Below are 57,671 nucleotides of genomic sequence, written 5' to 3'. Positions count from 1 at the left end.
CTTTCGCGTCGTCGGAATTTCAAATGGTTCAGTTTATTCCGATTGTCGTCATTCCACAAATCTTCTTTGCGGGTATTATTCCACTGGAAGGAATGGCTGATTGGCTGCAAAATCTCAGTCGCATCATGCCTTTGTATTACGCGGCTGATGCGTTAAAAGCCATTATGTACAGAGGTGAAGGATTGGCTGATGTGGCTAGTAACCTGCTGGCGCTCGCTGTCTTTGCGGTAGTTTTCATCTTCCTGAACATTTTTGCTTTAAAGCGTTACCGAAAATTATAAAATCAACAAGAGCTGTCTGTTTTCGTGGACAGGATTTTTGTGTAGAAACAGCTGGCTCATGTAACAAGCATAAAAGTTCATGTAGAAATCGTGATGCGTGTAGAAAGTAGAAAAATACGTCTAACAGGTTCAAAAGTACGTGTAAAGAATCAGAACGCGCATGTCGCAACTCATGCGTCAGCAAACTCACAGACTGAAAACAAATTTTCCGCGCTCCGACTACCTCTATCGTGTGACATTTGATAAAATCAATGTGTAGGTGAGTGTAAGTCAAACACAGCATCTGAAGGAGAGAACATAATGAAATACTTTTTAATTGGAACAGTCATTGCCTTGGTTGGCGTGCTGGTTGCTTATGCAACGATGGATTGGTCACTAGTTTCGATTATTAGCGGCATCGCTGCCGGCATTGCGTTGATTTGGGGCGTCTTGGCGCTAGGAGCTGGCAAAAATAAATCAACAAGAACAACAAGTTCTGAAAAACGTCGAGAAAAACAACAGCGCGTAACGAAAATGAAAAATGCAGTTATGATTGCTGTGCCGAATATGGTTGCAGTTATCGTTAACTTAATCATGATTTCATAATGCAGATGGGGTGAAGCGGTGTTAGGGTATTACAGCAGTTTGTCAGCGGAAGTTTACGATCTCGATAAGCCAATCGGCAGTTCGTTTGGAGACATTGAGTATTACTTAGAGCGGCTCGCTTCATGTAAAGGCCGCATACTAGAACCGGCAGTTGGTACAGGACGCATGCTTGTGCCGTTGTTGGAAAATGGATTTCAGGTTGATGGTTTTGACGTGTCTGAAGAAATGCTGCAAGTGTGTCGTGCCAATTGCAAAGAACGTGGATTATCGCCGGAGTTGTTCAATGCAAAAATGGAGTCGTTTTCAATTGATGCAAAATATGCGGCAATTGTTATACCGACAGGGACGTTCTTATTGCTCTATGAACGTGAAAAATCGCTGCAAGCTTTGCAGAATTTTTACAGCCATTTAGAAACAGGGGGCAGGTTGATTGTCGATCTACATGTGCCATCGGGCATTGAACTCGAGAAAACTTCCACACGTAAGTGGCAAGCTACTAATGGCGACACGTTGACAGTAGAAAGTAAGAAGGTCGAAGTAGACTGGATTCAACAACATTTCGTCTCGCAAGGACGCTATGAACGCTGGCATGAGGGACGCTTGGTTGAGACGGAGCTCGAACGCTATCCTATGCGTTGGTACGGGGTTGAAGAATTCACAGCGATTCTCGAAGCGATTGGTTTTACTGACGTTACAATTACAACAGACTATCAGTTTGGCAACTATCCAAAAAATGCAGACGCTATCATCACTTTTGAAGCGACGAAATAAGAAAACCGAGGCAGAAGTTCTGTCTCGGTTTTTTAATGGATAAGCCCAATGATTTTTGCGCTTTTGTCATCTCCTATTTAACTCTACTGCATCCCAAATCAGCAGCTTCAACTCATCAGCTCGAATGTCATCGGTTCGGTTTAGTCGCACATGGCGCATTTTATTGCCGTCACCTTGCAATAGATTGGATTCGTCACGAAGCTCGGCACCGCGGTAAAATCCGAAATTAACGTGGCCTTTGGCAGTTTGCATATAGCAGACGAGGCCTTCTTTCGCGTAACTGGGATTAGACCATTTAAAGCCTTCATCCATTTCAGGGTAGGCTTCGAACACCAATGTGCGAAGCTCTGAGACGATTTCTTGTTCTGGATTTTCCAGTCTGTCGATAAATTCATCTACTTGCGGATCTTTGATTGGATGCATAGACGGATTCCCCTTAATTCGTTTTGGATGATACTAGTAAAAATCGCACATCTTGATCTGTTAAGTTGAACCAGTAATGCTTTTTGCGCGCATCAAACAAGATCGATTGATGCTCAGTTAACTCGGTGCGTGCGTCGTCCACTTCGACGGTCAGCACGCCTTCCACGACAAACAAAAATTCATAGCCGCTATGGGCAAATGGATTGCCTTCTGATTCAGCGGGCTTCATCGTCACGAGCATCGGTACTAAATTCGTTGCTTGAACACCATGAGACAAATCTTGGTAATGAAATCCTTCAAGACGCGTCGCCCAACCGGTTTTTTCGGTTTCATTTGCGAAAAAAAGACTGGGATCGACATTTAAAGCATCTGCTATTTTCCGCAAAGATTCCAGTGTCACACTCGATTTTCCACGCTCGACTTGCGACAAGAAACTAATGGAGACAGCGGTTTGCTCCGCTAGCTCTTTCAACGTCATGTTTCGCTCTTTGCGAAGGTTTTTTAAGGTAACCCCAATTGTTCCATGTGACATGTAGAAACCTCACTTTACTAAATGTTCTGTTCTCATCATAACGTACATCGAATGAAAATAAAATTTATATAGGGCATTGACAGAATATTGCTAACTGACTAAACTGTTGGAAAGGGTAATTAAAGTGTCACTTCAATTTATTTCGAGGGGGAAATAAGATGGATAAAAAGCAAACACGCAAAGTATTAACCGCAAGTCTTGTCGGCAGTTCGATTGAATGGTTTGATTATTTTTTATACGGCACGATGGCAGCATTGGTTTTCAATCAAATCTTTTTCGTCAATGAAGACCCAACTGTTGGACTCATGCTCGCATATGCATCGTTCGCATTATCATTTTTTATTCGTCCATTTGGCGGCATCATCTTTAGTCATATTGGTGACCGCATTGGCCGCAAAAAAACATTGGTCATCACATTAAGTATGATGGGCTTTGCGACATTCGCCATGGGCTTATTGCCAACCTATCAAGCAATTGGCGTGGCAGCACCAATTTTGTTAATCACATTACGATTGATTCAAGGACTTGGCATCGGCGGCGAATGGGGCGGAGCATTATTACTGGCAACCGAATATGCACCACCTGAAAAGCGCGGATTTTTTGGCAGTATCCCGCAAATGGGCGTAACCATCGGAATGATGATGGGAACGTTGGCTTTGTATATTATGACGTTATTGCCAGAAGCGGCGTTTATGAGTTGGGGCTGGCGCGTACCGTTCATTTTAAGTGCATTTCTTGTGGTGTTTGGCTTGTGGATTCGTAAAGGAATCGACGAAACGCCAGAATTTAAAGCAGTTCAAGCATCGGGAGAAATTCCGAAATTGCCGATTGTTGAGACGTTGAAATACCACTGGCGCGAAGTATTGATCGCCATTGGAGCAAAAGTTGTGGAAACAGCACCCTTTTACATTTTCGGAACGTTCGTCGTATCTTACGCAACCACAAATCTTGAGTTTTCAAGAACTGCTACACTCGCAGCAGTTATGATTGCAACGGTTATCACAACGATTTTAATCCCGATTATGGGAGCGTCATCTGACCGTGTTGGACGTAAGAAAATGTATGTGACGGGGGCAGTAGCGATGGGCTTGTTCGCTTTTCCCTATTTCTGGATGTTGCAGCAAGGCTCTGTTATTTTATTGATTGTCGCAACAATCATCGGGCTCGGTGTTATTTGGGCGCCAATCACAGCGGTTCTTGGCACTATGTTCTCTGAGATTTTCGATGCGAAAGTACGTTATACAGGCGTTACATTAGGTTACCAAATTGGTGCAGCATTAGCAGGAGGAACAGCGCCTTTAGTCGCAACTTTCTTGCTCGCAACATTTGATAACTCATACGTACCGGTGGCACTTTACATCATGTTAACAGCAGTCATTTCATTGTTGTCCATTTGGGCAGTAAAAGATTTAAGCGGTACACAAAATCAAGCAAAAGCAGCAGCGTTAGTAGCAAAGGAAAGTCGCGCTTAGGCGCATATTTTTAGGAGGGACTTCATGCTTATCATCAACGAACAGCAGATTCAGCAACAATACGGAATGCGTGAGGCGATCCGTGACGTAACGGCCATGCTTCAAGCAAAAGAACGAGGCCAGATCAATAACCCGCATCGCACCGTTCTTGGATTTCCAGAACGACAAGCGTCCGCGTTGTATATGCCAAGTGCGGACATGGTCAATAAAGTTTCAAGCGTGAAAGTGGTGACGATATTCCCGGAAAACCCAGCGCAAGGAAAGCCGACGACACAAGGTGTTATTTTATTGTCAGACGGCGATAATGGCGAGCATGTGGCGATGATGACGGCTTCGTATTTAACGCGGTTGCGCACAGGTGCACTCAGTGGCATTGCGACGGATCTGCTGGCGCGACAAGAAAGCCGCGTACTGACCGTAATCGGTACAGGCGGCATGGCGTTCGAGCAAGTGCTTGGCGTAGTAGCAGTGAGACCCATTGAAAAAATAATTTTAGTAAACCGCACACCAGAAAAAGCACAGCGTTTTGGTGAACGGCTTGCGGCATTCGGTATTGATATTCCGTATACGGTCGAAACGAATGTGTCATCAGCAGTTCAGCAAGCTGATATCATTTGCTGCGCAACGCGTTCAACCGATCCGGTGTTTGACGGCGTTGATTTAAAACCAGGTACGCACATTAACGGCGTCGGTTCGTATTTGCCAAGCATGCGCGAAGTCGATGAAACGACGATTTTGCGCGCTGATAAAATTGTCGCTGACGACTTGCCAGGCGTTAAAGACGAAGCTGGCGAACTAATTCACACCGTTGAAACAGGCGCGTGGTCATTCGACCAACTTCATGCGGAACTAGGGCAAGTGGTTGTCGGAGAAGCGGCAGGACGGGAAGCAGAATCAGAAATCACGTTCTTCAAGTGTGTCGGCGCCGCGTATTTTGATCTAGCTGTTGCCAAAGGTGTTTACAGCAAAATCAAAGAAAACGGAACAGGTATGGAAGTCGAATTGTAAATGAAAAGAGTCCCACAAGTGGCAAGTTGTCGCTTGTGGGACTTTTTATTGGGTATGAAGCAATGTGTCGCGTTACCTAAAGTTTTGGAGTTTTGTCAGAGACTATCGAGGTTTATACAAGGACTAGTAGAGTTTATATCGGGAGATTCAAGCTTCTTACAGGGATAGCCAGTTTCACATGAACTCCCAGCGTCTTGAGAAAAATCCCAGAAAAGAATTCTCTCTTCTTAATGATAATTGTCTAGTGATCGAAAGTAAAAAAGCAACACGCTGAAGCGCATTGCTCTTTATTCCTCAATCTGCTTGATGACTCTAGCAGGGTTACCACCAACGACTGAATTGGCAGGCACATCATGAGTGACGACGGCGCCGGACGCGATGGTGGCATTGTCGCCGATTGTGATGCCCGGATTGATGATGGCGCGACCACCGATCCAGACATTATGGCCAATGGTAACCGGTTTGCCGAATTCTTCACCAGAAGTTCGAGAAGCTGCTTCAAGTGGGTGAGTCGCTGTGTAAATATGAACACCCGGTGAAATCATACAGTTATTGCCAATCCGAATTTCGCAAACATCCAGAAACACACAGTCGAAATTAGCATAGAAATTAGTACCAACGTGCATATTGAATCCGTAATCACAGCGAATGTTCGGTTCAATATGGATGTTGTCACCCGTTGAACCAAATAGCTTTTTCAATAAGGCGGTCCGGTCTTGACCGTCCATTTCTGTCGTTTCGTTAAACAATCGACTAAGTCTACGAGCATTCATGCGGTTCTGGCGCAGTTCAGCATCTTGCGGGTCGTACATTTCGCCAGCTAACATTTTGTCTTTTTCGCTCTTCATTCGTTAACCTCCTCTAAAGAATCTTAGTAAATCGATTGTATCATAGCTAATTTGGAAAATATTTAGTAAACTTATAGAATATTCTTTATAATAGAGAGAGACAGGAGTGGAATTTATGAAAGCAATCAACAACAAAGTCATAGGCTACAAAGGAATCGAGGTTCCTTACACGGTCATGCTAACGGAGGATTACACAAAAAAATTGGCTATTTTTTTACCAGGTGCGGGATATACGACAAAAAGTCCACTTTTCCATTTCGCAGAAGAAATTTTCTTGAATGAAAACTATGATGTGCTGCGTATCAATTATCAATACACAGACAAAGCATACGATGAATTCACGATGAAAGAATTGAGCGAAGCGATCGTTCATGACGTTCGTTTGGTGATTAGTCAAGTGCTCAAAGGCAGAAACTATCAGGACTTTTATTTGGTCGGAAAATCACTTGGTACGATTGCGATGGCAACTGAAATGCTGCGTCCTGAATTCAGTGAAGCCAAAGCTGTATGGGTTACGCCGTTACTAAACCAAGAACAAGTTTTGAACACGATGGTCAACAGCAAAAATGCTGCGCTATGCTATATCGGCGACAAAGACCGTTATTACTCACCGGGTGCATTTGAGTTGCTAAAAGCAAACGCGAATTTAGAGTCGACGCTCTTGCCAGACATCAATCACCGGTTGGATTGTGAAACCGACCCACTTAAATCCATTGATGCCTTAAAACAAATCATCGCTGGAATCAAAAACTTTTAATGCATAGCTGCCATTTATGTAGGCAGCTTTTTTTGATGGGGTTTTGGTAGGGGTGCAGTGTGCTCTTTATCACTTATTCAGTAAAAAGAAAAAGCTGCTGAGGATTTCTCAGCAGCTTTTATTAACGTATACGTAATTCTGATTCGCTATCGAAAAAGTGCGCTTTATTCATATCGAAGGCCATGTCGATCGTCGATTCTGCTTCAACATTAAAACGTGAATCGACACGTGCAACAAAATCTTGGTTATCGACTTTCGAGTAAAGGATAATTTCTGCGCCCATCAATTCTGCAACGTCAATGTACGCTGTCAGTTTGGTATGAGGGGAGTGCTCTAAAAAGAGCGGCTCGTCGTGAATATCTTCAGGACGTATGCCAAGAACAAGTTCTTTGTTGTCATAGCCACCGTCTTTCAAGGCAGCCAGTTTGCCGTCAGGGATAAGAATGTGAATGTCGCCCATGACGAAATGGCTGCCCACTAATTTGCCGCGCAAGAAGTTCATAGACGGCGAGCCGATAAATCCACCGACGAACATATTGTCCGGCAAATCATAAACTTCTTTTGGCGTACCCACTTGCTGAATAAAGCCGTCTTTCATAACGACTAAACGTGTCGCCATCGTCATCGCTTCTGTTTGGTCGTGCGTTACATAAACAGTCGTCGTCTGCAAGCGACGGTGCAATTTTTGGATTTCTGCGCGCATTTGCACACGTAATTTCGCATCTAAATTTGATAAAGGCTCATCCATCAAGAAAACTTTCGCGTCACGAACGATGGCACGTCCTAGAGCGACACGCTGACGTTGTCCACCCGATAGCGCTTTTGGTTTACGGTTTAAATAATCATCCAGCCCCAAGATTTTAGACGCATTGGCAACGCGTGCTTTGATTTCGTCTTTTTTCATTTTGCGCAGTTTCAAACTAAACGCCATATTTTCATAGACGGTCATATGCGGGTACAATGCGTAGTTTTGGAAAACCATCGCGATGTCACGATCTTTTGGTGACACGTCGTTTACGCGTTTGTCGCCGATAAACAAATCGCCATCTGTAATATCCTCAAGCCCTGCGATCATACGAAGTGTTGTGGATTTCCCGCAACCGGAAGGTCCAACTAGTACTAAAAACTCTTTATCGCGAATTTCTAAGTTAAAGTCTTGTACCGAAACTACACCTTTTTCGTATTCTTTTTTGATATTAACTAATGTTAAGCCCGTCATTTGGTTTCCCCCAATAATCTCTTTGTCATTGGTAACAGCTTAACCGAAAGACGATTTTGAATAAATATCAAAATTGCCTAAAAAATCAAATCATTTTTTGTGCACATTTACTTTTGGATCAAAATCGCTAGATATACTGCCATGGCCTCACGGAATTTTCGCACGTCAATGCCGGTATTTTCATAAAAACGATCGAAACGATATTGCAAACTATTGCGATGCATATGTAAGGCTTTAGCCGTTTCTGAAATATTTAAGTTATTTCGCACAAATACTTCAATCATTTTCATCGTTTCTTCATCACCTTGATAAACTTGCAAAACGGATTGTTTTATTTCATTCCGGAATGGTTCTGATGTTTGATCGAGCAATAAATACGGAATCGCATCGGTATAACTGATAACGGTTTTTTTCGAATACAGGCTAACGATTTTAGCACCATCCACCATTGCGCGGTAGTGAGTGACAGCTCCTTGCAAACTTGCACGAAGTGGTCCAACAAAAAAGTGGATGTTGATATACAAATCACTCATCAACACATCGATAATTTCATCGTAAGAAATCGGTCCGTCTTCTTTTGTTACGTATTCGACTAAAACACCTTGATGGTCGTTTTGCCACAAAATCGGCACGTGCTGCGCATAAAAATCTTGAACCGCTTGTTTAAACGCTGCAGGACTAATTTGTTTTTCTTGAATAGAAAAATGGACAAAGCGATAGGAAGAATTTAATGGAAACATCTTACTGTCATCGGAAAGCGCAGGATCAACCGCAGCCGCCCACTTTTTTTCTTCGTCCGTCAGCATCGGGAATTTTGGATTATAAGGCGTCAAAAATGTCGCGAGTAAAGACAAATCTCTTGGAGCAAGTTCCCTTTCGTGAATGCCGATAGTCACGCCATCAGGACATGAAAACCATGTATAGGCTGAATCTGAAGCGAGCGTGTCTTGGTCGAGTAATTGAAGCGAAGGGTAGAGTTTTTTTAATTGATTGATCATTGAATACCTCTTTTCGCAATTTTAACATTTTGAAGAGTTAGATAACTTATTCATTATACAATAAAATCACAGGTTAAATTAAGTAGTTGGCAAAACAGCGGATTCATGTATGATGGTTGAATAGTATTCACTTTATCAAGAAAGAGGGGATTTTATGGCCGACTGGTGGAAAAAATCGACTGTGTATCAAATTTATCCGCGAAGTTTTATGGATTCAAACGGCGATGGCATCGGGGATATTCGGGGCATTATCCAAAAACTCGATTACTTGCATGAACTCGGTGTAGATATTCTTTGGCTATCACCCGTGTATGATTCACCGAACGACGATAACGGCTATGACATTCGTGATTATTACAAAATCATGAACGAGTTCGGCACGATGGCAGATTTTGATGAGCTACTTGAAAAAGTACACGCGCGTGACATGAAATTGGTTATGGATCTCGTTGTCAATCATACGTCTGATGAGCATGCGTGGTTTAAAGACCATCCCAATTTTTACATATGGCGCGATCAGCCAACCAATTGGCGCTCGTTTTTTGGTGGAACGACGTGGGAGTATCAAAAAGAACGCAATCAGTACTACTTGCACTTGTTTTCCAAAAAGCAGCCAGACCTGAACTGGGAAAATCCAGAACTGCGAAACGCTGTTTACGAAATGATGCGTTGGTGGTTAGATAAAGGTGTAGATGGTTTCCGAATGGACGTTATTAACATGATTTCAAAAAATCCGGATATGAAAGACGCACCAAATGGCGATGGCAGTAGTCAATTTATGAACGGATCAAACGTCCATACTTACCTAAAAGAAATGAACAAGCACGTGCTGTCTCAATACAATATTGTTACAGTTGGAGAATCGCCAGGCACAACGCCAAAAGAAGCGCGTGACTATACCGCCGCACAAAATCAAGAACTCAATATGATTTTCACATTCGAGCATATGGACCTCGACCAAGCATCGGGGGAGAAATGGGATTTAAAGCCGCTCGATTTGATCGATTTAAAAGAGAATCTGGAAAAATGGCAACACGGTTTACACAACGAAGGTTGGAATAGCCTATACTGGAACAACCACGATCAGCCACGTATTGTGTCGCGGTTTGGAGATGATCAGGATTGGCGCGTCGAGTCCGCGAAAATGCTCGCTACGTGTCTGCATTTTATGCAAGGCACGCCTTATATTTACCAAGGCGAGGAACTCGGCATGACCAATGTACGTTTTGATTTGATTGAGGATTATCAAGACATTGAGACGGTGAACATGTATCAAGAAAAACGAGAAGCGGGTGTTTCGCACGACGACATCATGACGAAAATTTATGCGAAAGGTCGTGACAACGCGCGTACGCCGATGCAATGGTCCGCCGAACCGAACGGTGGCTTTACAACGGGCACGCCGTGGTTAAAAGTCAATCCGAACTACAAGGACATCAATGCCTTGCAGTATAAAGATTCAGATTCGATTTACCAATACTATAAAAAACTAATTGGTTTGCGTAAGAACATGGACATCATTACGCATGGCGATTTTGAATTACTCCACCGGGAGGATCCAGATGTATTCGCCTATACACGCACATGGAACGATGAAAAACTAACGGTGTACTGCAATTTTTCCAGCCAACCGAAATCTGTGACACTGCCAGAAGGAAAAATACTGATTGGCAATTACGCACCGAATAACAGTAAAGGATTGCTTCAACCTTACGAAGCAATCGTTTATTATAAACAATAAAACGAACACTACGAGGAGGCACTATGGAAAACGTATTAGGAGTCGACATTGGCGGCACAAAAATCCACCTAGGTATCATTAATGCTAGCGGTCAGATTTTATACGAAGAGAAAATTCCGACACAGATTCCACTTTATCCATATCTTGAGGAGAACATTTTGCGCATTTTAGCTGATCAACCTGATGTCAGCGCAATTGGAGTCGGCACGCACGGTTTTGTCGATCCGAAGCAAGGAAAAGTCATCTATTCTGCAGAAACTTTGCCAGGCTGGTCGAACACGCCGGTTAAAGAATGGCTGGAAAAAGCGACGGGTAAACGTGTTGAAGTAGAAAATGATGCCAATGTGGTCGCACTTGCGGAAGCAAAGTTTGGTGCGGCGCAAGGACTTAGTCGTGTGGTCGTTTTAACACTTGGTACCGGTCTTGGTGGCGGTGTTTTATGGGACGGCAAGTTGTTGAGCGGAGGTCCTTATGGCGGTGCGGCAGAATTTGGCCATATGATTCTTTATCCAAATGGCATAAAATGTGCTTGCGGTCGGTTAGGCTGTAGCGAAATGTACGTGTCCGGAACAGCGCTGCGCAATCGAATCGAAACGGCAGGCCTCACATTCACGCCCCCTGAGCTTTTTGAACATGCACAGAGCGATCCAAAAGCTAAGAAAGTCGTGGAAGAATTCACCGGCGATTTAGCGCTTGTTATTAGCAGTTTACAGGCAGCGTTCGATATGGAAATGGTCATTATTGGCGGGGGTGTTTCAGAAGCAGCAGATCTTTGGATGGAGTCGCTGCAACAGCAACTCCAACCGATGCTACTAAATCCGCTGGACATTGAAGTAGCACGTTTCGAAAACGACGCGGGTATTTTAGGAGCTGCATTATTGGTATTGGAAACTGAATAAATGAGTTTGAATAGGAGTGGCTGAGCGAGCTGCTCTTATTTTTTTATTTACTCCCAATTTGAAACTATATAAGTGGAATGAAGAAACCGACTTTTTTAAACCACTTCAGTTGCCCAGACCGTGGACGTGCCGGCGCTAAGCAACTGGTTGCGTAAGAAGGGAGTGTCTAGTTTGCTGTTATTACCTAGAAAATATGGGGAAAAGGAGACTCCGAGGGGGAAGTGCAGAACGAACTTGTGCGTCTATCTCAAGTTCATTTTGCGCAAGCCCTTGGCAACTGGCGCTACGAGTTTCTTACGGGTCAGTTGCGTGACCACACCCTGTGGACCCGAGAGCACAGCTGTTTTGCCGAAGATCAACAAATAGAATCATTCGTTCAACCTATCATTAGTTAAAAAAAGAATTTTTAAAAAATTCCATCTTGTGCAAACGTTTTCATGATGTTATGATACAGATAATTAATTTTCGGGAACACTCTCCAGTCCGTTTCCGCTTTTTATTTGTTCGTTTGTGCAAACGATTTCACAACAACTCAAAGGGGGATTTACTGATGAAGGAAGTAAGGTTTAGCAAAGGACTTGTAGCATCATTGATGTTGTCAGCTGCAGTATTGGCAGGATGTAGTAGCGACGGGGAAAAGGACGGATCGAGCGCAGAAGGTGAAGAAGTAACGGTAGACATTTTCCAATTTAAAGTGGAATTCAAAGACCAGTTTGAAGACGTTGTGGCACTTTACGAAAAAGAAAACCCGAACGTGAACATTGAAATCACAACGGTTGGTGGCGGAGAAGATTACGGCGCAGCACTTCGTTCACGCTTTGCATCTGGTAACGAACCGGCAATCTTTAATATCGGTGGACCTCAAGATGTAGCGGACTGGAAAGACAATCTATCAGACTTAACGGACACAGCAGCTGCAGGAGCGGCACTTGACGGCACGCTTGACGGTGTAACCGTAGAATCTGAAGTGCTTGGACTTCCTTATAACCAAGAAGGTTACGGCTTTATCTACAATACGCGTCTATTTGAAGAAGCAGGAATCGATCCGGCATCCATCACGGATTTTGCATCACTCGAAAAAGCTGTGAAAACCTTGGATTCGAAAAAAGACGAGCTTGGTCTTGAATCAGTCTTCGCTTTCCCAGGAAAAGAAACGTGGGTAACAGGACTTCACTTATCAAACACCTTTCTTGCTCCAGAGTTCGACAACAACGTATTAACAGCATTTGATGCGAAAACAGTCGATTTTAAATACGCTGACGGTTTTAAGAAAATCGTTGATTTGCAAAATGAATACTCGAAACAACCAACTGTTAGTCTTGATTACTCTCAGCAAGTCGAAGAATTATTTTCACTTGAACGTGTAGCAATTATTCAACAAGGAAACTGGGCGTACGGTTCAATCGCGGGTATCGATCCAGAACTTGCAGACAATGGCATTGGTCTTATGCCAATTCCTGTTGAAGGCGTAGAAAACACAGGCTTACCAGTGGGCGTACCGATGTATTGGGGCGTAAACAAAAAAGCGGACGAAGCAGTTGTTAAAGAATCAAAAGAATTTTTGGATTGGTTGTACACATCTGATGTAGGTAAAACAGCTGTGGTAGAAGACTTCAAATTCATCCCGGCTTACGAAGGTTACGACACATCGAAAATCTCTGATCCCATGTCGAAAGCCATTTATGATGCATCTGAGTCAGGCAATACAATCGGCTGGGTCTTCATGGGCTATCCAACTGGATGGGGTGAAGATGTACTTGGTTCGAACATCCAGAAATACCTAAGCGATGAAGCAAGCTGGGACGAAGTGATCGATTCAGCAAAAGAAGCTTGGGAAGCAGATAGAGCTAAGTAATACAATTTCAAGCAAACTTTCACGATGAGCGTGTTAAACAAAGTAGCCTCTGTGCTACTTTGTTTTGTTGCTGGGGTAAATGACAGGGCTTCGCACTTATAAACCGCACCGGTCGCTTAGGGCATGGCTCACACAATAAGCCGAGAAGAACACTCGTCTTATTGCTCCGCCTAGCCCGTGGACGCGCCGGTGCTAAGAGACTTGCTAGCTACAACGTGAGAGCAGCTGTTTTGTTGCTGGGGTAAATGACAAGGGCTTCACTCTTATAAACCGCACCGGTCGCTTAGGGCATGGCTCACACAATAAGCCGAGAAGAGCATTCGTCTTATTGCTCCGCCTAGCCCGTGGACGCGCCGGTGCTAAGAGATTTGCTAGCTACAACGTGAGAGTTGTTGGTATTGCTAGTCGAAAAATAAAAGATAGGCAGCAAAATAGCGGAGACGCCCGCGGCAAGCGTAGCTGTTTTGCGGACTATCGCTAACCCAATCTAAACTTAACCGACCAAATCAAGAAAGGAATGATGCCTGTATGCGTACAAAAGATTTATCTTATTGGTTGTTTCTAGCCCCTGTCTTATTGGCACTTACGCTAGTTGTCATTGTTCCGATGCTACTCGGCGTCTATTACTCCTTCACCACCTGGAACGGCATCGACACAGGAGAATTCGTCGGTTTCCAAAACTACATCGACTTGTTCAAAGATCAGCGTTTTCTTGATTCGCTCTGGTTCACAACAAAATTCTCAATTGTTTCGGTTATTTTAATTAACGTCATTGGCTTATCACTAGCACTGCTCGTTACGGGACGTGTTCGCTCAAGCAAATTACTGCGTACGACGTTCTTCATGCCGAATTTGATAGGTGGATTGATCTTAGGATTTATCTGGCAGTTTATTTTCATCAAAGTGTTTGCAAGTGTTGGTGAAATTATTGGGATGGAAAGCTTACAAGGCTGGTTGTCTACAACGGACACGGGATTCTGGGGCTTGGTTATTTTGATGAGCTGGCAGATGGCCGGATACATTATGGTTATCTATATCGCTTATTTAGAAGGCATGCCAAAAGAGTTGCTAGAAGCCTCTGAAATTGACGGAGCTTCTTCGTTTCAACGTTTCCGTTATGTGGTTTTTCCACTTGTGGCACCGGCGTTTACTGTTAGTATGTTCCTGACACTTTCAAATACGTTCAAGCTGTACGACCAAAACTTGTCGCTAACCGCTGGTGGACCTTATAACTCTACTGAAATGGTCGCAATGGAAATTTTCAAAACAGCGTTTACGCAAAATGCTTTTGCGTATGCGCAGGCAAAAGCTGTTATTTTCTTCGTTATCGTCGCAATCATTGCCCTTGTCCAAGTGTATTTGAACAAACGCAAGGAGGTTGAAATGTAATGAAGAAAAAATGGAATTTGAAATTAGAAATTCTTGGCTTGGTGTTAGCACTTTTGTGGTTGGCTCCGTTTTACTTAATGTTCGTCAACTCATTCAAATCAAAAAAAGAAATTTTCATGGACACTATCAGTCCTCCCGAAAATTGGAGCTTTGATAATTACATTACGGCTTTTGAAGAACTGGATTTTTTGCAGACATTATTTAATTCGCTATTAATTACAGTTGTCAGCGTTGTGTTGATCATTGTTTTCTCAGCGATGGCGGCATATGCCTTATCGCGCGCGAAAAGTAAGCTCAGCACGGTATTGTTTTTCACTTTCGTTGCAGCCATGCTCATCCCGTTTCAGTCGGTAATGATTCCGCTCGTTACGGTATTCGGTAAGTTTGAACTGTTAAACCGGGGGGGCTTAATTTTTATGTATATTGGCTTTGGTGCGAGTCTTTCTATTTTCTTGTATCACGGTGCACTAAACAATATCCCACGTTCACTGGATGAAGCGGCGACAATTGATGGAGCCAACCGCTGGCAAGTGTTTTGGCATATTATTTTCCCAATCTTAAAACCAATTACAGTAACAGTAGCCATTTTAAACATCATTTGGATTTGGAACGATTATTTATTGCCATCCCTGGTGATCAATACACCAGGAAGTGAAACGATTCCGTTGAAGATGTTCTTCTTCTTTGGTGAATACACGAAGCAGTGGCATTTGGCACTTGCGGGGTTAACACTCGCGATCGTTCCAGTCATCATCTTTTATTTCTTCGCACAACGCGAAATTATTAAAGGGGTATCGGATGGGGCAGTGAAATAGGAGGACGGTAAAATGGCAGTCACAATCAAAGACGTTGCGAAACAGGCAAATGTGTCGCCGGCCACTGTATCACGAGTGATCGCCGACAATCCACGAATCAGCGTCAAGACAAAAGTGAAAGTGCGGGAAGTCATGAAAGAACTGGGGTACTACCCAAATTTTCAAGCACGTAATTTAGTAGCGAAAAACAGTCGGACACTCGGTGTCATCATGGAAAATTCAGCCGCATTGGCCTTTCAAAATCCCTTTTTCCCTGAAGTGCTACGCGGCATTTCAACTAGGGCACATGAAAGTCAATACGGACTGTATTTGTCGACCGGTGCTACGCAAGAAGAAATTTACGAAGAAGTTATTGAAATGGTGCAAGGTCGACGAGTTGATGGGATTGTTCTTCTTTACTCAAAAATTGGAGATCCTGTTATGGAATACTTGTGCCAAAGCGGTTTGCCGTTTGCTGTAGTCGGCCGGCCGTACAAAAATCCGTGTTCGGTAACCTATGTCGATAACGACAATATCAATACCGCCAAGGAAACAGTGGAATACTTGATTGGACTGGGTCACAGGCAGATTGCATTTGTCGGAGGTGCGACAGATTTTGTCGTATCGCTCGACCGGTTAGAAGGCTATAAGCAAGCGTTGAATAAACATGGCATTCTGTTTGATGTGGCTTATACAGTCAATCAAGAGTTTATGCAAGGCGATAAAAGTGAGGCAATTCGCCGATTAATGGCACTCGAATTACCGCCAACGGCCATTGTTACGCATGATGACATGGTTGCTTACGAAGTCATCGGCTACCTGGAAGACTTAAAAATCCAAGTACCAGAAGACGTTTCCATTATCGGTTTTAACAATCACATGATTTCGAAACATTTAAAACCGCCACTCAGCACAGTCGACATTTCAATTTATGACCTTGGTTTGCATGCAGCAGAGTTGGTAGTAGAGAAAATAACGGACGAGTCAGTGCCTCCCAAACAAGTCGTAGTGCCTTCTCGACTAATAGAAAGAGGTTCCTGCCGACGTCTTTGAGAGGGATCGGATATGAATAAAAAATGGTGGAAAGAAGCAGTCGTCTACCAAGTTTATCCGCGCAGTTTCATGGATTCTGACGGAAATGGTCTTGGTGATATTAATGGCATTACGAGCAAATTGGATTATTTAAAAGGCCTCGGCATTGACGTAATCTGGGTATGTCCGATGTACAAGTCACCCAATGATGATAACGGCTACGATATTAGCGATTACCAGGAAATTTTAGAGGATTTCGGCACGATGGAAGATTTCGATTTGCTGATGGAACAAGTCCATGCGCGCGACATGAAGTTGATCATTGATTTAGTCATTAACCATACGAGCGACGAGCATCCTTGGTTTTTGGAATCCAGCTCATCACGCGATCATCCGAAACGAGATTGGTATGTCTGGCGCGACGAACCGCTAAATTGGGAAAGTATATTTGGAGGACCAGCCTGGGAATACGATGAAAAGACCAAGCAATATTTTTTACATATCTTTTCAAAAAAGCAGCCCGATCTAAATTGGGAAAATCCCGAAGTCCGTAAAGAACTTTATAAAATGATCAATTGGTGGATTGCGAGAGGAATCGATGGGTTTCGCGTCGATGCCATCAGCCATATTAAAAAAGATTACACGAACACGGCCGATGCGGAAGGGCATGTATTCGTCCCTTCGTGGGAAAAAATAATGAACGTCGATGGTATTCAGCCGATGTTGCAAGAATTATACGATGAGACGTTTGGCAAACACGACATTATGACTGTTGGTGAAGCGAACGGCGTTTCCGCAGACGAAATTGACGAATGGGTAAGTGAAAAGACCGGGAAATTCAATATGATTTTCCAATTCGAAGACATCGATTTGTGGAATATTGAAGTGCGCAACGGCGTAAACGTACCAGAACTAAAACACGTACTTAGCAAATGGCAAAACAAAGTAAACGGTGTCGGCTGGAATGCGCTATTTATTGAAAATCACGACAGACCACGCGTCGTTTCCACTTGGGGAAATGATCAACAGTACTGGCGTGAAAGCGCAACGGCATTAGCGTGCATGTATTTCTTTATGCAAGGAACACCGTTCATTTACCAAGGCCAAGAAATCGGTATGACCAATGCGCCGTTTGAAGAGTTGGATCATTTTGATGATGTCCATACGCATAACTTATATTTTCATAAAAAAGAAACCGGCATGCAACACGAGGCCATTATGACTTTGCTGCGGGCGACGAGTCGTGATCATTCACGAACGCCGATGCAATGGGACAATACGTTACATGCTGGATTTTCAGATGCATCCCCTTGGATGGGCATTAACCCCAATTACCAGTGGCTGAACGTCAAAGCGCAAGAAAACGATCCGCATTCGGTACTAGCCTTCTACAAACAGATGATCTGGCTCCGGAAGAATATGGACGTATTTGTTTACGGAGAGTATACGCTAATCGAAATGGGTCACGAAGCCGTATTTGCGTACACGCGAGAATACGGCGATGACAAAGTGTTTATCGTCACAAACCTTGCACAGCACGCATGTATGTGTGGCGTCAATCCTGAAAATTCAACGCTGTTGTTGGGAAATTACAGCAACAACGATTCAGCACAATTGCTGCCATATGAAGCACGTGTGTACAAAGTTCCAAAAGACGCAACTTTTGAATAAGCGACCGATATCGAAAACCCCGGAGAAAGCATACGCCTTCTCTGGGGCTTTTAGGGGTACAAACGTTCTGTTTCGTGTATAATGAGGACAGCAAGTAGTGCAAGGAGGGAGCCCTAATGACAGAGCATAAAATCTACAAAATGACTGCCGCCAAAATTTACGATTGCTACGTCGCCAAAGCCGAGCGAAAAAATCGCACTAAAGCAGAAGTTGATGAAATCATTCGGTGGTTTACCGGATACAGCCAAGAACAACTAGAAGCCCAACTCGCACAACAAACCGCATTTGCTCCTTTCCTGCTAGAAGCACCGATGTTAAACCCTTCGCGCGAGTTAATTAAAGGGGTGGTTTGTGGCGTCCGCGTTGAAAACGTGGAAGAACCTACAATGCGAGAAATTCGCTATTTGGACAAGTTGATCGACGAGCTAGCCAAGGGCAAGTCAATGGACAAAATTTTACGGCAGTAAACAAGCTGAGCTGATTCCACGGAATCAGCTTTTTCTTATACTGAGCGAAATGGATTTTTTTCTTAACCCGGGTGTTCGCAGTGTATATCCATCCCCCTCCAATTTTGCTCTCAAAAAGATTATACAGCCTAATCTGGGGTATATTCTTAACAAAGTAGATGCGCAAAGGAGCGGATAACGATGGCGTTTGATTATGAGTTGGATTATGAAAATTTGGATTTACGCAAACATCCCGAGCTATACCGTGTTGGCAGAGGTGAGCAGGGCGTATTGATGGTGGAGCCGTATAAAGGAGAGATTTTGCCACATTGGCGATTTAAGACACCAGACATTGCACAAGAGTCGTGCGATAAGATTTCAGAGATGTTCGAGGAGTATCGCAAACAAGATGATTTTGTCGGGATGGACATGGCACGTAAATTTATTCAAATGGGCTATACGCGCGCACGCCGTTATACCAATTACAAAGGCGGCCGCAAATACAATGAAGACGGCAACATCAAAGAACGTGATATTGATCCGGTAAAAGCCGAGTCGGCGGCCATTTTCAAAAAGCGCTGGGACGAAATTAGAGAAGACGAAGATTACTTGAAACGCAAAAAAAAGCACCAAAAAGAATTCGGTTAATCCGTATCTTTTACGCGGTTAGGACGTCAAGTAGGATAAGAATATACAGAAAATAGGTGGCGAAATGAAAAAGATTGTATTGGCTGGAGGTACTGGATTTGTTGGGCAGTATTTAGAAAAGAAGTTTACAGAGCAAGGTTACCAAGTCATCATTATTTCACGACAACCCAGTCATTTGAATTGGACCAATCATACAGGGATCGTTAGCGCACTAGAAGGCGCGGAGATGGTCGTCAACTTGGCTGGGAAATCGGTGAATTGCCGGTATACCGAAGCCAATAAACGAGAAATTTTTGATTCGCGGATGGAAACGACAGAAGCGCTAGGCACAGCCATTTTAAGCTGTGATAACCCACCACCGCTATGGGTCAATTCCAGCACGTCGACGATATACCGCCATGCGGAAGATCGACCCATGACAGAAGCGAACGGAGAATTCGGCAAAGGCTTTTCAGTGGAAGTGGGCAAGGCGTGGGAACAAGCACTATTTAGCTTTAACTTACCGAATACGCGACGAGTAGCGCTGCGTCTATCCATTGTCCTTGGCAAAGATGGCGGTGTCATGACCCCTTATGAAAACATGGTTCGCTTTGGACTTGGCGGCAAACAAGGCAATGGCAAACAAATGTTTAGCTGGATTCATGTAGAAGACGTTTACCGCATTATTCTTTTCGTGCGTGACCACGATCACCTAAGCGGCGTTATCAACACCACATCCGCAGAACCTGTAACAAATCGTGAACTGATGAAGCAGTTGCGCATAGCAATGGACAAAAGGCTGGGTTTGCCGGCTACCAAGTGGATGTTGAATATTGGAGCAGTTGTGATTGGAACAGAACCTGAACTAATTTTAAAAAGTCGCTGGATTTTACCTGAGCGTTTGCAACAGGAAGGATTTCACTTTGCTTATCCAACACTGGACAAAGCGTTAAAAAATATCCTTCATAAGACATTATAATAGTTCTATAGCATCAGAAAACTCTCCAAAAGGAAGTTTTTTTCTGATGTTTTTTTATTTTTTGAATTAATTGCCTTTATTTCGAGATATTTTGGTTTGAGATAATCAGATAAAGGAAATGCCTAAAGAGAGGGGGTGACAAATTGTCCATAGACGAAAAATTGATGATTGGTATCCACAATCGGGAAGAACAGGCATTAGTTGATTTGTACGACCGTTATCATCGAATCATATGGAATATTGCCCGACAGACCAATCCTGATCAATCTGTTTGTGAGCAATTTGTTACCCATGTATTCCGCACTGTCTGGACCAAGCCACAAGATTTTACGAAAAACCGGAAATTGCTTATGTTGTTAATAGACTGCTGTCGAGCTTACAGCGTTACAATGACCCAAAAAACTAAATCATAAACGACTTCCGTCAGAACACCGACAGAAGTCGTTTTTTAATGCCGCCAAAAATCCAATCTTTGAAAGTTGACGAATAGTCATAATCGGAGTAGCTTGAGAGCCATAGATTCAATAGTTCCGTTTGGAACGGTTCATAAAGGAAGGATGGTGTGGAAATGAACACTAAAATAGAAATGGACACGTATAGGCAATTGCTGCTGTCATTTGCGGATGTGCAAAAAAACATGGCGCGCTTTATTCAAAAGTCAGCAATGGAAAACGGCTTATCAGTGCCACAGTATTCCATTTTGATGACCATTATTTGTTGCCATGAAATGACGCAGAAGAATATCGGTGAGAAAACCTTTTTACCCAAAAGTACCTTGAGTCAGGCAGTAGATGGGTTAGTTAAAGAAGGTTATCTCAATCGTCGACAAGTAGAATGCAACCGGCGTGAAACCTTGCTGTCGCTCAGTGAAAAAGGGCAAGCATTAGTGAACCGTCTCTATTTCCAAGAAGATGGATTGCATCAAGTGTTCAAGGCGGCTAGTGAACAACTTACGGAGCGACAAATAGAAGAATTGATCGACTCACACCAAAAAATTTCAACGTATTTAACCGAAACTAAACGAGAGGTGACGACAAAATGATTAAGATTTTAAAAAATCTCAGTCCTTACAAATGGATTGTGCTAGGCGTAGTCGCTTTAGTTTTTGGTCAATCGATGGCAGAGCTGTTTTTGCCGACATTAATGGCTGACATCATCGATAATGGCGTTGTCAAAGGGAATATTCCATACATCTGGCAAATCGGTGGCTGGATGTTACTCGTATCCGCAGTCGGGGCAGTGGCCGCCGTTTTTGCCAGCTTTTACTCTTCTAAAGCAGCGATGGGAATGGGGCGCGACTTGCGGCAAAAAGTATTCAAGCATGTCGGCCAATTTTCGCTTCAAGAATTTGATGAAGTCGGCACCGCATCGTTGATTACGCGTACGACAAACGACATTACACAAGTGCAACAAGTCGTCATTATGATGCTGCGCATGGTAATTAGTGCACCGATTATGCTAGTTGGTGGGATTATTTTGGCGGTGTCAAAAGATGCAAAATTGTCGCTCGTTATTATTGGCGCGATGCCTGTACTGGTCGTTGCAATCTTACTAATATTGAAATACGGTATGCCTCTTTTCCAACAAGTTCAAAAGCGGATAGATAACCTGAATTTGGTCGTGCGCGAAAACTTGACGGGCATCCGCGTGATCCGTGCTTTTAATAGAGAAACAGAAGAAAAAGCACGTCTTCAAAAAGCCAATCGTGACTTGACCGACGTGTCGATTCAAGTCAACAAAGTCATGGCTTTCTTAATGCCAGTGATGATGCTCGTGATGAACCTAACTGTCGTGGCTGTTATTTGGTTTGGTGGCATCCGCATTGGTAACGGCGCTATGCAAATCGGTGACTTGATGGCATTTATTCAATACGTCATGATGATCATGTTTGCACTGGTTATGGCATCTTTTATGTTCGTCATGATTCCGCGTGCTGCAGTATCTGCTAAACGAATCAACGAAGTATTGGAAATGAAACCGGCCTTCACAGACGATGGTACTGCTAAAGCCGACCGCGTACGCGGAACGCTAGCGTTTGAAAATGTTTCTTTCTACTATCCAGGAGCGGAAGAACCGGCGTTGTCGAACATTAGCTTTAGCGCAAAGTCCGGTGAAATCACAGCATTGATCGGCGGGACGGGTTCTGGTAAGTCGACGCTTGTTAACTTAATACCACGTTTTTACGATGTGACAAGTGGGACGATTCGTGTTAACGGCGTCGATATTCGTGAGGCCTCTCAACAAGAAGTTCGTTCAAAAATTGGTTTTGTGCCACAAAAAACGATGCTGTTCACCGGTACCATTGCGGACAATATTCGCTTTGGTAAACAAGATGCAAGTTATCAAGAAATGAAGCAAGCGGCGAGTACGGCACAAGCAACAGAGTTTATCGATCAAATCGAAGGTGGCTTTGCGGCTGAAATCGAGCAAGGCGGCTCTAATTTATCAGGCGGTCAAAAACAGCGCTTGTCCATTGCGCGTGCTTTGATTCGTAAGCCGGATTTGTATATCTTTGATGATAGCTTCTCAGCACTGGATTTTAAAACCGATGCAAAGTTGCGTAAAGCACTAAAAGATGAAACGAAAAATGCTACGGTGCTACTAGTTGCACAACGCGTAAGTACAGTTGTTGACGCTGACCGCATCATCGTTCTAGAAAAAGGCAAAATAGTGGGCATGGGAACACATAAAGAACTGTTAGAAACCAACGAAGTTTACCATGAAATTGCCTTATCCCAGTTGTCAGAGGAGGAAATTGCATGAGCCAGATGGGACCTCCTCGTGGCGGTGGGAATATGCCGCCAGAAAAAGCCAAAGATTTCAAAGGCACATTTAGACGTCTAGTGGCGTATTTAAAACCACGCCGAAAAAAACTAGCGGCGGTCTTTTTCGTCGCGATTCTCAGTACGGTGTTTTCCATCGTCGGACCAAAAATCATGGGGATGGCGATCACGGAATTGTTCGAAGGCGCGTACGGTCAGTTAAAAGGTGTGCCAGGTGGGGGGATTGACTTTGGCGTTATTGGTCAGATTCTCGCCATTCTTGCCGGCTTGTATTTGTTTAGTAGTGTGTTTAGTTACATCCAGCAATACATGATGTCGACCGTGGCACAAGACACGGTTTACGATTTGCGCCAAGACGTCAATAAAAAACTAGAAAAATTGCCGCTCAAATATTTTGACGGACGGGCAAATGGCGAAACCTTAAGCCGTATGACCAATGACATCGACACGATCGGCAGCACCTTACAGCAAAGCTTGACGCAGTTTATTACGTCAATTGTTACGCTCGTCGGGATTATGATTATGATGCTGACCATCAGTCCATTGCTGACGCTAATCGCGGTTGTTTCTTTGCCGCTATCGTTGTTCGTTATCGGACCCATTTTGAAAAAATCGCAGAAGTATTTTAAGAGCCAGCAAAAAAATCTGGGACGTTTGAATGGTCACGTAGAAGAAATGTACACCGGCCATCAAGTCGTCAAAGCGTTTGGGCACGAAGCAAAATCCAATGAACAATTCGATGCCGTTAATGAAGAGCTATATGATGCAGGACGCAAAGCGCAGTTTATTTCCGGGATTATCATGCCGATGATGACGTTGATCGGCAACTTGAGCTATGTGTTGATTAGTGTCGTTGGGGGTATTTTGGTCACGCAGCGTGCAATTTCGATTGGGGACATTCAAGCGTTTATTACGTATTCCAAACAGTTTACACAACCAATCACGCAGACGGCGAACATCGCCAACATTGTTCAGTCGACAATTGCTGCGGCTGAACGAGTTTTCGAATTGCTGGATGAGGAAGAAGAAGTGAAAGAAGTAACGACTGCTGTTCTTGAACGTGCAAAAGGCGCAGTTGCTTTTGAAGACGTCGATTTTGGTTACGGTGAAAAACGATTAATCGACAAGATGAACATTGATGTTTTACCAGGTCAAACAGTCGCGATTGTCGGGCCAACGGGTGCTGGTAAAACGACTTTGATCAATTTATTGATGCGTTTTTACGAACTGGATGGCGGCCGGATTACCATTGATGGCCTGGATTCACGAGAGATGTCAAGACACGAATTGCGTCAGAACTTTGGAATGGTGTTGCAAGATACCTGGCTCTTTAACGGCACCATTCGTGACAATATTGGCTACGGCAAAACCGGAGCTACGGAAGAAGAAATTCGTGCGGCTGCAGAAGCGGCACACGCCGACCACTTTATCCGCACGCTGCCGGACGGTTATGACACCATTTTGAACCAAGAAGTATCAAATATTTCACAAGGACAAAAGCAATTATTGACCATTGCACGTGCCATTCTTGCCGATCCGCCAATGATGATCTTAGACGAAGCGACATCGAGCGTTGATACACGGACGGAAATTTTTATCCAAAAAGCGATGAGTCAATTGATGGCTGGACGTACAAGTTTTGTGATAGCGCATCGGTTGTCTACGATTAAAGACGCTAGCTTGATCTTAGTTATGGACCAAGGAAAAGTTATCGAACAAGGCACACATCAGCAATTGCTCGATAGAGACGGCTTTTATGCCGAACTATACCGCAGCCAATTTACCGCGAAAGTGGCTGTGTGAAACACAAAAGGTCTACCGCACAAGAGTTGTGCAGTGGACCTTTTGTGATTCTACGATACAAGTAAAAATCACTAGTTCAACCGGTATAGCTTACACGCGTGCGGGCGCAGGAAGTTTCAGTAACGGTTATTTTTCGACAGTGAGATGGAAACACGTTATGCTTACATTAGTTTACTTGACCGTCTTGGCGGCAGGACAAACGGGAGGATGATTCAAATGGCATTTCTAGACAAACTCAACCAATTCAAAGACAAGTCGATTGAAAAAGGCAAAACCCATTGGGAAGAAAACAAAGACGATTACAAAGAAAAAGCTGCTACCTATAAAGACAAAGCGATGGTCATGAAAGACGACGTGGCGAACAAAATCAAAGAAAAGACGAAAAAATAAGTGTTGGTGGAGTCAAGCGGATTGCGCTTGGCTCTTTTTTTATGAAATTTTAGCGTTTTGCACTAGTGAACGAGTGTGAAATAGCGGCAGAGTGAATTTGTTTGCAGGAATGAGTAGTTTGTTTGCGCAACTCGCTATGTTGTTTGCAGGAGCGAGCGTGTTGTTTGCGCTATTTATTGTGTTGTTTGCGGGATAGGCTGATTTGTTTGCAAATCGCCCAAAAAACGAGACTGTTCCAAGTGAATCAAGTGAATCAAGTGAATCAAATGGAACAAACGTATGCAGCCCGTCACACAAAGCGATAGCCAGTTAGTCACTAGTCACAGCCACAGTTCCAAATCATGTCGATATCATGTCGCTTACTCAAAAAGATGTCTATTTCTGTCCAAAACCAGAACGTTAGACTGTATGCTTTTTATCGAAATGTGCTATTATTTTTTATTACTAAGAGAAATTGCTTTCGTGCAATGGATCAGATCGGAAGTTAACCACGTTAGGTTAATGTGAGTCAAATAAGGGGGTGTCTGCATTGGGAAGGACTTAATGAAAATCGGAGAGATTGCAAAATTGAGTGGGGTATCAACGAGAACCATCGATTATTATACGGTATCGGGATTGCTACAAAGTCAGCGAACTAAAACCAATTACCGGCTTTATCCGGCGTCTAGCCTGCAGACGCTCAAACGTATACAAGTTTTGAAAAAACAGCGCCTGTCGATTTCGGAAATTAAAGACGTGCTTGCTACACAAGAGACTTCAGAAACAACACTTCTTGTCGATGAAGTATATGAAGAATTCGAATGCCTGCAACGAAAAATCACGCGCTTGGAGGAGCAATTAAAAGATGCCCCAAGCCCCGTGAAGCTACACATCAGCAAAGCGCTTGAGCACCAGTTAGCAGCTATAACTGCTTTGATCGCGTTGCTGTAATTTACTTGGAGGTGAATCCCTTTTACAGGGAAGACACGTGGACATAGTAACCTTATTGAATTTAGTTTTATTAGTACTATTAATTGCCTTGACGGCATTTTTCGTTGGCTCGGAATTCGCGATTGTTAAAATTCGCATGTCGCGGCTCGATCAACTGATTGCAGAAGGCAATAAAAAAGCGGTAACTGCGAAAAAAGTAGCGAGCGACTTGGATTATTATTTATCTGCCTGTCAGCTCGGAATTACCGTCACAGCACTTGGACTGGGAGCGCTCGGGAAACCGACCATTGAACGATTAATGTACCCAATCTTTGAATTTTTTGCTGTGTCAGACGCAGTGGCCTCAACGGCTTCCTACGCCATCGCGTTTTTACTTGTGACTTATTTGCACGTCGTTGTCGGTGAAATGGCGCCAAAAACTTTGGCCATTCAATTTGCGGAAAAGATGTCGTTATTATTGGCACCCCCGCTTTATTGGTTCGGAAAGGTTATGAAACCTTTTATCTGGGCATTGAACGGGGCGGCTCGCGTGTTGCTGAGAATCTTCGGTGTTAAACCCGCAGGTCACGATCAAGCGTATTCAGAAGAAGAGTTGAAAATTGTTATGGTTCAGAGCTTTGAAGGCGGAGCGATCAATGAAACCGAACTTTCGTATATGGAAAATGTGTTTTCGTTTGATGAACGTGTAGCTAAAGACATTATGGTGCCGCGTACCGAACTCGTCACGCTAGATAAAGACATGCCGCTTGCTGAAATTATCGAGATTTTAGATGAAAACAATTACACACGTTACCCTGTAACCGAAGATGGCGACAAAGACAAAATTCTTGGATTTGTTAGTGCCAAGAAAATGCTGCCGCATATTGTCGCAGGACGCGAATGGCAGCTCGAGGATTTTGTCCTGGAACTGCCGACTGTGTTTGAAGCGACAGGCTTGCAAAACGCGTTATTGATTATGCAAAATGCGCGCGTTCATATTGCCCTCGTTGCGGACGAATACGGGGGGACGGCCGGTATGATTACTATGGAAGATATTTTAGAAGAAATCGTCGGTGAAATTCGAGATGAATTTGATGCGGACGAAGTGGCCGACATTAACAAAGTCAGCGACAATCAATACGTGATCAATGGTCGCGTGTTATTGAAAGACCTGGAAGAGCGTTTTGGTATAACCTTTGATGAAAGCGACGACATCGATACGATTGGTGGCTGGATTCATTTCAAGAGCCCGGGAGATGTCAAAACCGGCGCTACTTCTACAGAGTCAACAAATTCGTGGACCATCGTAGAAATGGATCACCAGCAAATCAAGCAAGTGATGTTCCACAGTCATTCGAAAAAGTTGAATACGTAAGTTCCACTTAACAATTAATGGAGGTGAATCCCTCATTTGAGGGATACCAATTGGACGGACAAATAGGCATTAGCTTACTACTCATCGCGATGCTAATTATCGCAACTGCATTTTTCGTCGGTGCCGAATTCGCTATTTTAAAAGTGCGAATGTCGAGAATCGACCAATTAATCGCCGAAGGCAATAAAAAAGCCGTACTGGCAAAAAAAGTAGCCAATAACTTGGATTATTATTTATCAGCCTGTCAGCTAGGAATTACCGTTACCGCTTTAGCCCTTGGTGCACTTGGAGAGCCTACCGTCGAACGGATGCTTCATCCGCTATTCGTTGCGTTTGATGTGCCATCCGCGTTATCGACCGTGTTGTCCTACGCTATTGCTCTTAGCATCGTGACATTTTTACACGTAGTTATCGGCGAATTAGCGCCAAAAACCTTAGCCATTCAATACGCTGAAAAAGTAACCTTGTTACTAGCGCCCCCGCTATACTGGTTTGGTAAAGTGATGAACCCATTCATCTGGATGATGAATGGGTCGGCGCGTTTGCTCCTGCGTTTATTCAACGTAAAACCAGCCGGTCACGAAGAAGCTCACTCGGAAGAAGAGTTAAAGCTGATCATGGCGGAAAGTTTCCAAAGCGGCGAAATCAACCAAACCGAGTTAACGTACTTAAAGAATATTTTCGCGTTTGATGACCGCATTGTTCGGAACATCATGATTCCAAAAGCAGAAATCGTGTCAGTCGATAGCCGTTTTACACAGGCAGAACTTTTTGCCGTGTTGGATAACCACCAATACACGCGTTACCCAGTTGCCGATCACAGCAAAGATGGCAAGTTGATTGGGTTTATCAACACGAAAGAGCTGTTGACCAGTATGGCAGCAGGAAGAAAGCAACATCCGGAGTCGTTTATCCACGAGATGTCGCGTTTTCCAGAAACGACACCAATTCAAAAAGTGTTGACTAAAATGCAACAAAATCGCACGCATATGGCCATCATCACCACAGCAGCTGGTGACATGTCCGGACTCGTAACAATGGAAGACATTTTAGAAGAAATCGTCGGTGAAATTAGCGACGATTCGTTCGAAACACAACCCATTTAATGTGCATGAAAGAAGAGAAGCCTCCAGGTTTCTCTTCTTTTTTTGGTAAATTATTGGTAAGGTGAACAGAACAGTTACAAGGAGGAGAGAGGTTTATGCAAGAGAGCCTAGTAAAAAATACGAAAGAATTCATTTTGTTTTTTGGTGCACTCATCTTTTTCGTCGTCGCGACATTTTTTAGTTTGTACGAAGGTAGTCGGTTAGACAACATCCCTTGGGAATGGCCATACTCTGCTATCTTTACTAATTGGCTAAGCGGCGGTGCTGAAACAGCAACTGATATTTTGACAATCGACTACTTAGTTTATGCCGCAAAATTCGCGCCGTTGTTTCCGATCATCATGTTTGTTGCTGCTTTCGTTTTGTTGTTGCAACTGGCTGCGTGGATTTTTAAGAGGAGTAAAATTGTGTTGAGTCTGTTTCACATAGCGTGTGCCGCCGGACTTTTCGTCATGAGTACGCTACTCATGTCATCGCCAACACTGGGACTCGAACTTTTTTCGCGGCTTTTCTTCATTATGGGCTTTGTTTTGGTGATTTCAGGTGTGACTTCTTTGATTAAAGCAAAGAAACAGTAGCGATGAAGGCGTTGTTTGCAGCGACGCGTGGTTTGTTTGCGGGACACCGCCCGTTGTTTGCGTTATCGACAAGTTTGTTTGCATTACGCCCAAAACCAAGACCGATTTACCCAAAACCAGAAATCCCCGCTCAAAGCGCGTACGCTTTGAGCGGGGATTTCGATGAAAAGAGGAGAAGGCTAGGTATTTGGAAAGTTGGTTGTGTAATCGACAAATTTGTTCGCAAAAGCTTAATTTCTCTTATTAAGACGAAGCTAATTTGCTAGCTCCGGTGTGAATTCACTAGTTAAAGCTCGTTGTTTGCAGAAACGCGTAGTTTATTTGCGGGATCCGCCGCTTTGTTTGCAGCGACGAGTGGTTTGTTTGCGCAACACCGCCTGTTGTTTGCGTTATCGATAAGTTTGTTTGCATCACGCCCAAAACCACCCCCAAGCCCAAATTACTCAAAACAAGAAAAATGCGGATCAAGCGCTACTCGCTTGGTCCGCATTTTTCGATTCAATCAGTCGTCAGCTTTTCTCGTTGTGTATGCTCTAAAGAAACTTTGTCTCGCTGTAATTGAATATCGGCTAGCTTGATCGCGGATTTTCGGTAAATATCGAAAGCAGCGAGAAGGGTCAATCCGACAAAAACAATCGCAATCATTAAGTTGAAACCTATTTCCAAAATTATCACTCCTTTTATCCGTTCAAAATTTGTTCTGCAAAGTGTTTGTCTTTGATTTCTACATACAAATCATATTGTGCAGTATTCGTCATGGCGTCGCGCATATGTGAAGAACCCATATGACCTTCAGTGCCGTGAACATTGGCATTTACTCGTAACACAGTGTCATAGTCGATACCTTGTACGCGAAGTTTATCCACCGCTTGATAATACATAGCATCACCAAAAGCAGTATAAGCTAGATGCTTCTTCTTAAAAAATATCCACCGAATCAGTCCCATATCGCAACACCTCCCATGTATTATACGCATAACCAGTCGAAATGTTTCATTCTAGAAAAAATGGAACCTAATTTCCAAAAGAGCGTATACTTAAGAAACACTTGGAACGAAGAGAGGAGCATTGCCATGCAAAGCTACACTTTGTTATTTTTCGTGGTCGGATTGATTGTCTTGGTTGCGATGATTGCCCCTTACTTTAAGTGGTGGATGAAAAGCATCATTGTCATTTATTACGGCAGCTTGTCTTTTGTATTTATCTACAAGCACACTTCTATCAATAGAACATACAAAGGCATCACACCGGTCCCCGCTCCATACTGGGAAGAAAATTCGCAATGGGTGTGGACTATATCGAATCTGATTTTTTGGCCGTTTGGCATCATGTTGTTGTATCTTTTCTTTCGACTGTTTCAACGCACTACATTGTTGTCGGCTAAAATTTTCATCGCTATTAGTTTGGTGCTAGCTATTATGCTCATACTTTTCTTAGATTTCGTTTTTAATTTTGAGTATGGTTATCTTCCTTGAAAAAAAAATTACTTTTTTTGAAACATTTAGTTAATTTATTCGTAATACTATTATAGGCGCAATTCCATCGTTCATTCAATAGGATGCGCCAATCAGCAAAAGGGAGTGGAGAAAACATGCAATCATTAGGAATTATTACAGTTATTATTGCGTTAGTCATCATCGCGGCAATTGCCGGCATCGGGTATTTCTTCTGGATGAAGATCCGTTACCGCACCGCGAAATCCAATGAGGCGCTAATTATTACGGGACCCAAAATTGGAGATCCAGCAAAAGATACGAATATTTTTACAGATGACGAAGGTCGCTCGATGAAAATCATTCGGGGCGGCGGCTATCTGTTAAGACGTTTCCAAACGTCAACGCCGGTTAGCTTGACGTCATTTCAACTGAAACTTGCCACACCGCGTGTTTATACAAACGCTGGGGTGCCGATTGTTGCCGACGCTGTGGCCATGGTCAAAGTCGCCGACACGTTGAATGGCATTGCTAATTACGCCGAGCAGTTTCTTGGCAAAAAACAAGAAGAAATTGAGACGGAAATTATCGAAGTGCTTGGTAGTAATTTGCGTGCGATTCTTTCAAAAATGACAGTAGAAGACATCAATAGCGACCGCGAGAAATTCAATACGGATGTTCAAGATGTCGCTCAAAAACAACTAGATTTGATGGGCTTTAAAATCACATCACTCGGCTTGACCGATTTGCGTGATGCTGATGAGAATAATGGCTACTTAGAAAACTTGGGTCGACCGCGTATCGCAGAAGTGCGCAAGCTTGCTGAAATTGCAGAAGCCAATACGGAGCGCGAAACACGCATTCACCGCGCGCAAACCGACCAAGAGGCAAAAGAAGAAGAATACAAACGCCAAATTTCTACCGCCGAATCGAAAAAAGAAAAAGACATAAAAGACGCAGCATTCAAAGAAGAAACTGAACGTGCGCGTGCCAAATCCGAGCAGTCTTATGAGCTGGAAAAAGCGAAGCTTGCGATGGAAATCCAGGACGAAGAACTCAATATGCAATTCGCAGCACGTGAACGCGCAGTTAAACTCGAAGAAGAAGAAAGCAAAGTGCGTAAAACAAAAGCCGATGCGACGTATTACGAAACAACACGTTCTGCAGAGGCCGATGCGCGCCGTGCGGTAATTGATGGGGAAGCAAAAGCCAAGATCAAACGTGATGAAGGTGCCGCAGAAGCAGAAGTTATTCGCGAGCGCGGTAAAGCAGAAGCCGAGTCTCGTAAACTACTCGCTGAAGCCATGGAAGAACACGGCGACGTCATCATCACCGAAAAACTGATCGACATGTTGCCCGTATTTGCAGAGAAAGTGGCCTTGCCACTGAGCAATATCGAATCGGTGAAAATCATTGATTCCGGCAACGGCCAAGGCATCCCGTCTTTCGGCAGAAGCGTGACGAAAACCATGGTCGACATGCAGGCGCCGCTGAAAGAAATGACCGGCATCGATATCGGAGAGTTGCTGAAATCTTACGTCAATCGCAACAATCAACCAGCAGCCCAAGCACCGGTTGCGACGATGCCGGTATTACAAAAAGAAAAAATTGAGGATACAAATCAAAGCGATGAAGAATTGTAAGAGAATCATGTAAAGAATAAACTCAAGAACTTTTGCCAAAGAGGCAAACGGTTCTTGGGTTTTTATAATGTCTGAGAACATTCTGTTTTTTTATGAGCAGTATTTTTATTCTAATGAAAAATATTCATTTCATATGTTAAGTTATTTGATAAATAATCATGAATTAGTAAGAGGTGGTAGGATGTGTTTAGAACAGCAGAGAGTGAGAAATTGCCAAGCTCCATGAATTTAACGTATGATTTTATCTAATAGAAAGCAACAGCATCGGAAGTTTTGTATGAAGCAAGTAGCAAGGGGGAGATATTGTGAGAGAGAGATGCAAAGTTCTTATAGTAGATGACGAGATGTTAATCCGACAAGGAATTCTGAATTACATTGACTGGAAACAGGCGGGATTTGAAATTGTGGGAGAAGCTTCAAATGGAAAAGAAGCGATGGAGATGATTAACGTATTTTCTCCAGATATCGTTATTACCGATATTGTCATGCCCATTATGGATGGAATCGATTTGGTAAGAGAAGCCAAAAAAGCATTTCCAAACATTGAAATTATTATTTTAAGCAGCTTTGAAAACTTTGATTACGTGCGATCAACCTTTCAAAATGGTGTGGCTGATTATATTTTAAAGCCGAAGTTGAATGGACAAGAATTATTAACCGTATTAAACAGGGTTGCAGATCGTATTCCGCATATACAAAATGCTTCTTCTCCGATAAAGACAGTTCGCACTCCCGAAGAAATACTTGAAAGTATGATTCTTGGATATGATATTTCTACAAATTTTGTGGATGCGTCATCTGTCTTCATCAATAATAAGTTTGGGTTGATTGGAATTCATGGGGAAAATCTTAATGCAGTAGCGGCAGCAACAATAGTTAAGCAAGCTGTTCTCGAAGAGTTGCCCGTATTTCTATTAAACGCCAGCAAAACAGAAGCGACTCTTTTATTCAATTTTAATTCTCACCAATTACGGTACATTAAAGAGGCGATATACCAAGAAAAAAACGAAGTATCGGATGAAACGTGGGCAATTTACGAACCATTCGATGCGATTGAAGATATTAAAAGAGTGCACGATGAAGGCTATTCGCAGATGAAAAAGTACTTGTTTTACTTGCCGGACATACATGTGTTTAGTTACGATGAATTGCCAAAAGAGAACGAAAAACAGGCACATTTTGACTTGAATCATTTTATTGAAATGTTTAAAGATCGTTTGTTTAACGTAGCATTTACCTATCTAGAAAATCACGTTGATTATTTGAAAGGGCGATACCACAACGACAGCTTTGAGTTCAAAACCTTTTTAGGGAATATCGTTTTCAATATAATTGTGCTACTAGAAACGATGAAATACGACGTCCAAGCTATTGAACAAAAAAAGTACACTTACTTTTCGGTTATTAACGAAGCCGATCATGTTCATGGGGCATTAGACAAATTCAATGAATTTTTAGATGAAGTACGTGGCATTATTCTTTTAGATGACAAAGCCAATGATCAATCCAGAAACCTCAATAAAATCTTATCTTATATTGAGCAGCATTATACCGAACCACTTCGCTTGTCTGAAATAGCTGCTCACTTTCACTTTAATACTTCTTATTTGTCTTCTTATTTCAGTACACACCACAAGGAGGGCTTTAGTGAATATTTAAATCGGGTGCGCATTAAAAAATCGATGGAACTATTGGAAAACAGCCAAGTCTCCATTTCGAACATTAGTGGGATGGTTGGCTACTCTGAGCATAGCTATTTTTGCAAAGTCTTCAAGCGGATAACGGGTATGTCTCCAGGAAAATACCGAAAGGAGTTTCATGCTAATCATGACAATGAAAAAAAGGGCCTTTCGAATCTTAAGAAATAACAGCCTGTTTGTAAAAATGTTTTTGATTATGGTCATTAGTATCGTAGCGGTTTCTTTACTCATTACAGTTAGTTCAATTCGAATGTCTTCTAATTTATTCATGGAAACCTTTAGTATTTCAAATACAAAATCATTAGAACAAATTGAAAAACAATTCGAAGCGTATAGTTTCGCTGTCGTCAGCGCGATGAATGATGTGCAAAATAATGGAACGATCAAAAAAGTACTGACACAAAAAAATCAGAATACGATTGAAACGTCAAAATCCTATTTTGATATTGGTAAGCAAATGGAACGCATTTATCCAACTATAGAATCGTATGAAGCCAATATGATTGTTCTTGGAAATAACGAGCGGCTATACAATATGAATTATTCAAATTGGCCAGTTTCATGGCAAGGACTGCGCAATCATCAAATTACGCAAAACTCATTTAATCGACCAAGTACTTTGCTTTATCAATTTATCCCTTCCACTCTTTTTACTGATGAACCGATGATCGTAGCCACAAAAGCACTCGTTGAGAGATCGACTGGTGAAATTTACGGCGTTTTGTATTTTCCAATTCGAGAATCTCAATTGAAAGATTTTTATGAAGGATATACAAGCACGGAAAACCAAGTTTTACTGATCAATGATAAAGGAAAAGTGGTTTCTAGTAACAATGAAGAACTGATTGGTGATGAGTCAATTGACGTCCTAACATTGGCTAAAGAAGTAGAGTCAGAAGAAATCGAATTCAAAAATGTTCATGTCTTTGATAAGGACTATATGTTCATGTCGCAATACTTGCCAACTTACAATATGTATTTAGTGAATCTAGTAGACAAAAATGCAGTTCTCAATAACTTGGTCAACACAAAAGAAATCCTTTTGATCAGTTTGGGCATCGTCTTACTTGCTGTAATTGTGGTATTTATCATTTCCCGTCGAATGACCAATTCAATTAGTAAGCTGGTGAAAGAAATTTCAACAATGGCCAAACATGAGTTCACAAAGCCAGTTCCTGAAACGGGTGGCTACGAGACAAAGAAAATTGCCCATGCTTTTAATTTTATGCTCAATGAATTGCAAGAATATGTGGAACTTGTCGTACAAGCTCAACAAAAGCAACGGGGAGCAGAATTGTCAGCATTGCAGCATCAAATCAATCCACATTTTCTTTACAATACGCTCGCCTCAGTGAAGTTCATGATCCAACAAGGCAACAAAGAAAAAGCAACTGACATGATACATGCGTTAATTTCATTACTGCAAAATGCATTGAGCAACGTCGACCAGACCATTACCGTTGAGCAGGAAGTAATAGATTTGAAAAATTATGTTTTAATCAATCAAGCGCGTTATGGAGACGGGATTAAAGTGAACTTTTTCATCTCTCCAGATTGTTTGGATTGCCAGTTGCCCAAGTTGATTCTTCAACCATTTATCGAAAATGCTTTTTTTCATGCATTTAATGAAAAAAAAGAAGGATTTGTTCAAATTTTAGTATCTCAAAAAGGATCAAACCTCTTATGTGAGATTGTTGATAATGGAGATGGCATGGAAATAAAAGGCGATTACACGAAAGAAGATTTTAAAGAAAAGCGTCATTTGTTTAGTGGCATTGGTATTCGTAATGTTCATGAACGTATTCAGTTACTCTACGGAGAAGAATATGGTGTCGAAATTACAAGTGAAAAAACGCTGGGCACAAAAGTGAAAGTGGAACTGCCGCTTCAAAAAAACAAAAAAGAACTAAAACCAAATGAAATTACAAGTTTCTACTAATAATACAAATTTATTTGACAGAAAATTAGAACATCTAAAAATTTTCAAACTAACACCTAAAGATTGTCCTAACAATCTTTTTTTTTGTGTCGTTATACTGTATGTAAGGCGAAAGGTTAAGCGCTTACAAAAAGGGGGATTTTTGATGAAGAAATTTTATCTTATGTTATTGCTGGTAGTCGGCATGGTAGTATTGGCAGCTTGTTCTTCAGGGGATGAAGAAGCAAACGGGGGAAGTGATTCAGAAGGATCATCAGACGTAGATACGATTACGGCTTGGGCTTGGGATCCGGCATTCAACATTGCAGCTCTTGAAAATGCCAAAGAAGCTTACGACGGTGATGGCGACTTTGAAGTAGACATCATTGAAAATGCACAAGACGATATTATTCAAAAATTAAACACCGGACTCAGCTCGGGTACAACGAACGGAATGCCAAACATTGTTTTGATTGAAGATTACCGTGCGCAAAGCTTCCTGCAAGCTTATCCGGATGCATTCCATCCATTAACGGACGTTATCAATTCAGACGATTTTGCAGAATATAAAATTGCGACAACAAGTTTTGAAGATGAGCAATACGGATTGCCATTCGATTCTGGCGTAGCGGCATTGTACGTACGCACAGATTATCTTGAAGAAGCAGGATACACAGTAGAAGATGTAACAAATATTACATGGGATGAATACATTGAAATTGGTAAAGATGTGAAAAAAGCAACTGGCAAAAACATGTTGACCTTGGATCCGAACGATTTGGCTCAGGTTCGTATGATGATTCAGACAAACGGTTCATGGTATGTGGATGAAGATGGTTCAACACCAAATCTTGCAGGCAACGAAACACTTGAAAACGCTTTTGAAACATATAAAGAAATGATGGATGCGGACATCGCAAAAATCGTTTCTGACTGGAGCCAGTTTGTTGGTGCCTTCAACAGCGGCGACGTTGCCAGTGTTCCAACAGGAAACTGGATTACACCAAGCGTTAAGCAAGCCGCAGATCAATCAGGTAATTGGGCAGTCGTGCCAATGCCGCGTTTGGATATGGAAGGCGCAGTAAACGCTTCTAACTTGGGCGGCAGTTCATGGTACGTCTTAAACGTAGATGGCAAAGAACAAGCAGCGGAATTCATGTTGAACACATTTGGTTCAAACGCTGATTTGTACCAAACACTTGTAGAAGAGATTGGTGCTCTTGGAACGTACTCACCAGCAGCTGAAGGAGATGCGTATGCAGTTGAAGATGAATTCTTCGGTGGACAGCAACTTCTGACAGACCTTTCTACATGGACTGATGAAATTCCAGCCGTCAACTATGGCTTACACACGTATGCAATTGAAGATATTTTAGTAACAGGGATGCAAGACTATTTGGGTGGAGCAGAGCTCACGACCGTACTTGAAAATGTTCAAGGACAAGCTGAAGCACAACTCAAATAATAGATTGTAAATAAATGAAGCCTTGAGTTGCCGTCCGATAACTGGTAGAAGTGCTTTATCACTTACCATTTGGACACAGCTCAAGTTTTTTTTATAGGAGGAATGAGAAATATGGGGCAGCAATCAACAAAAAAAGGCGAAATAGATCTTCCCGTGCGCTTGGGCTATAAAGAAACCAAACGTGACAAAACCGGTGTGTACTTTAAGAAAAAAGTTGGTTGGCTGTTTATCATTATCTCAGTCATCGCAATTACCATCTTTAACTTTTATCCAATGATCCAAGCTTTTCTGTTGTCGTTCCAATCTGGAATGGGCGGGAATTTGGAGTTTACAGGCTTATCCAATTGGCAGCGTTTGTTCGGTGATCCGACATTTATCGCAGCATTAACCAATACATCGATTTACTTACTGATTCAAGTACCATTAATGATCATATTGGCATTATTCTTTTCCGTCTTGTTAAATGACCCTAACTTGAAATTTAGAAGTTTTTTCAGAATCGCAATTTTCTTACCGTGTGTAACGTCATTAGTTGCTTACTCGGTCATTTTTAAATACTTATTTGGAATTGATGGCATCATCAACCAGTTTTTGCTTAACTTTGGTTTTATTTCTGAAACCATCAATTTTTTAGCAGATCCCGTATGGGCGAAAGTGGTCATCATTCTTGCAATTACTTGGAGATGGACTGGCTACAATATGATTTTCTATCTAGCAGCTTTGCAAAATGTCGACAAGTCGATTTACGAAGCAGCACGAATTGATGGAGCGAACTCGATCCAGCAGTTTTTCCAAATTACCGTGCCCATGCTCAAGCCCATTATTTTGTTCACATCCATTACGTCAACGATCGGTACATTACAAATCTTTGATGAAATCGTTAACATTACTAATGGAGGACCGGGAAACGCAACAATCTCAATTTCACAATATATTTATAATCTTTCCTTTGAATACACGCCTGACTTTGGTTACGCATCAACCGTGTCTTACGTCATCGTAATTTTAGTAGTCGTTCTTTCAATTATTCAATTCAGAGTGGCAGGTGAGAAAAAATGAAAAACGTAAAAAAAATCTTCATTTATACATTTCTAAGTCTCGCTGCCATCGTTTCCATTTTTCCTTTCTTATGGATGCTTGTCAGCATCACCAACAAATCGGTGGATGTTACGCAAGGGCGCTTGCTGCCAGGAACTCACTTGATTGAAAACATGAAAACCTTGTTTACCACGATAGACATCGTCCCAGCTCTAATCAACTCGACTATTATTGCCGTTATCACAACCGTTTTGACACTGCTATTAGCATCACTCGCCGGTTACGGCTTTGAAATCCATCGCAGCAAAGGAAAAGACATTGTCTTTAACATCTTACTGCTATCGATGATGATACCATTTGCAGCGATTATGATTCCCTTGTACCGCATGTTCGGCAGTATCAGCGAAACGGCACCGTTAATTGGTATTGATTCGCTGGGCGCTGTCATTTTGCCGACAGCGACGACTGCGTTCTTCATCTTTTTCTTCCGACAAAATACGAAGATGTTCCCAAGAGATTTGGTGGAAGCAGGAAGAATTGACGGCTTGAGTGAACTTGGCGTATTTTTCCGTATTTATATGCCAACAATGAAAACCACATATGCTGCAGCTGCGATTATTTCGTTTATGAATAGCTGGAATAACTATTTGTGGCCATTGGTCATTTTGCAATCACCTGAAAAAAGAACGATTCCTTTGTTGATTTCCAATTTAGGATCAAGTTATTCACCAGACTATGGCGTCATCATGGCGGCTATCGTCATTGCCACATTGCCAACAGCACTTGTCTTCTTCTTGATGCAGAAACACTTTGTTGCTGGCATGATGGGATCGGTTAAAGGATAAGATTTGTTTGGATTTATATGAATATTATTATAGGAAACTGTGATGTGTTCTAATACCGCTTCGGCCGCTCCGGGCATGGCTCCCGCAAGAAGCCAGAAAAATCGTCTGTCTTCTTGCTTCGCCTAGCCCCTGGACGCGCCTAAGCTAAATGAATTGGTAAATAGTTTTAGAGACAAATGCTAGATATGAAGTAAAAAAGCGGAGACTCCCGCGGGATAGCGAAGTGTAGAAATCCACTCGGGCCAAGAGCCCGAGTTAGTTCGGCGCAAGCCCGCAGGAAAGCGTAGCTTTTTTACGGAATATCGATACAAGAAACACAACTTCTGTATTTTAACTAGGAGGTAAATTGTGCCGATTTTATATAACGACTCTACACGGGAGTTTCACCTGCAAACAGAAAAGACCAGTTACATAATAAAAATTTTAGAAAACAATCAGCTGGGGCAGCTGTATTATGGTAAAAAACTGCAGCATCGGGAGTCTTTTCAACGCTTGTTTCATGTAGAAGCGACACCAAACGCAGCTTGTGTCAACGAAGGCGATCTTGTTTTTTCACTGGATTTGATTAAACAAGAATACCCCGCATATGGCACAACAGATTTCCGATCACCTGCTTATCAGTTGCTGCAAGAAGATGGGAGCCGGATTACTAATTTTGTGTATCAAGACCATCAAATTTTTTCAGGCAAAAAGAAATTAATGGGATTGCCGGCAACTTATGCTGAGTCTGAAGACGAAGCCACGACATTGGAAGTTTCGCTTTACGATGAGGTGATTGATGTTGAAATTCGACTTTCTTATACCGTATTTGAAAAGCTAAACGCCATTACGCGGTCTGCTCAGTTTATCAATCACGGACAAGCAGCAGTCAATTTGACGATGGCGTTGAGTGCCAGTATCGATTTGCCGGATGCTGATTTTGAAATGGTGCAATTGTCAGGTTCGTGGGCAAGAGAGCGACATATTAAATCGCGTAAATTAGTACCAGGGATTCAAAGCATCGCCAGTACAAGAGGGACCAGTAGCGCTCAACAAAATCCATTTCTTGCGCTGAAACGTCCATCAACAACTGAGCACCAAGGAGAAGTGTATGGTGTGAGTTTGGTTTATAGCGGCAATTTCTTAGCGCAGGTTGAAGTGGATCATTACAATGTGACGCGCTTGATGACTGGCATCAATCCGTTTGATTTTAATTGGCTATTGGAAAATGGAGACAGTTTCCAGACACCAGAAGTGGTGATGGTGTATTCGGCTGAAGGCTTGAATGATATGAGCCAAACCTTTCACAGACTGTACCGCACGCGATTGGCACGCGGATACTGGCGCGACCGAGAACGTCCGGTGTTGATCAATAATTGGGAAGCGACCTATTTTGATTTTGATGAACAGAAAATTTTTGAGCTTGCCCAGTCGTCTAAGGCATTGGGTGTTGAATTGTTTGTGTTGGACGATGGCTGGTTCGGCAAACGTGATGATGACACAACTTCCTTAGGTGATTGGTTCGAGGATAAGCGTAAATTGCCAAGTGGCATTACGCAACTGGCCAAAGATATTACAGACTTAGGGATGGAATTTGGGTTATGGTTTGAACCGGAAATGGTCTCGAAAGTGAGTGACTTGTATAAAACGCATCCCGATTGGGTAATTCATGTTTCCAATCGTCAAATGTCACATGGTAGAAATCAATTGGTACTTGATTTTTCGAGACAAGACGTAGTGGATTACATTTATAACTTAATAGCGGAGGTTTTGCGGGATGCACCGATTTCTTATGTGAAATGGGACATGAATCGGTATATGACGGAAGTGGGATCTTTAGAGCTACCGGCTAACCGGCAACGTGAAGTGGCGCACCGCTATATTTTGGGTGTCTATTCTTTGTATGAACGATTGACGACTGAATTTCCACATGTATTGTTTGAGTCTTGTGCAGGCGGCGGCAGTCGATTTGATCCCGGTTTGTTGCACTATGCGCCACAAGGGTGGACCAGTGACGATACCGATGCTGTAGAGCGCTTGAAGATTCAATACGGCACTTCACTAGTTTATCCACTTAGCTCAATGGGTGCCCACGTATCGGCTGTGCCTAATCATCAAGTAGGCAGGAAAACAAGTTTAGAAACACGGGCAAACGTCGCTTATTTTGGAGCATTTGGTTATGAGCTAGATGTCACGATGATGACGGATGCAGAAAAAGAAGAAGTGAAAACGCAAATTGCTTTTTATAAAGAAAACCGGTCGCTGATTCAGCAAGGGCAGTTTTACCGAATCACCAGCCCGTTTGCAGAAGATGGCAATATCACCAGTTGGACGGTTGTATCAGACGACCAGGCAGAAGCGATAATCGGTTATTACCAAGTGTTGTCGCAACCAAATCCAGGACTTATACGAATATTCTTTAAAGGACTTAATCCCGAATTCGAATATGCAATTGATGGAATCGATGAGACGTTTTACGGTGATGAGTTGATGAGTGCTGGACTGCAAGTCAACCGTTACCGTATCAATGAGCACCCAGCGGACTTTTCTTCTGCTGTTTATAAAGTAACGCGTGTGTAAGTGAATGGTTGACCAAAGTTGAAATGAAGGGATGGAATAAAATGATTAATGATAAATTGCCAAAAATTTGGCACGGTGGAGACTATAATCCGGAACAATGGGAGTCAAACGAAATTTGGGATGAAGACGTTCGCATGTTTAAACTTGCAGGAATCGACGTGGCTACATTAAACGTCTTTTCTTGGGCTTTAAATCAACCGGACGAAGACACATATAACTTTGATTGGTTGGACGACAAAATTAACCGTCTTTACGAAAATGGTATTTACACATGCCTGGCGACAAGCACAGCAGCGCACCCAGCATGGATGGCGAAAAAGTATCCGGATGTGTTGCGCGTCGACTTTTACGGCAGAAAACGTAAGTTCGGTAGCCGACACAATTCATGTCCAAATAGTCCAACTTATCGTAAATACTCAGAGAAAATTGCTGAAACACTAGCCGAGCGATACAAAGATCATCCAGCTGTTTTGATTTGGCATGTGGCCAATGAATACGGCGGCTACTGCTATTGCGACAATTGCCAAGATGCTTTCCGCAATTGGTTGAGCGATAAATACGGAACGATAGAAAAGTTGAACAAAGCATGGAATACGGGATTTTGGGGCCATACGTTTTACGACTGGGACGAAATCGTTGCACCGAATATGCTGAGTGAAGAACGTGAAGACAATGTCTCGGATTTCCAAGGCATTTCACTCGATTATCGCCGTTTCCAATCCGATAGCTTACTGGACTGCTACAAGCTAGAGTATCAAGCAATTAAGAAGCACACACCTCATCTACCGGTTACTACAAATTTAATGGGGACGTATCCAATGTTGGATTATTTCAAATGGGCAAAAGAACTGGACGTGGTGTCGTGGGACAACTACCCAGCAATCGATACGCCGTTTAGTTATACGGCCATGACGCATGACTTGATGCGTGGATTGAAAAACGGTCAACCGTTTATGCTAATGGAACAAACGCCGAGTCAGCAAAACTGGCAGCCGTATAATTCATTGAAACGTCCAGGCGTGATGCGTTTATGGAGCTATCAGGCAATTGGTCGCGGTGCAGATACCATTTTATACTTCCAGCTGAGACGTTCGGTTGGTGCTTGTGAGAAATATCACGGAGCAGTCATTGAGCATGTAGGACACGAAAACACGCGGGTATTCAATGAAGTCGCACAGCTTGGTAAAGAGCTAAACCAATTATCGGATACCTTACTTGATGCGCGCGTAAACGCCAAAGTGGCGATCGTCTTTGACTGGGAAAATCGCTGGGCGACAGAATTATCAAGCGGACCTTCTGTGTCGCTCGACTATGTCAACGAAGTGCATAAGTATTACGACGCGTTGTACAAGCTGAATATTCAAGTGGACATGATCGGTGTCGAAGAAGACTTGGGCCAATACGATGTGGTCATTGCGCCAGTTCTGTATATGGTGAAAGAAGGCTACGCCGCGAAAGTAGAGCAATTTGTTCAAGACGGCGGAACATTCTTGACGACGTTCTTTAGCGGCATCGTCAACGAAACCGATATTGTGACACTCGGTGGCTACCCAGGTGAACTACGCAATGTTCTTGGCATTTGGGCTGAAGAAATCGATGCGCTTCATCCAGACGAAACCAACCAAATCGTCATGAAAGATTCTCGTGGCAGTATGAGCGGCAGTTATTCATGCAATTTGCTGTTTGACTTGATCCACACAGAAGGAGCACAAGCTGTCGCAGAATACGGTTCTGATTTTTATAAAGGCATGCCCGTGTTGACAGTTAACCAGTTCGGAAAAGGAAAAGCGTGGTACGTAGCTTCGAGTCCTGATGAAGCGTTCCTCGTCGACTTTATGAAAACCGTTTGCGAAGAAGCAGGCGTTGAACCGTTACTTACTGTTCCGCAAGGTGTGGAAACAACAGAGCGTGTAAAAGAAGGACAAACGTACTTGTTCGTGTTGAATCATAACGATGAAGAAGTAACGATCGAGTTACAAGACATTCAGTACCAAGAAGTGCTTACTGACGCACAAATGAGTGGCACTATCGTCTTGAAAGAAAAAGGCGTGCTGATCTTAGCGAAGCTATAAATTGGTGGAAATAGAATAGACGAAACGAGCCCATGTTCTGTTGAGAACTGGGCTTTTTTCTTGGTTATAATCTGTGTACAGCAATAAAACCGCGCTGGTCGCTTTGGGGATGACTCCCGCAAGAAGCCAGGAAAACCATCTGTCTTCTTGCTTCGTCTACCCCGTGGACGCGCCACCGCTAGTGTCCGTGTTAAATGTGTAGAGTAAAGGGTATCAAGATTACTTTTCGCAAGGAAAAAGACAAAAGAGACATGGGGAACGAACTTGTTCCCCTGTCTCTTTTGTCGAACGCTTCCCCAAATACGTAGATGACTTCGTATGAATAATAGCAATTGGTCCTTGTCAGCTGCTTTCTCAATATAGCTCTATTGGTTATCCAAGACATCGATAAATCGCTCAAATGCTGCACGGTCCTTTAACACACCAGCATCTTCTAACACGCGTACGAATTTTTTTCCGAGTTCTTCTTGTAACGCGTTTTCGGCCTCTTCCGGTGTAGCGAAAATGCCGTATTGCGCTTTTAACTGCGCAGCCCATTCGAGGTGGAAAGGTGCCACTTGGTGTGGGTTGCCGAGTAGAAGCGCTTGAATTTCAGCGAGTTCTTCTTTTAAACGCGGTGGCAAAACGGCAAGTCCCATCACTTCGATTAAACCAATATTTTCTTTTTTAATGTGGTGAACATCTTCATGCGGGTGGAAAATACCTGAAGGAAACGCTTCTGTTGTGCGGTTGTTGCGTAACACCAAATCGATTTCAAACAAGCCATTACGCTTTCTGGCGATTGGCGTAAGGGTGTTATGCGGTGTGTCACCAGTAAAAGCGACAACATTAGCTGACTTGTCAGCATAAGTTCTCCACGTCTGCAAAATATCGTCCGCTGCATCTACTAAGCTACTGATTGCGGTGCCTTTCAACCGAATGACCGACATCGGCCAATGAATGACAGAAGCCGTGATTTCGGGGTAGGCAGTTAAAGCAAATCCAAAAGCATCTTCTGCTCGCGTCATAGCAAACTCATAGCGTCCGGCTTGGTAATGATCATGACTTAAAATAGAGCCACCGACAATTGGCAAGTCGGCGTTGGAACCGATAAAGTAATGCGGAAAGCGTTCGGTAAATGTAAGTAGGCGTTCAAAACTGCTTCGATCAATTTTCATATCGCGATGTTCTTCAGAAAGTAAAATGCTGTGCTCGTCGTAGTAAACATACGGTGAATACTGCAAATACCAGTTCTCACCAGTAAGTGGAACGTTGACGACACGGTGATTGGCTCGTGCCGGGTAGCCAGTGCGCCCTGCGTAACCTTCATTTTCTTTGCACAACAAACATTTCGGGTAATGGAGCGTTTGTTTGTTTTCACGCTCTCTTTTAATTTGCTCAGGATCTTTTTCTGGTTTTGATAAGTTAATGGTAATATCCATTTTTCCGTACGGTGTGTCTGTTTGATAGGAAATGTTTTTGCGGATCCGATTCATTTGGATGTAGTTGCTGTTTTTACTTAACTCGTAAAAAAAGTCGGTTGCAGCAATGGGGGATTCCGCGTATTTTTCGTTAAACAAAGCATTAATAGCAGAAGGTCGTGCGACAAAGCAATTCATCATGTTAGCCGACAGCATTTCCTTATCGTCAAAAACATCCGCAATGACGCCTTGTTCGACAGCATAAGCAACAAGCTGCTCCAATAAATTCGGAATCGTATCATGTGTAGGTTCAATTCGTTCATCCGGATAAGATTCAAGCCCCAACAAATGCATCACTTGGTTTCGGACATAGTCGACATCTGTCTTGTCAATCAAGTCGCATTGGAGAGCTTGGTAAACGAGTCCTGCAAGATGTTGAACAATCATATCGCAACCTCCTTTTTGTAGCCACTTGAATGAGAAGAGAGTTCCGCGAGTGGAATGTCTGAAAATCCTGCTCCACCTAAAACTAAAATCGCCATCGTCAAAACTCCTCTGTTAATTCTTTGGCACCATCCGAAATTTTCGCTTCGTAAAAAGAAGGAGAATATCCAAACGCTTCGGTATAACTTTTCGTGAGTTCCTTTTTAAAATGTTCAATTTGTGCACGGTCGACCAGGGCAATGGCACAGCCACCAAATCCAGCACCCGTCATTCGTGCACCAATGACACCGGGTAAATTCCAAGCTGTTTCAGCAATATGATCCAACTCAGCACCCGTCACTTCATAATCATCGCGAAGTGAACTGTGAGAAGCATTCATCAATTGACCAAAAGCCCGAATATTCCCCCGTTTAAGTTCCTCGAGTGCCAGCAAAGTTCGTTCGTTTTCATAAACGGCATGCTTGGCTCGTTTACGGTTTATATCGTCTTTGATCAACTGTTTGTGTTGTTCAAAGGTCTCGGAAGAAAGTTCGCCTAGGCTATCGATATCCAGTTTGGTACAGAGATCAGCTAATGCGCTTTCACATTGCGCCCGGCGCTCATTGTATTTAGAACCAGCCAACGTCCGTTGTTTATTGGAGTTGATAATCACAATGTCGTGATCTTCCAAATCGACCGGTGCGTAGGTAAATTGCAAAGTTTGGCAATCCAGTAACAGGGCAAAATCCTTTTTGCCTTTGCCGATTGCAAATTGATCCATAATGCCACTATTGACGCCAATATACTGGTTTTCAACTTTTTGACCAAGTTGAATCATCAGCAATCGATCGATGTCCAAATCGAACAAGCCTTCCAGTACAACCCCTGTCGCCATCTCAATAGAAGCAGAAGAAGACAAGCCAGCGCCGTTTGGAATATCGCCGTAAAACAGAAGATCCATGCCGGTAGGAATCGAAAAGCCGCTGCGAATAAAAAACTCGATCATGCCTTTTGGAAAGTTCGCCCAGTCATGATTTGCGTGATAAGACAAGTCGGCAAGGTCACATTCAATAATTCCTTGCTCTGGAAAATTGATCGAATAAAACCGCAGTTGTTGATCGGTACGCGGTCGCACAACGGCATAAGTGCCAAAGGAAATAGCGGCCGGAAACACATGACCGCCATTATAATCCGTATGTTCACCAATCAAATTGATGCGCCCAGGCGCAAAAAAGAAGCGGGGAAGTTCTTCGGTTTTAAAAGTTTCGTTGAATGTTTGGGACAACTCTCTGCGGTTCATCTAATTCCTCCAATACTTTGTAAATTAATTTAATTAACATAAGTATAGAGGATTTTGGTAAACTATACAATAACGAAACTGCACATAAAAAAAGCGGTTAACAATACAAAAAAACGGAGGAGAAACAGATGCGTCAAGGCACCTTTAAATGGATGAAATCAATGAACAAATCAATCATCCTCAACAAAATCAGAAAAGATGGACCGATATCGAGAGCACAAATTGCACGCGACACCAAGTTAACGCCGCCGACAGTTAGCAGCAATGTAAAAGAATTGCTCGAACAAAGTATCGTTGAAGAACAGGAGTTGGGCGAGTCACTCGGTGGACGGAAACCGACCATGTTGGTGATCAATAACGAGGCGTTTACGATTATTGGCGTTGATGCTGGACCGGAAAGCATTGAATGCATCAGAGCAAATCTTGCCGGTAAAGTATTGAAAAGATCTAAAACGAAATTGCAGCTGCCGATAGACAACGACCAATTTATCGCGGCCTTGAAAAGCTGTATTGCAAGCTGTCTGGATTCCACAGATCAAGTGATCGGCATTGGCGTAGCTATGCACGGCGTGGTGGACAGAGCGACGGGAACGTCTTTGTATGCACCCAACTTAGGGTTAGCTAATATCCCGATTAAAGAACAGCTGGAAAAAGAATTCGGCTTAGAAGTCAAAGTGGAAAACGATGCGCGAGCGATGGCATTGGGTGAATATTGGTTTGGCAATCACGGCGAACTAGCGAGCATGCTAGCGGTGAACATCGGAAGCGGTGTTGGTGCCGGGGTCATTATTGACGGCAAACTGTACCACGGAGCCACCGACATTGCCGGAGAAGTTGGCCACATGACCATTGATTTACACGGCGAGATATGTGAATGCGGCAACCAAGGCTGCTTGCAAACATTTGTCAGCGGACCAGCGATTGCTAGAAAAGCAACAGGACAGAATCTTACAGCTGAACAAGTATTTGAACAAGCTGTCGCGGGCGACGAGTCGTCTATTGCCAACTTCAAGGCAGCAGGAAAAGCGCTCGGCGTGGGATTAACAAACCTCATCCATATCGTCAATCCGGAGAAAATTGTCTTAGGTGGCGGCGTGTCCAAAGCACAGCAATTTATCTTGCCGGAAGTTCGTCAAACCATCCAAGCATCAGCCTTGACGCCTGCAGCGAGTGCGACGCTAGTAGAAATCTCCAAGCTAGGAGACGATGCGACAGTAATCGGCGCCGTCACTTTACTGTTAGTGGACGTTTTTGAACTAACATAAAAGAGAGGATGAACAGAACATGGAGATTAGTCAAAAGCTGTTTGGTCATAAAAACAATCAACCGGTCACGTTGTATACCTTAAAAAACGATAGAGGCTTTCAAGTGTCTTGTATCGATTACGGTTGCGTCATTACGGAAATCATCACACCAGACCGCAACGGCAAATTAGAAAATGTCGTGCTGGGCTTTGATACGTTTGAAGAATATGAAAATAATCCTCATTTTTTCGGTGCATTGGTGGGTCGCTTTGCAGGTCGGATAAAAGACGGCGAGTTTACACTGGATGGAACGTCTTACCAAGTCGCTCAAAATGCCAATGGCCATCATTTGCATGGCGGCGTTAAAGGCTTACATGCAGTACTGTGGGAGTCTAGTGTCATCACAACTGACCAAGAAGCTATCGTTGAATTTACGTATGTCAGCCCAGACGGTGAAGAAGGTTTTCCAGGAAACTTGTCCATGACGGTCCGGTACAGCTTGAAGAACGACCGCAATCAACTGGTTATTTCTTACCGAGCAACTTCCGATAAGACAACATTGTTGAACGTGACCAATCATTCGTATTTTAATTTGAGCGGCAATCTCAAAAAGACCGTGTTGGACCATGAACTGACAATGGCCAGTGATTATTATTTAGACGTTGACGAAGAACTGCTACCGACTGGCAATTTGGTTTCGGTAACAGAAGATTCGTTATTCGATTTTCGAAGAGGCAAAACCATCAGACAAGCGACAACCGCTGAACACCCGCAAACGAAACTAGCAGGAAATGGATACGATCATCCGTTTTTATTGAATCGTGCAAAACAACCCGCCGTCCAACTAACAGATGCAGAAAGTGGTCGTACATTAATGATCGAAACAACTGAACCGGCAGTGGTGTTTTATACCGGAAATCATATCGGAGGTCCTTACACAATTAGGGGGACAGCAGCCCAAAACCAGCTCGGTATGTGCTTTGAAACACAAGGTCCACCAGATTCGGCGCGTCACGCGCATTTTCCTTCTTCTATACTACGTGCAGATGAGGAGTTCAAATCTGAAACAACGTATACATTCTCTCGAATAAAACGGTAAGTAAAAAAACCCCATGAATCTGAAGCGGATTACGCAACAGACTCGTGGGGTTTTTACACAAGCAATCGTACAGGTGATGCTGTTAAACAGACTGGATTCATCAGTCGCTTTGCTATCTAATAGAACAAGAAAGCAGACAGGGTATTTGTCTCAACCTAACTAAACATATTAATCGTCGTCAAAATAATCGGCATCGCAAACACATCAATCAAGAACGCACCAACAATCGGAACAACCAAGTACGCTTTTTGTGAATGTCCGTATCTTGAAGTGATGGCGTCCATATTGGCCATGGCGTTTGGTGTAGCACCGAGACCGTGACCCGTGAAACCACCGACCATCACGGCAGCGTCGTAGTTTTTGCCGAGTAGGCGGAACAAGACAAACGTACCAAACAAAGCGATAAATGCGACTTGAACGAAGATGATCAAGAACAACGGAAGCGCAAGATCAGCGATTTCCCATAGCTTGATGCTCATCAACGCCATCGACAAGAAAATACTCAACGTAATGTCCCCGATAATGCCGATGGTTTTCATTTCAATGATTGAGTCGTTGAATTTGTCTAAGACGTTTCGGACGATCACAGCAACAAACATCGCGCTGACGTAGTTCGGTAAAGCAAAGTCTGTCACACCGGTAAACCATTCACCGAGGTACGAGCCGACTGCCATACAGAAACCAAGGACGAACAATTGCATCATAAAGACGCGAGACGTAATCGGTGCGGCAACGTGTGAGAAAGAATTTGTCGATTTGGAATCTGCCAACTCCAGCTCTTCATCGGATTTGAGGTTGTTTTTATTGATCAAGTATTTAACGATCGGCCCACCAATCAACCCACCCGCGACGAGTCCTGCAGTTGCTGCAGCTAAACCGATAGATAAAGCACCTTCAACACCCATTGCTTCAATCGTGGTTCCGAATGCCGTAGCGGCTCCGTGGCCACCTTCCATGGACACAGCACCCATCATGACACCGATTAATGGATCCAAGTTTAACAAAGAAGCGAGCGAAATACCGATCGCACTTTGAACAAGTGCAAGAAATCCACAAGCTAGCCAATAAATCACGAGCAACCGGCCACCAATTTTGATAAGCCCAAAGCTCGCGCCGAGTCCCACTGTAGTGAAGAACACCAACATGAACAAGCTTTGAAGAGAGGTGTCGAGTGTGACATTGACAACGTCAAAGCCTCTCAAAGTGGTTAAGATAAACGCCAGCAACAATCCACCGACGACTGGCGCAGGAATGCAGTATTTATCCAAAATTTTAATTTTTGAATTCAAATAAGAGCCGATTACAAATACCGCAATTGCTAGAAAAATTGTCGTTACTTGGTTGAGTTCCAAAGTCATCGTCTCACTCCTCTTCTCTATGCTTCATCGTAAAGCCGTCCATCACTTCAGCTACTAAGTAAGCCGCAAGTTTCACCGTTCGTTGTTGTTCATCTAATGACGGATTAACTTCCGAAATATCAAAGCTTTTCACGTTCTTCTTCGACATGATATACCGAAGCAGTTTGCAAACCATCAATGGATCTAAACCGAGTGGGGACGGAGCACTGACACCAGGTGCTGCAGCTGCATTGATCGAGTCTGTACAAAGTGTTGCCAGCACGACATCGTATTGCGCACAAAATTCATCAATTGCCTTAGCGGCATTCGGCATATCAGACAAGGTCAGTTCGTCCGCCATCATGTATTTGCAACCTAGTAGCTCAGCCGTTTTAAACAAAGCAGGGGTATTGCCAAAAGTTTGCACGCCGAGACATAAGTAACCGGCATTGGTATCGCTTTCAAGAATTTGCCGAAACATCGTGCCAGACGAGGGGTGTTCCGCTTGGCGAAGATCAAAATGCGCATCAATATTAATCAACCCAATTTTAGCATCTTTTCCCGCAAATTCTCGAACCCCTAAATAATGGCCATACAAGGTTTCGTGTCCACCACCGAGAATAATTGGCGTAGCTGCTTGTTCGAGAAGCTTACAAACGGCAGTTCCTAATTCTTGTTGTGCGTGTTCTAACGCTGGGCCTTCACAAACAACATTGCCGACGTCAAAGGTTTTTTGGCAACTATCAAAATTATACGGGAGACTCGCAAGCTTGCTGCGAATTTGATCGGGTGCTGCGGCAGCGCCGAGACGTCCTTTGTTGCGTCGAACTCCTTCTTCGCATTCAAAACCAACAATCGCAAAAGCCTCTGGTTCAGCCGGCAAGCTAGTTAATGCTTGTGTTTGAACAGCTTGGTGAAAACGAAAGCTGTCTGGGTCCGTGCTGCTATCAATCCGTCCTTGCCAGTGTTCGCTAGTAGGTAATTTATACATATGGGCACTCCTTTATGAAAAAGATTATTATTTCAGAAATAACGGTATTCATATTGTAAGGACATTACTCTATAATTACTAATATCAATAATCTATATTTTCATAGTTTTTAACTATAGGAAGGGGGAGGCACAATGGACATACGCTTGCTTCGGTACTTTATCGCCATTGCAGAAAGCTCAACATTTACGAAAGCTGCAGCAAATCTGCACATCGCACAGCCATCACTCAGTATTGCCATTAAAAAATTGGAAACGGACATGGGGCTGATCTTGCTAGACCGCAGCATGCGGGAAATTGCCTTGACGAAAGAAGGACAAATTTTATACGAAGAAGCTAAAAAACTGGTGACGCATTTTGAATACGTCGAAAAAGAGTTGAAGCGACTAAAAGCACAAGGACCGATGGAGCTGTCAATCGGCATGATCGAGTCCGCCAAGTTCTGGATTCCGAAAGTATTAAAAAGCATCAAACAAGAGTTTCCAGAAGTTCACATCGAAATTATTGAAGTGCTAGGGCTAGAAGACATCAACCGTGCATTAAACAAATTCGACATCCATTTTGCCATCACCAATCAGCTGATTTCAAAAAGAGAAGTAAAAACCTTGCCGATCTACCGGGAGAAATTTGTCGTGCTATTGCCACCGGGACATCCGCTAGAAGCACAGCCACAAATTAGCATCACCGATTTAAACGGCGAAGCCTTTATCATCTTCAAAGAAGGCTTCCAAACACGCGTGGATATTCTGAATGCGTTCCGGCAAGCTGGTACAAAACCCAACATCCAATTCGAAGTCGAGCGCTTTGAAACCGCCTGCAGTTTTGTCGAAGAAGGGCTAGGCGTTACGTTCGTTCCGGAAAATTATTTAAAAGTCTCTGCCACTTCCCGCTATGCGATCAAGCCGTTAAAAGACCCCATCGCACCGCGTACCGTTTACTTGGCTTTTGACACAAGTCGGTATTTGCCGCCGCTCGTGATGCGGTCGATGGAATTGATTCAGGAGTTTTTTGAGCGTGTGGAGGGTCTGGGGGAGTGAGCGAGAAAAGCGGTGTATGTAAAGTCCTATTATATATATCCGCCTAGCCCATGGGAGATGTTGAATAGAAATTAACTAAGCATCATCTAGAATCTCTTACGGATTCTGGATGATGCTTAGTTTGTCTGCTTTCATAGCCGACTGAAAGAATGTCCACTGTCCCAATAGAATTTGTATGGAGTTGTTCGACAAGTGCTGCTGCCTCATTTTCTGTAAGAGTAAGATCATTAGGAGAACAACTACTCAATAGGAAAAGACATATAAGTAAGATGCTGAGACTACTTGTTTTCATCGTATTCACCTCTTGGTAGGTAGACGAACAGGGAAGAAGCAAAGTTACATAGAAATTTTGAACCAACAGAAAAATAGATTTTAAAGAGAATTTTAATAAAATTGTAAAAATATTTTGTTTATTCACCTGGTAACAGTTAAATAATGTTAATATATTTGTATCGAATATCCTTATTTAGAGAGGAGCACCTCCATGATTATCTACAACGAAAGCTCTTCAAAATTTATTGACCACGTATTAGAAGACCGCATCGAATCGGTGCTTCTGAAAAAAGTACAAGAGAAGATGAATCATTCAGTATCTGCCAGCGAAATTCGTTCGTGGACAAACTCGTTACCGCAAATGGCTAAGATTTTGCGGGATGCTGATTTAAAAGAAGGAACGCACGTGCTTTTAGAATACAAGCTGCCTTCAACCGAAAAGCGTATTGATTTTCTGATTACCGGAGAAGACAAAAGTGGCCAGCAAAACGCAGTTATTGTGGAGTTAAAGCAATGGCAGAAATCACAGCTCGCAGAAGGAGACGGCATCGTTAGGACGTTCTTGGGTGGTCGTGAACGCGAAACTGTTCATCCATCTTATCAGTCGCTGTCCTATAAACGCTATCTCGAAAACTTCAATGAAGCGTTATACGAAGATACGTCAATCAGTTTAAGTTCTTGTGCGTATTTACATAATTATATCCCGAATAAACTAGCAGAGCCCTTGCTCAATGAACGCTATACAAGCTATGTTGAGCAATCACCCATCTATTTTCAATTTGACGATTTATTGCTGCGAAAGCGAATCAATGCCGCTGTATCTGAAGGCAAAGGTACAGAAATTGCTCGGAAAATCGAAGAAGGGCGTATTCGACCTTCTAAAAAACTAGTCGAAGCTGTGAACTCCTTATTTGAAGGAAATGAAGAGTTTATTCTACTTGATGAACAAAAAGTCGCTTATGAAAAAGTACTGTCGATTTACAACAGTATGAATTTAGAGACAGATCAAAAACACACGATTCTTATCAAAGGTGGACCAGGAACTGGAAAGTCAGTGATTGGGTTGAACTTGATGAACTTCTTGTTAAGTGATGAAGCGACCATCGAATACATCACACCCAACCAATCGTTCCGTGAAATTTTACGTAAGAAACTAATAGGGCGGAGCGGTTTTGTGGAAATTCGGAGCCTTTTTAAAGGTTCCGCGTCGTATGTGGAAACACCCACAAATTACTACGACGTCCTGGTCTGTGACGAAGCGCATCGTCTAAAAAACCAAGGCCATATGAAACGCAAAATCGAAGGCGAAAACCAAGCCACTCAAATCATTCGCGCCAGTAGAGTCAGCGTATTCTTTATTGATGACGAGCAAGTGATATCCAATAAAGACATCGGTCGCTTTAAACTACTTCAAGAAGAAGCAGAAAAGCAAAACTCCAAGGTCCATGTCGTAGAACTCGATTCGCAATTTCGCTGTGCCGGTTCAGGAAATTATCTAGAGTGGCTCGACAATGTTTTATACGACCGTAAGCAAGACATTCAGTTAGATGGAGACTTCGACTTCAAAGTCGTCGATTCACCACACGAGTTATATGAGAAGGTCGTCAAAGAAAAAGGTGGCAGGCTGCTTGCGGGTTATGCCTGGGAATGGAACACGAAAAGGTTAGATGGCGAGTTACCGAAAGACGTTATCATCGAAGAACACGATTTCGCCATGCCATGGAACGACCCTGCGCGTATCGACTGGGCTATTCATCCAGAAGGATCAGAGCAAATCGGCTGCATTCACACTGTTCAAGGATTAGAGATGAAATATATAGGTGTCATTATAGGTAATGATTTGACTTATAATCCTGAAACGCAATCTATTGAAGTAAAGCGCGAGAACTTTAAGGATAAAGGTGCACGACCAGCGAAACCTAAGGGTACGTATAATGTTGATCCTCTTGATCAACTGGTGAAAAATACGTATAAGACTTTGATGACTCGGGGGATGAAGGGTTGTTATGTTTATTGTGTTAACTCTGAAATGAATTATCTATTAAGGAAAGAAAAAACTGCAAATAGATAAAAGTCTTTTGATACCGTATCATTAATGAATAGTAATAAGTTATTTTTAATAATATTCCTTAATAGTGAGAGGAGAAAAATGATAAATGCAATATCTAGTATTTAAGTTAAATCTTCAACCAGCAAAACTAATTGAGTATAAAAATGAAAAAGATTATTTAATTAATATACTAATCCCCAGCATGTTGGAAAATGTTGTTTCTCTAACTAAAATACCTAATAAGAACGTTTATAAAATTGATTTAGAAGCTGCAGATATTAATGATTTTGGTTTAATTTATAATAATCTATTATTAGAAACAGAAAAACTAGTAAGTTATTACAAGGATATTTTAGAGCAGTATAAAGAGAAGAAGGAAATTTTTTATTCTAAGGAGTTTTTAAATTTAAATTCAAACTGTAGTACTAAAAGGCGCAAGTTAGAGAAAAAATATCCGGTATTACAAGAAGCACTTGATAAATATTCAGATTTATTAATTGATCAAGAAATCGATGTGAATTTAGAGAGTAAAATCGGCACAGGGATTGTTCACCTCCGAAAATTCTACAAAATCAAAAAGTATATAAACGAAGCTGAAATACAACTTGACGAACCGTTGGACATTTCAGCATATTATAGACCAAAGGATGAGAGAATCTTAATCGAAATAAATTCTGATAAGGTGGAAAATCCTATTAGACAAGCTCAATTTTATATTTCGTATATAGAAAGCTTTATAAACAACAGCGATAAAGTAGTTAGTAAATTAGGGAAAGTTAATATTAATCCAGTCTATGAATCTATAGTTTTAAGTGATGATTCTTATACAGAGATAAGTTTTTCATTAGTTTATCCCAATGGAAACCCTTCTCTTGATAGACATAATATTCTTAAAGCATCTGATGCTAAAGAAGCTCAATTCACCATCTACGGTACAGATGATCAACCCTTAAAAAAAGAAGCAATCGAAGATATTGTGAATGCAGAAGCAAAAAAAGGATATTTAAAAAATATTTTTTCTAAGAAAGGGAAAAAAATTACTGCAACTATCAAGAGAGTTGATACTTTATAAAGGGAAGGAGTAGAGTAATGAAAGAGAACTTTTATAAAAATCCCTTTATTATTATATGGCATTCTAAAAACAATTTAATGCCTCTCTATTTGGTTTCATCTTGGTTTATGCTTCTATTAATATCTATATTTGGTACTTTTCAATTTGATTATTTTAATTTTTCCAACTTGAGTTTAAGCTCGCATTTTTCGATTAGTTCTACAGGATTAACTCTAACATTAGCGCTTTTTGTTGCAGGAAAGGCTGCTTTCAATGATACAGAATTAAAGATATTAGCTCAGCATAAACCAAAAAAAGATTTGCAAGGGCAAGCATTAATTAATTTTTTAGGACCATTTGTATTTACTTCAATGATATTTTTTTTAACTGGAATAGTGTCACTATATGCTCCTTATTTAGATTTGAATCTTACTCTTACTGTTATAACGGTATTTAAAATTATGTATTTAAACTTGCTTAGTCTAGGATTTTTTAGTTTGTTTAATTTGGTAATAACTATGTTAAATGATGTATATTTAAAAGCTTTTAGAACGGATAAAAGTGAATGATAAATGAAGTTTCCACTTCTAATAGGATTGAATTCGATACCATACAAGGAAAAGCAGGTGTTATCTTATGTTATTAAGTAATAATGATATTAAAAGAGAATTAATTAAGGCTAAAAATATTAGTATTCATCCTTTAATTGTAGAAAATATTAAGGGGAGCTCCATTAACCTCACGGCAAGCGCTCATGCATGGGATGTAGAGACAAAGAAAACAGTAATTCTAGATAACAAAAAAATTGTAATAAAAGGAAATTCAACGGTAGCTATATTTACAGAAGAGGCAGTATGGGTGTCTAGAAGAGTTGGAGGAACGTACCATCCTAGAGTATCATTAGTAGCTAAAGGATTAAGTAACATTTCAACTACTCTAGATCCTCAATGGTATGGACTTTCTTTGGTGACAGTAAGCAACTCCTCTTCTAAAGATATAGTTTTAAGAGTAGGTGAAGCTTTTGTTTCTATTATGCTATATTACTTAAATTCTCCTGCAACTAAAGGAATTATAGATAATCAAGCCAGCAGACCTGACTTATATAGCAAGTTTGACTTAACGGATGGGGATGAAGAGTTTTTGAGTCAACAATGGCATAGAAATTATCATGGAATTCTACAGAAAATGAAAAACTCAGATAGTTATAAATATTTAGTGAAAGACAAAACGAAATTTAGAAGAGATATATCAACATTTTTAGCACATCCATTAGTATCTGGTATTCTAGGCGGTATAGTAGTTGCAGGTATCATTTTTCTTCTGAATCTGAATTGATTTTTAAATTAACTTTTAAGCTATGTAAGTGCACTGGAACTGTCATATATAAAATCGCGTCCCTACTATATGAAATAGATAGATAACGGCGCAAAGAACCATTGTTTTCTGGGTATACAAGAAGTACCAATCACAGAACTTCCGAAATACCCACCCAAAAGGAGCTGAAAACAATGGTTCTGTCTAC

53 protein-coding genes (1 of these 53 running past the window's edge) are annotated in these 57,671 nt (G+C 42.4%); 42 read left to right on the top strand and 11 right to left on the bottom strand.

What is annotated here, in order from left to right; all coding sequences use genetic code 11:
* From FQ085_RS15320 to FQ085_RS15310, 3 genes are all read left to right on the top strand, one after another.
* Positions 1-281 carry the final stretch of an ABC transporter permease gene (locus FQ085_RS15320; protein ID WP_149457067.1) on the top strand. 742 nt of this gene lie to the left of the window's left edge, so 281 of the gene's 1,023 nt are visible here — the last part of the coding sequence; its start codon lies off the left edge, out of view; its stop codon occupies positions 279-281.
* Between the two features lie 300 nt (positions 282-581).
* A complete protein-coding gene (locus tag FQ085_RS15315; RefSeq protein ID WP_058386305.1) occupies positions 582-866 on the top strand; it encodes a DUF5316 domain-containing protein in 285 nt (94 codons plus the stop codon).
* Between the two features lie 18 nt (positions 867-884).
* Positions 885-1,637 (top strand): class I SAM-dependent methyltransferase, encoded by a 753-nt coding sequence (locus FQ085_RS15310; protein WP_058386304.1) that lies wholly within the window; start codon positions 885-887, stop codon positions 1,635-1,637.
* Between the two features lie 66 nt (positions 1,638-1,703).
* Here the strand turns inward: FQ085_RS15310 and FQ085_RS15305 are convergent, their stop codons facing one another.
* Both FQ085_RS15305 and FQ085_RS15300 read right to left on the bottom strand, forming a co-directional pair.
* Positions 1,704-2,060, bottom strand: a complete 357-nt coding sequence (locus FQ085_RS15305) for a DUF1801 domain-containing protein (RefSeq protein ID WP_149457066.1) — start codon at positions 2,058-2,060, stop codon at positions 1,704-1,706.
* 13 nt (positions 2,061-2,073) lie between these two features.
* Positions 2,074-2,592: a helix-turn-helix domain-containing protein gene (locus tag FQ085_RS15300; protein ID WP_058386302.1), complete on the bottom strand. Its 519-nt coding sequence runs from the start codon at positions 2,590-2,592 to the stop codon at positions 2,074-2,076.
* A 158-nt stretch (positions 2,593-2,750) separates the two neighbouring features.
* On the opposite strand from FQ085_RS15300, the gene FQ085_RS15295 reads away from it, so the two are divergent.
* On the top strand, positions 2,751-4,064 hold the full coding sequence (locus tag FQ085_RS15295; protein ID WP_149457065.1) for an MFS transporter: 1,314 nt from the start codon (positions 2,751-2,753) through the stop codon (positions 4,062-4,064).
* A gap of 24 nt (positions 4,065-4,088) precedes the next feature.
* Entirely contained in the window at positions 4,089-5,072 is a 984-nt protein-coding gene (locus tag FQ085_RS15290) for an ornithine cyclodeaminase family protein (protein WP_149457064.1), read from the top strand.
* 287 nt (positions 5,073-5,359) lie between these two features.
* Here the strand turns inward: FQ085_RS15290 and FQ085_RS15285 are convergent, their stop codons facing one another.
* On the bottom strand, positions 5,360-5,920 hold the full coding sequence (locus tag FQ085_RS15285; protein ID WP_149457063.1) for a sugar O-acetyltransferase: 561 nt from the start codon (positions 5,918-5,920) through the stop codon (positions 5,360-5,362).
* 115 nt (positions 5,921-6,035) lie between these two features.
* On the opposite strand from FQ085_RS15285, the gene FQ085_RS15280 reads away from it, so the two are divergent.
* Entirely contained in the window at positions 6,036-6,677 is a 642-nt protein-coding gene (locus tag FQ085_RS15280) for an alpha/beta family hydrolase (protein ID WP_071153973.1), read from the top strand.
* Positions 6,678-6,798: 121 nt separating this feature from the next.
* On the opposite strand, the gene FQ085_RS15275 is transcribed toward FQ085_RS15280, so the two are convergent.
* Positions 6,799-7,896, bottom strand: coding sequence for an ABC transporter ATP-binding protein (locus FQ085_RS15275; RefSeq protein WP_149457062.1), 1,098 nt, complete (start codon positions 7,894-7,896; stop codon positions 6,799-6,801).
* A gap of 107 nt (positions 7,897-8,003) precedes the next feature.
* Positions 8,004-8,894: a PucR family transcriptional regulator gene (locus tag FQ085_RS15270; protein WP_149457061.1), complete on the bottom strand. Its 891-nt coding sequence runs from the start codon at positions 8,892-8,894 to the stop codon at positions 8,004-8,006.
* 154 nt (positions 8,895-9,048) lie between these two features.
* Between FQ085_RS15270 and FQ085_RS15265 the strand changes: the two genes are divergently transcribed.
* The 20 genes from FQ085_RS15265 to FQ085_RS15175 all read left to right on the top strand — a co-directional run bounded on the left by FQ085_RS15265 (position 9,049) and on the right by FQ085_RS15175 (position 29,537).
* Positions 9,049-10,635, top strand: coding sequence for a glycoside hydrolase family 13 protein (locus tag FQ085_RS15265; RefSeq protein ID WP_149457060.1), 1,587 nt, complete (start codon positions 9,049-9,051; stop codon positions 10,633-10,635).
* Between the two features lie 23 nt (positions 10,636-10,658).
* Positions 10,659-11,534, top strand: a complete 876-nt coding sequence (locus tag FQ085_RS15260; protein WP_071153970.1) for an ROK family protein — start codon at positions 10,659-10,661, stop codon at positions 11,532-11,534.
* 550 nt (positions 11,535-12,084) lie between these two features.
* A complete protein-coding gene (locus tag FQ085_RS15255; RefSeq protein ID WP_149457059.1) occupies positions 12,085-13,389 on the top strand; it encodes an ABC transporter substrate-binding protein in 1,305 nt (434 codons plus the stop codon).
* 528 nt (positions 13,390-13,917) lie between these two features.
* The gene (locus FQ085_RS15250) at positions 13,918-14,778 is read left to right on the top strand and encodes a carbohydrate ABC transporter permease (protein ID WP_071153968.1); all 861 of its coding nucleotides are present in this window, start codon (positions 13,918-13,920) and stop codon (positions 14,776-14,778) included.
* Positions 14,778-15,593 (top strand): carbohydrate ABC transporter permease, encoded by an 816-nt coding sequence (locus tag FQ085_RS15245; RefSeq protein WP_071153967.1) that lies wholly within the window; start codon positions 14,778-14,780, stop codon positions 15,591-15,593. Before FQ085_RS15250 ends, FQ085_RS15245 begins: the two co-directional genes overlap by 1 nt.
* Positions 15,594-15,605: 12 nt before the next feature.
* Positions 15,606-16,625, top strand: coding sequence for a LacI family DNA-binding transcriptional regulator (locus FQ085_RS15240; protein WP_149457058.1), 1,020 nt, complete (start codon positions 15,606-15,608; stop codon positions 16,623-16,625).
* A 12-nt stretch (positions 16,626-16,637) separates the two neighbouring features.
* Positions 16,638-18,275 carry a glycoside hydrolase family 13 protein gene (locus tag FQ085_RS15235; protein ID WP_149457057.1) on the top strand — a complete coding sequence of 546 codons (1,638 nt, stop codon included), beginning with the start codon at positions 16,638-16,640 and terminating at the stop codon, positions 18,273-18,275.
* 116 nt (positions 18,276-18,391) lie between these two features.
* The gene (locus tag FQ085_RS15230; protein WP_071153964.1) at positions 18,392-18,742 is read left to right on the top strand and encodes a DUF2200 domain-containing protein; all 351 of its coding nucleotides are present in this window, start codon (positions 18,392-18,394) and stop codon (positions 18,740-18,742) included.
* A gap of 180 nt (positions 18,743-18,922) precedes the next feature.
* On the top strand, positions 18,923-19,369 hold the full coding sequence (locus tag FQ085_RS15225) for a DUF4385 domain-containing protein (RefSeq protein WP_149457056.1): 447 nt from the start codon (positions 18,923-18,925) through the stop codon (positions 19,367-19,369).
* 64 nt (positions 19,370-19,433) lie between these two features.
* Positions 19,434-20,327: a TIGR01777 family oxidoreductase gene (locus tag FQ085_RS15220; protein ID WP_149457055.1), complete on the top strand. Its 894-nt coding sequence runs from the start codon at positions 19,434-19,436 to the stop codon at positions 20,325-20,327.
* Positions 20,328-20,470: 143 nt separating this feature from the next.
* Complete coding sequence (locus tag FQ085_RS15215; protein ID WP_149457054.1) at positions 20,471-20,740, top strand: RNA polymerase sigma factor; 270 nt, start codon at positions 20,471-20,473, stop codon at positions 20,738-20,740.
* Between the two features lie 155 nt (positions 20,741-20,895).
* Complete coding sequence (locus tag FQ085_RS15210; RefSeq protein WP_149457053.1) at positions 20,896-21,369, top strand: MarR family winged helix-turn-helix transcriptional regulator; 474 nt, start codon at positions 20,896-20,898, stop codon at positions 21,367-21,369.
* A complete protein-coding gene (locus FQ085_RS15205) occupies positions 21,366-23,090 on the top strand; it encodes an ABC transporter ATP-binding protein (protein ID WP_149457052.1) in 1,725 nt (574 codons plus the stop codon). Before FQ085_RS15210 ends, FQ085_RS15205 begins: the two co-directional genes overlap by 4 nt.
* On the top strand, positions 23,087-24,913 hold the full coding sequence (locus FQ085_RS15200) for an ABC transporter ATP-binding protein (RefSeq protein WP_149457051.1): 1,827 nt from the start codon (positions 23,087-23,089) through the stop codon (positions 24,911-24,913). The genes FQ085_RS15205 and FQ085_RS15200 overlap by 4 nt, the downstream gene beginning before the upstream one ends.
* A gap of 216 nt (positions 24,914-25,129) precedes the next feature.
* Positions 25,130-25,303: a hypothetical protein gene (locus tag FQ085_RS18160; RefSeq protein WP_169793163.1), complete on the top strand. Its 174-nt coding sequence runs from the start codon at positions 25,130-25,132 to the stop codon at positions 25,301-25,303.
* A 543-nt stretch (positions 25,304-25,846) separates the two neighbouring features.
* Positions 25,847-26,233: a MerR family transcriptional regulator gene (locus FQ085_RS15195; protein ID WP_058386280.1), complete on the top strand. Its 387-nt coding sequence runs from the start codon at positions 25,847-25,849 to the stop codon at positions 26,231-26,233.
* A 37-nt stretch (positions 26,234-26,270) separates the two neighbouring features.
* Positions 26,271-27,587: a hemolysin family protein gene (locus FQ085_RS15190; protein ID WP_058386279.1), complete on the top strand. Its 1,317-nt coding sequence runs from the start codon at positions 26,271-26,273 to the stop codon at positions 27,585-27,587.
* A gap of 50 nt (positions 27,588-27,637) precedes the next feature.
* Positions 27,638-28,693: a hemolysin family protein gene (locus FQ085_RS15185; RefSeq protein WP_058386278.1), complete on the top strand. Its 1,056-nt coding sequence runs from the start codon at positions 27,638-27,640 to the stop codon at positions 28,691-28,693.
* A 95-nt stretch (positions 28,694-28,788) separates the two neighbouring features.
* Entirely contained in the window at positions 28,789-29,271 is a 483-nt protein-coding gene (locus FQ085_RS15180) for a DUF4306 domain-containing protein (protein ID WP_149457050.1), read from the top strand.
* 2 nt (positions 29,272-29,273) lie between these two features.
* The gene (locus FQ085_RS15175) at positions 29,274-29,537 is read left to right on the top strand and encodes a hypothetical protein (protein ID WP_149457049.1); all 264 of its coding nucleotides are present in this window, start codon (positions 29,274-29,276) and stop codon (positions 29,535-29,537) included.
* 232 nt (positions 29,538-29,769) lie between these two features.
* On the opposite strand, the gene FQ085_RS18155 is transcribed toward FQ085_RS15175, so the two are convergent.
* Positions 29,770-29,937 (bottom strand): hypothetical protein, encoded by a 168-nt coding sequence (locus tag FQ085_RS18155; RefSeq protein ID WP_188074763.1) that lies wholly within the window; start codon positions 29,935-29,937, stop codon positions 29,770-29,772.
* Positions 29,938-29,951: 14 nt separating this feature from the next.
* A complete protein-coding gene (locus FQ085_RS15170) occupies positions 29,952-30,218 on the bottom strand; it encodes a hypothetical protein (RefSeq protein WP_149457048.1) in 267 nt (88 codons plus the stop codon).
* A 126-nt stretch (positions 30,219-30,344) separates the two neighbouring features.
* Here FQ085_RS15170 and FQ085_RS15165 point away from each other — a divergent pair, with 126 nt between their 5' ends.
* From FQ085_RS15165 to FQ085_RS15125, 9 genes are all read left to right on the top strand, one after another.
* Complete coding sequence (locus tag FQ085_RS15165; protein ID WP_149457047.1) at positions 30,345-30,746, top strand: hypothetical protein; 402 nt, start codon at positions 30,345-30,347, stop codon at positions 30,744-30,746.
* 116 nt (positions 30,747-30,862) lie between these two features.
* Positions 30,863-32,347, top strand: coding sequence for a flotillin family protein (locus FQ085_RS15160; RefSeq protein WP_149457046.1), 1,485 nt, complete (start codon positions 30,863-30,865; stop codon positions 32,345-32,347).
* 305 nt (positions 32,348-32,652) lie between these two features.
* Positions 32,653-34,215 (top strand): response regulator transcription factor, encoded by a 1,563-nt coding sequence (locus tag FQ085_RS15155; protein ID WP_058386274.1) that lies wholly within the window; start codon positions 32,653-32,655, stop codon positions 34,213-34,215.
* The gene (locus FQ085_RS15150; protein WP_058386273.1) at positions 34,175-35,986 is read left to right on the top strand and encodes a sensor histidine kinase; all 1,812 of its coding nucleotides are present in this window, start codon (positions 34,175-34,177) and stop codon (positions 35,984-35,986) included. The genes FQ085_RS15155 and FQ085_RS15150 overlap by 41 nt, the downstream gene beginning before the upstream one ends.
* A gap of 145 nt (positions 35,987-36,131) precedes the next feature.
* Positions 36,132-37,430 (top strand): ABC transporter substrate-binding protein, encoded by a 1,299-nt coding sequence (locus tag FQ085_RS15145; protein WP_058386272.1) that lies wholly within the window; start codon positions 36,132-36,134, stop codon positions 37,428-37,430.
* 111 nt (positions 37,431-37,541) lie between these two features.
* Positions 37,542-38,489, top strand: coding sequence for a carbohydrate ABC transporter permease (locus FQ085_RS15140; protein ID WP_143039537.1), 948 nt, complete (start codon positions 37,542-37,544; stop codon positions 38,487-38,489).
* Complete coding sequence (locus FQ085_RS15135) at positions 38,486-39,313, top strand: carbohydrate ABC transporter permease (RefSeq protein WP_149457045.1); 828 nt, start codon at positions 38,486-38,488, stop codon at positions 39,311-39,313. The genes FQ085_RS15140 and FQ085_RS15135 overlap by 4 nt, the downstream gene beginning before the upstream one ends.
* Before the next feature lie 348 nt (positions 39,314-39,661).
* Complete coding sequence (locus FQ085_RS15130) at positions 39,662-41,872, top strand: alpha-galactosidase (RefSeq protein WP_149457044.1); 2,211 nt, start codon at positions 39,662-39,664, stop codon at positions 41,870-41,872.
* Positions 41,873-41,913: 41 nt separating this feature from the next.
* Positions 41,914-43,944: a beta-galactosidase gene (locus FQ085_RS15125; protein WP_149457043.1), complete on the top strand. Its 2,031-nt coding sequence runs from the start codon at positions 41,914-41,916 to the stop codon at positions 43,942-43,944.
* Positions 43,945-44,309: 365 nt separating this feature from the next.
* Here the strand turns inward: FQ085_RS15125 and FQ085_RS15120 are convergent, their stop codons facing one another.
* Together FQ085_RS15120 and FQ085_RS15115 are read right to left on the bottom strand one after the other, a co-directional pair.
* Positions 44,310-45,791, bottom strand: a complete 1,482-nt coding sequence (locus FQ085_RS15120; RefSeq protein WP_149457042.1) for a UDP-glucose--hexose-1-phosphate uridylyltransferase — start codon at positions 45,789-45,791, stop codon at positions 44,310-44,312.
* 97 nt (positions 45,792-45,888) lie between these two features.
* Entirely contained in the window at positions 45,889-47,067 is a 1,179-nt protein-coding gene (locus FQ085_RS15115) for a galactokinase (protein WP_149457041.1), read from the bottom strand.
* Between the two features lie 128 nt (positions 47,068-47,195).
* Between FQ085_RS15115 and FQ085_RS15110 the strand changes: the two genes are divergently transcribed.
* Together FQ085_RS15110 and FQ085_RS15105 are read left to right on the top strand one after the other, a co-directional pair.
* Positions 47,196-48,332 carry an ROK family transcriptional regulator gene (locus FQ085_RS15110; protein WP_149457040.1) on the top strand — a complete coding sequence of 379 codons (1,137 nt, stop codon included), beginning with the start codon at positions 47,196-47,198 and terminating at the stop codon, positions 48,330-48,332.
* A 19-nt stretch (positions 48,333-48,351) separates the two neighbouring features.
* Positions 48,352-49,410 (top strand): aldose epimerase family protein, encoded by a 1,059-nt coding sequence (locus FQ085_RS15105; RefSeq protein WP_149457039.1) that lies wholly within the window; start codon positions 48,352-48,354, stop codon positions 49,408-49,410.
* A 155-nt stretch (positions 49,411-49,565) separates the two neighbouring features.
* On the opposite strand, the gene gltS is transcribed toward FQ085_RS15105, so the two are convergent.
* Together gltS and hutG are read right to left on the bottom strand one after the other, a co-directional pair.
* Complete coding sequence (gene gltS / locus FQ085_RS15100; RefSeq protein WP_149457038.1) at positions 49,566-50,768, bottom strand: sodium/glutamate symporter; 1,203 nt, start codon at positions 50,766-50,768, stop codon at positions 49,566-49,568.
* A gap of 4 nt (positions 50,769-50,772) precedes the next feature.
* Positions 50,773-51,738 carry a formimidoylglutamase gene (hutG, locus tag FQ085_RS15095; protein ID WP_149457037.1) on the bottom strand — a complete coding sequence of 322 codons (966 nt, stop codon included), beginning with the start codon at positions 51,736-51,738 and terminating at the stop codon, positions 50,773-50,775.
* A gap of 134 nt (positions 51,739-51,872) precedes the next feature.
* On the opposite strand from hutG, the gene FQ085_RS15090 reads away from it, so the two are divergent.
* The 5 genes from FQ085_RS15090 to FQ085_RS15070 all read left to right on the top strand — a co-directional run bounded on the left by FQ085_RS15090 (position 51,873) and on the right by FQ085_RS15070 (position 57,484).
* Positions 51,873-52,775: a LysR family transcriptional regulator gene (locus FQ085_RS15090; protein ID WP_149457036.1), complete on the top strand. Its 903-nt coding sequence runs from the start codon at positions 51,873-51,875 to the stop codon at positions 52,773-52,775.
* A 484-nt stretch (positions 52,776-53,259) separates the two neighbouring features.
* Positions 53,260-55,119 (top strand): DUF2075 domain-containing protein, encoded by a 1,860-nt coding sequence (locus FQ085_RS15085; RefSeq protein ID WP_149457035.1) that lies wholly within the window; start codon positions 53,260-53,262, stop codon positions 55,117-55,119.
* Between the two features lie 85 nt (positions 55,120-55,204).
* Positions 55,205-56,170: a hypothetical protein gene (locus FQ085_RS15080; protein ID WP_149457034.1), complete on the top strand. Its 966-nt coding sequence runs from the start codon at positions 55,205-55,207 to the stop codon at positions 56,168-56,170.
* Positions 56,171-56,187: 17 nt separating this feature from the next.
* Positions 56,188-56,718: a hypothetical protein gene (locus FQ085_RS15075; protein ID WP_149457033.1), complete on the top strand. Its 531-nt coding sequence runs from the start codon at positions 56,188-56,190 to the stop codon at positions 56,716-56,718.
* A gap of 67 nt (positions 56,719-56,785) precedes the next feature.
* The gene (locus tag FQ085_RS15070) at positions 56,786-57,484 is read left to right on the top strand and encodes a dCTP deaminase domain-containing protein (RefSeq protein ID WP_149457032.1); all 699 of its coding nucleotides are present in this window, start codon (positions 56,786-56,788) and stop codon (positions 57,482-57,484) included.
* Positions 57,485-57,671 lie beyond the last annotated feature (187 nt).

The sequence above is a fragment of the Planococcus sp. ANT_H30 genome (assembly GCF_008369335.1).
Taxonomy (GTDB): domain Bacteria; phylum Bacillota; class Bacilli; order Bacillales_A; family Planococcaceae; genus Planococcus; species Planococcus kocurii.
This window is presented reverse-complemented; position numbering and strand designations above follow the sequence as displayed.

What these genes read in the sequence shown, in the direction of transcription:
- FQ085_RS15315 (WP_058386305.1), top strand. Translation starts at nt 582, where the DNA reads ATGAAATACTTTTTAATTGGAACAGTCATTGCCTTGGTTGGCGTGCTG.
- FQ085_RS15305 (WP_149457066.1), bottom strand. Translation starts at nt 2,060, where the DNA reads ATGCATCCAATCAAAGATCCGCAAGTAGATGAATTTATCGACAGACTG.
- FQ085_RS15300 (WP_058386302.1), bottom strand. Translation starts at nt 2,592, where the DNA reads ATGTCACATGGAACAATTGGGGTTACCTTAAAAAACCTTCGCAAAGAG.
- FQ085_RS15295 (WP_149457065.1), top strand. Translation starts at nt 2,751, where the DNA reads ATGGATAAAAAGCAAACACGCAAAGTATTAACCGCAAGTCTTGTCGGC.
- FQ085_RS15290 (WP_149457064.1), top strand. Translation starts at nt 4,089, where the DNA reads ATGCTTATCATCAACGAACAGCAGATTCAGCAACAATACGGAATGCGT.
- FQ085_RS15285 (WP_149457063.1), bottom strand. Translation starts at nt 5,920, where the DNA reads ATGAAGAGCGAAAAAGACAAAATGTTAGCTGGCGAAATGTACGACCCG.
- FQ085_RS15280 (WP_071153973.1), top strand. Translation starts at nt 6,036, where the DNA reads ATGAAAGCAATCAACAACAAAGTCATAGGCTACAAAGGAATCGAGGTT.
- FQ085_RS15275 (WP_149457062.1), bottom strand. Translation starts at nt 7,896, where the DNA reads ATGACGGGCTTAACATTAGTTAATATCAAAAAAGAATACGAAAAAGGT.
- FQ085_RS15270 (WP_149457061.1), bottom strand. Translation starts at nt 8,894, where the DNA reads ATGATCAATCAATTAAAAAAACTCTACCCTTCGCTTCAATTACTCGAC.
- FQ085_RS15265 (WP_149457060.1), top strand. Translation starts at nt 9,049, where the DNA reads ATGGCCGACTGGTGGAAAAAATCGACTGTGTATCAAATTTATCCGCGA.
- FQ085_RS15260 (WP_071153970.1), top strand. Translation starts at nt 10,659, where the DNA reads ATGGAAAACGTATTAGGAGTCGACATTGGCGGCACAAAAATCCACCTA.
- FQ085_RS15255 (WP_149457059.1), top strand. Translation starts at nt 12,085, where the DNA reads ATGAAGGAAGTAAGGTTTAGCAAAGGACTTGTAGCATCATTGATGTTG.
- FQ085_RS15250 (WP_071153968.1), top strand. Translation starts at nt 13,918, where the DNA reads ATGCGTACAAAAGATTTATCTTATTGGTTGTTTCTAGCCCCTGTCTTA.
- FQ085_RS15245 (WP_071153967.1), top strand. Translation starts at nt 14,778, where the DNA reads ATGAAGAAAAAATGGAATTTGAAATTAGAAATTCTTGGCTTGGTGTTA.
- FQ085_RS15240 (WP_149457058.1), top strand. Translation starts at nt 15,606, where the DNA reads ATGGCAGTCACAATCAAAGACGTTGCGAAACAGGCAAATGTGTCGCCG.
- FQ085_RS15235 (WP_149457057.1), top strand. Translation starts at nt 16,638, where the DNA reads ATGAATAAAAAATGGTGGAAAGAAGCAGTCGTCTACCAAGTTTATCCG.
- FQ085_RS15230 (WP_071153964.1), top strand. Translation starts at nt 18,392, where the DNA reads ATGACAGAGCATAAAATCTACAAAATGACTGCCGCCAAAATTTACGAT.
- FQ085_RS15225 (WP_149457056.1), top strand. Translation starts at nt 18,923, where the DNA reads ATGGCGTTTGATTATGAGTTGGATTATGAAAATTTGGATTTACGCAAA.
- FQ085_RS15220 (WP_149457055.1), top strand. Translation starts at nt 19,434, where the DNA reads ATGAAAAAGATTGTATTGGCTGGAGGTACTGGATTTGTTGGGCAGTAT.
- FQ085_RS15210 (WP_149457053.1), top strand. Translation starts at nt 20,896, where the DNA reads ATGAACACTAAAATAGAAATGGACACGTATAGGCAATTGCTGCTGTCA.
- FQ085_RS15205 (WP_149457052.1), top strand. Translation starts at nt 21,366, where the DNA reads ATGATTAAGATTTTAAAAAATCTCAGTCCTTACAAATGGATTGTGCTA.
- FQ085_RS15200 (WP_149457051.1), top strand. Translation starts at nt 23,087, where the DNA reads ATGAGCCAGATGGGACCTCCTCGTGGCGGTGGGAATATGCCGCCAGAA.
- FQ085_RS18160 (WP_169793163.1), top strand. Translation starts at nt 25,130, where the DNA reads ATGGCATTTCTAGACAAACTCAACCAATTCAAAGACAAGTCGATTGAA.
- FQ085_RS15195 (WP_058386280.1), top strand. Translation starts at nt 25,847, where the DNA reads ATGAAAATCGGAGAGATTGCAAAATTGAGTGGGGTATCAACGAGAACC.
- FQ085_RS15180 (WP_149457050.1), top strand. Translation starts at nt 28,789, where the DNA reads ATGCAAGAGAGCCTAGTAAAAAATACGAAAGAATTCATTTTGTTTTTT.
- FQ085_RS15175 (WP_149457049.1), top strand. Translation starts at nt 29,274, where the DNA reads ATGAAGGCGTTGTTTGCAGCGACGCGTGGTTTGTTTGCGGGACACCGC.
- FQ085_RS15170 (WP_149457048.1), bottom strand. Translation starts at nt 30,218, where the DNA reads ATGGGACTGATTCGGTGGATATTTTTTAAGAAGAAGCATCTAGCTTAT.
- FQ085_RS15165 (WP_149457047.1), top strand. Translation starts at nt 30,345, where the DNA reads ATGCAAAGCTACACTTTGTTATTTTTCGTGGTCGGATTGATTGTCTTG.
- FQ085_RS15160 (WP_149457046.1), top strand. Translation starts at nt 30,863, where the DNA reads ATGCAATCATTAGGAATTATTACAGTTATTATTGCGTTAGTCATCATC.
- FQ085_RS15150 (WP_058386273.1), top strand. Translation starts at nt 34,175, where the DNA reads ATGACAATGAAAAAAAGGGCCTTTCGAATCTTAAGAAATAACAGCCTG.
- FQ085_RS15145 (WP_058386272.1), top strand. Translation starts at nt 36,132, where the DNA reads ATGAAGAAATTTTATCTTATGTTATTGCTGGTAGTCGGCATGGTAGTA.
- FQ085_RS15140 (WP_143039537.1), top strand. Translation starts at nt 37,542, where the DNA reads ATGGGGCAGCAATCAACAAAAAAAGGCGAAATAGATCTTCCCGTGCGC.
- FQ085_RS15135 (WP_149457045.1), top strand. Translation starts at nt 38,486, where the DNA reads ATGAAAAACGTAAAAAAAATCTTCATTTATACATTTCTAAGTCTCGCT.
- FQ085_RS15125 (WP_149457043.1), top strand. Translation starts at nt 41,914, where the DNA reads ATGATTAATGATAAATTGCCAAAAATTTGGCACGGTGGAGACTATAAT.
- FQ085_RS15120 (WP_149457042.1), bottom strand. Translation starts at nt 45,791, where the DNA reads ATGATTGTTCAACATCTTGCAGGACTCGTTTACCAAGCTCTCCAATGC.
- FQ085_RS15115 (WP_149457041.1), bottom strand. Translation starts at nt 47,067, where the DNA reads ATGAACCGCAGAGAGTTGTCCCAAACATTCAACGAAACTTTTAAAACC.
- FQ085_RS15110 (WP_149457040.1), top strand. Translation starts at nt 47,196, where the DNA reads ATGCGTCAAGGCACCTTTAAATGGATGAAATCAATGAACAAATCAATC.
- FQ085_RS15105 (WP_149457039.1), top strand. Translation starts at nt 48,352, where the DNA reads ATGGAGATTAGTCAAAAGCTGTTTGGTCATAAAAACAATCAACCGGTC.
- gltS (WP_149457038.1), bottom strand. Translation starts at nt 50,768, where the DNA reads ATGACTTTGGAACTCAACCAAGTAACGACAATTTTTCTAGCAATTGCG.
- hutG (WP_149457037.1), bottom strand. Translation starts at nt 51,738, where the DNA reads ATGTATAAATTACCTACTAGCGAACACTGGCAAGGACGGATTGATAGC.
- FQ085_RS15090 (WP_149457036.1), top strand. Translation starts at nt 51,873, where the DNA reads ATGGACATACGCTTGCTTCGGTACTTTATCGCCATTGCAGAAAGCTCA.
- FQ085_RS15085 (WP_149457035.1), top strand. Translation starts at nt 53,260, where the DNA reads ATGATTATCTACAACGAAAGCTCTTCAAAATTTATTGACCACGTATTA.
- FQ085_RS15080 (WP_149457034.1), top strand. Translation starts at nt 55,205, where the DNA reads ATGCAATATCTAGTATTTAAGTTAAATCTTCAACCAGCAAAACTAATT.
- FQ085_RS15075 (WP_149457033.1), top strand. Translation starts at nt 56,188, where the DNA reads ATGAAAGAGAACTTTTATAAAAATCCCTTTATTATTATATGGCATTCT.
- FQ085_RS15070 (WP_149457032.1), top strand. Translation starts at nt 56,786, where the DNA reads ATGTTATTAAGTAATAATGATATTAAAAGAGAATTAATTAAGGCTAAA.